The 41083-nt window shown below is 51.0% G+C and carries 36 protein-coding genes (1 of these 36 running past the window's edge); 16 read left to right on the top strand and 20 right to left on the bottom strand.

The annotated features are described in order from the left end of the window. From AB4Z33_RS04435 to AB4Z33_RS04445, 3 genes are all read right to left on the bottom strand, one after another. On the bottom strand, positions 1–242 hold the 5' end (the start) of the coding sequence (locus tag AB4Z33_RS04435; RefSeq protein ID WP_442048755.1) for a hypothetical protein. 757 nt of this gene lie to the left of the window's left edge; 242 of the gene's 999 nt are visible here — the first part of the coding sequence; the start codon lies at positions 240–242; the stop codon falls past the left edge of the window. A gap of 30 nt (positions 243–272) precedes the next feature. Next, entirely contained in the window at positions 273–1013 is a 741-nt protein-coding gene (locus AB4Z33_RS04440) for an RNA polymerase sigma factor (RefSeq protein WP_442048793.1), read from the bottom strand. Between the two features lie 225 nt (positions 1014–1238). Further along, the gene (locus AB4Z33_RS04445; protein WP_442048756.1) at positions 1239–2147 is read right to left on the bottom strand and encodes an aldo/keto reductase; all 909 of its coding nucleotides are present in this window, start codon (positions 2145–2147) and stop codon (positions 1239–1241) included. 275 nt (positions 2148–2422) lie between these two features. Here AB4Z33_RS04445 and AB4Z33_RS04450 point away from each other — a divergent pair, with 275 nt between their 5' ends. Next, complete coding sequence (locus AB4Z33_RS04450; RefSeq protein WP_442048757.1) at positions 2423–3250, top strand: hypothetical protein; 828 nt, start codon at positions 2423–2425, stop codon at positions 3248–3250. 68 nt (positions 3251–3318) lie between these two features. Continuing rightward, a complete protein-coding gene (locus AB4Z33_RS04455) occupies positions 3319–4350 on the top strand; it encodes a ParB/RepB/Spo0J family partition protein (RefSeq protein ID WP_442048758.1) in 1032 nt (343 codons plus the stop codon). A 161-nt stretch (positions 4351–4511) separates the two neighbouring features. Here the strand turns inward: AB4Z33_RS04455 and AB4Z33_RS04460 are convergent, their stop codons facing one another. Both AB4Z33_RS04460 and AB4Z33_RS04465 read right to left on the bottom strand, forming a co-directional pair. Then, complete coding sequence (locus AB4Z33_RS04460) at positions 4512–5396, bottom strand: metallophosphoesterase (protein WP_442048759.1); 885 nt, start codon at positions 5394–5396, stop codon at positions 4512–4514. Positions 5397–5425: 29 nt separating this feature from the next. Next, on the bottom strand, positions 5426–6922 hold the full coding sequence (locus tag AB4Z33_RS04465) for a DUF4153 domain-containing protein (RefSeq protein WP_442048760.1): 1497 nt from the start codon (positions 6920–6922) through the stop codon (positions 5426–5428). A gap of 126 nt (positions 6923–7048) precedes the next feature. On the opposite strand from AB4Z33_RS04465, the gene AB4Z33_RS04470 reads away from it, so the two are divergent. Continuing rightward, positions 7049–8845, top strand: coding sequence for an ABC transporter substrate-binding protein (locus tag AB4Z33_RS04470; protein ID WP_442048761.1), 1797 nt, complete (start codon positions 7049–7051; stop codon positions 8843–8845). Positions 8846–8919: 74 nt separating this feature from the next. On the opposite strand, the gene map is transcribed toward AB4Z33_RS04470, so the two are convergent. Next, positions 8920–9663 (bottom strand): type I methionyl aminopeptidase, encoded by a 744-nt coding sequence (map, locus tag AB4Z33_RS04475; protein WP_442048762.1) that lies wholly within the window; start codon positions 9661–9663, stop codon positions 8920–8922. 331 nt (positions 9664–9994) lie between these two features. Here map and AB4Z33_RS04480 point away from each other — a divergent pair, with 331 nt between their 5' ends. Further along, the gene (locus tag AB4Z33_RS04480; protein ID WP_337100221.1) at positions 9995–10516 is read left to right on the top strand and encodes a C40 family peptidase; all 522 of its coding nucleotides are present in this window, start codon (positions 9995–9997) and stop codon (positions 10514–10516) included. Between the two features lie 102 nt (positions 10517–10618). Here AB4Z33_RS04480 and AB4Z33_RS04485 read toward each other — a convergent pair whose 3' ends face one another. From AB4Z33_RS04485 to AB4Z33_RS04495, 3 genes are all read right to left on the bottom strand, one after another. Continuing rightward, positions 10619–11701, bottom strand: a complete 1083-nt coding sequence (locus AB4Z33_RS04485) for a CapA family protein (protein WP_442048763.1) — start codon at positions 11699–11701, stop codon at positions 10619–10621. Between the two features lie 207 nt (positions 11702–11908). Next, entirely contained in the window at positions 11909–13165 is a 1257-nt protein-coding gene (locus tag AB4Z33_RS04490) for a C40 family peptidase (RefSeq protein WP_442048764.1), read from the bottom strand. Positions 13166–13325: 160 nt separating this feature from the next. Further along, a complete protein-coding gene (locus AB4Z33_RS04495; protein WP_442048765.1) occupies positions 13326–14366 on the bottom strand; it encodes a YheC/YheD family endospore coat-associated protein in 1041 nt (346 codons plus the stop codon). Between the two features lie 243 nt (positions 14367–14609). Here AB4Z33_RS04495 and AB4Z33_RS04500 point away from each other — a divergent pair, with 243 nt between their 5' ends. Both AB4Z33_RS04500 and AB4Z33_RS04505 read left to right on the top strand, forming a co-directional pair. Next, a complete protein-coding gene (locus tag AB4Z33_RS04500; protein ID WP_442048766.1) occupies positions 14610–15362 on the top strand; it encodes a YheC/YheD family protein in 753 nt (250 codons plus the stop codon). A gap of 91 nt (positions 15363–15453) precedes the next feature. Further along, a complete protein-coding gene (locus AB4Z33_RS04505; RefSeq protein WP_442048767.1) occupies positions 15454–16836 on the top strand; it encodes a YheC/YheD family endospore coat-associated protein in 1383 nt (460 codons plus the stop codon). A gap of 1179 nt (positions 16837–18015) precedes the next feature. Here AB4Z33_RS04505 and AB4Z33_RS04510 read toward each other — a convergent pair. The 3 genes from AB4Z33_RS04510 to AB4Z33_RS04520 form a co-directional block, all read right to left on the bottom strand. Continuing rightward, positions 18016–18762, bottom strand: coding sequence for a DNA-binding response regulator (locus tag AB4Z33_RS04510; protein WP_442048768.1), 747 nt, complete (start codon positions 18760–18762; stop codon positions 18016–18018). Positions 18763–18973: 211 nt separating this feature from the next. After that, positions 18974–19495, bottom strand: a complete 522-nt coding sequence (locus AB4Z33_RS04515) for an NUDIX domain-containing protein (RefSeq protein WP_442048769.1) — start codon at positions 19493–19495, stop codon at positions 18974–18976. A 105-nt stretch (positions 19496–19600) separates the two neighbouring features. Then, complete coding sequence (locus tag AB4Z33_RS04520) at positions 19601–20581, bottom strand: aldo/keto reductase (RefSeq protein ID WP_442048770.1); 981 nt, start codon at positions 20579–20581, stop codon at positions 19601–19603. A gap of 178 nt (positions 20582–20759) precedes the next feature. Here AB4Z33_RS04520 and AB4Z33_RS04525 point away from each other — a divergent pair, with 178 nt between their 5' ends. Next, positions 20760–24149 carry a DEAD/DEAH box helicase gene (locus tag AB4Z33_RS04525; RefSeq protein WP_442048771.1) on the top strand — a complete coding sequence of 1130 codons (3390 nt, stop codon included), beginning with the start codon at positions 20760–20762 and terminating at the stop codon, positions 24147–24149. 66 nt (positions 24150–24215) lie between these two features. Beyond that, complete coding sequence (locus AB4Z33_RS04530; RefSeq protein ID WP_442048772.1) at positions 24216–25205, top strand: lipoate--protein ligase; 990 nt, start codon at positions 24216–24218, stop codon at positions 25203–25205. Positions 25206–25253: 48 nt separating this feature from the next. On the opposite strand, the gene AB4Z33_RS04535 is transcribed toward AB4Z33_RS04530, so the two are convergent. Then, positions 25254–26423, bottom strand: coding sequence for an MFS transporter (locus tag AB4Z33_RS04535; RefSeq protein WP_442048773.1), 1170 nt, complete (start codon positions 26421–26423; stop codon positions 25254–25256). Between the two features lie 176 nt (positions 26424–26599). Between AB4Z33_RS04535 and AB4Z33_RS04540 the strand changes: the two genes are divergently transcribed. Then, positions 26600–26965 carry a winged helix-turn-helix transcriptional regulator gene (locus AB4Z33_RS04540; protein ID WP_442048774.1) on the top strand — a complete coding sequence of 122 codons (366 nt, stop codon included), beginning with the start codon at positions 26600–26602 and terminating at the stop codon, positions 26963–26965. Positions 26966–27056: 91 nt separating this feature from the next. Here the strand turns inward: AB4Z33_RS04540 and AB4Z33_RS04545 are convergent, their stop codons facing one another. Then, positions 27057–27797: an SDR family NAD(P)-dependent oxidoreductase gene (locus tag AB4Z33_RS04545; protein ID WP_442048775.1), complete on the bottom strand. Its 741-nt coding sequence runs from the start codon at positions 27795–27797 to the stop codon at positions 27057–27059. A 133-nt stretch (positions 27798–27930) separates the two neighbouring features. Between AB4Z33_RS04545 and AB4Z33_RS04550 the strand changes: the two genes are divergently transcribed. After that, a complete protein-coding gene (locus AB4Z33_RS04550; protein WP_442048776.1) occupies positions 27931–28839 on the top strand; it encodes a LysR family transcriptional regulator in 909 nt (302 codons plus the stop codon). A 56-nt stretch (positions 28840–28895) separates the two neighbouring features. After that, positions 28896–30086: an oxalate decarboxylase family bicupin gene (locus tag AB4Z33_RS04555; protein ID WP_442048777.1), complete on the top strand. Its 1191-nt coding sequence runs from the start codon at positions 28896–28898 to the stop codon at positions 30084–30086. Between the two features lie 104 nt (positions 30087–30190). On the opposite strand, the gene AB4Z33_RS04560 is transcribed toward AB4Z33_RS04555, so the two are convergent. The 4 genes from AB4Z33_RS04560 to AB4Z33_RS04575 form a co-directional block, all read right to left on the bottom strand. Continuing rightward, entirely contained in the window at positions 30191–30643 is a 453-nt protein-coding gene (locus AB4Z33_RS04560) for an SRPBCC family protein (RefSeq protein ID WP_442048778.1), read from the bottom strand. Between the two features lie 36 nt (positions 30644–30679). After that, on the bottom strand, positions 30680–31447 hold the full coding sequence (locus AB4Z33_RS04565) for a PIG-L family deacetylase (RefSeq protein ID WP_442048779.1): 768 nt from the start codon (positions 31445–31447) through the stop codon (positions 30680–30682). A 310-nt stretch (positions 31448–31757) separates the two neighbouring features. Beyond that, positions 31758–32315 (bottom strand): hypothetical protein, encoded by a 558-nt coding sequence (locus AB4Z33_RS04570; RefSeq protein WP_442048780.1) that lies wholly within the window; start codon positions 32313–32315, stop codon positions 31758–31760. A 13-nt stretch (positions 32316–32328) separates the two neighbouring features. Continuing rightward, entirely contained in the window at positions 32329–32511 is a 183-nt protein-coding gene (locus AB4Z33_RS04575; protein ID WP_442048781.1) for a DUF3934 family protein, read from the bottom strand. Positions 32512–32758: 247 nt separating this feature from the next. On the opposite strand from AB4Z33_RS04575, the gene AB4Z33_RS04580 reads away from it, so the two are divergent. Next, positions 32759–33331, top strand: a complete 573-nt coding sequence (locus tag AB4Z33_RS04580; protein ID WP_442048782.1) for a TetR/AcrR family transcriptional regulator — start codon at positions 32759–32761, stop codon at positions 33329–33331. 103 nt (positions 33332–33434) lie between these two features. Continuing rightward, positions 33435–34085: a DUF2306 domain-containing protein gene (locus AB4Z33_RS04585; RefSeq protein WP_442048783.1), complete on the top strand. Its 651-nt coding sequence runs from the start codon at positions 33435–33437 to the stop codon at positions 34083–34085. Between the two features lie 75 nt (positions 34086–34160). Here AB4Z33_RS04585 and serS read toward each other — a convergent pair whose 3' ends face one another. Together serS and serC are read right to left on the bottom strand one after the other, a co-directional pair. Beyond that, entirely contained in the window at positions 34161–35438 is a 1278-nt protein-coding gene (gene serS / locus AB4Z33_RS04590; RefSeq protein WP_442048784.1) for a serine--tRNA ligase, read from the bottom strand. A gap of 12 nt (positions 35439–35450) precedes the next feature. Next, positions 35451–36545 (bottom strand): 3-phosphoserine/phosphohydroxythreonine transaminase, encoded by a 1095-nt coding sequence (gene serC, locus AB4Z33_RS04595; protein ID WP_442048785.1) that lies wholly within the window; start codon positions 36543–36545, stop codon positions 35451–35453. A 605-nt stretch (positions 36546–37150) separates the two neighbouring features. Between serC and AB4Z33_RS04600 the strand changes: the two genes are divergently transcribed. The 3 genes from AB4Z33_RS04600 to AB4Z33_RS04610 all read left to right on the top strand — a co-directional run bounded on the left by AB4Z33_RS04600 (position 37151) and on the right by AB4Z33_RS04610 (position 40920). Next, positions 37151–37705, top strand: a complete 555-nt coding sequence (locus AB4Z33_RS04600; RefSeq protein WP_442048786.1) for a GNAT family N-acetyltransferase — start codon at positions 37151–37153, stop codon at positions 37703–37705. A 130-nt stretch (positions 37706–37835) separates the two neighbouring features. Next, positions 37836–39398 carry a sensor domain-containing diguanylate cyclase gene (locus AB4Z33_RS04605; protein WP_442048787.1) on the top strand — a complete coding sequence of 521 codons (1563 nt, stop codon included), beginning with the start codon at positions 37836–37838 and terminating at the stop codon, positions 39396–39398. Between the two features lie 199 nt (positions 39399–39597). Next, positions 39598–40920: an IS4 family transposase gene (locus AB4Z33_RS04610; RefSeq protein ID WP_442048788.1), complete on the top strand. Its 1323-nt coding sequence runs from the start codon at positions 39598–39600 to the stop codon at positions 40918–40920. Positions 40921–41083: the final 163 nt, after the last annotated feature.

A 41083-nucleotide genomic window follows, 5' to 3' on the forward strand; every position in this document is an offset into this window, starting at 1 on the left:
TCGGCCAGGCAGCTTGTAAAACCAAGATTGCACAAATTCCGCCGCAGTATGTAGCCCCCGGGAAAGGAAGTCGGAGCTGCAATATGCATCGTCTCCTTATCGATGTTCATCCGGAACGCATGCCCGGTAAAGCCCATGACATCGGACAACGTCAAATGCTTCTTATCCGTGTAGCTGACGGCTCCGTGTACCGCGATTGCTGCAGATGTCCATGTCTTCGCCCAATCCTTCTCCTTCATCATCCTTCTTCCATCTCCGTTCTATATCCATCCTCATAGTATAGGGGGAGTGAGCAGTTTCCTTCTTGGCAAGCCTAGCGCAGATCTCCGCTGAACGTACAGACTGATGGAATGGCGAATGCGCTCCTTCTGCAGCTTGACGCGTGAACGGGACAGCAGATTATATACATTAGCCGTCGTCATGTCGAACAGCTCGGCTATCTCCGATGGGGGCAGCTCGCCGAAAAACCTCGCCTCGAAGATGTTTCTTTCCCGTTTGCTCAAGCAGTGAATAAGACTATGAATACCTTGCAGCGTCTCTTGTCGCATCATATGCTGCTCGGGATTATGGCCGCTCTGTGCCTCCTCGGCATGGCTCGCTAAGTGAAACAAGATACTGTTGATATCACCCCAATCCACTGCTCCATTATTCGAGCCATTGTCCGGCAGGCCCGATTGACTTAAGAATCCGATGAACGGCTTCTCCTTCGCATATGGACCGCCGCGCCGAAGCTTCATATAAGCTTGGTTGCGAATAATACGATGCAGCCATGGCATGAAACGGCTCGCATCTGTAAGCGTCCCCAAATGCAGAAACGCCCGAATAAGCGCTTCCTGCACGATGTCCTCCGCCATATAGGCATCCTTCGTCAGCGCCCCTGCCAAGCCAAGAGCCTTCGCCCGATGACGGCGAACGAGCTCTCCGAACGCCTCGCTCTCCCCGGCTCGCGCACGCTCAACCAGCTCTTCCTCATTCGTCTCGGCAGCTGCCCCTAAGCCTGCAATCTCGATCATCAACCTGATCTCACTCCTCCTACCTAACTGATGCCGAGTGGAAGTCAAATCTGTCATCGGAATTCAAAATTATTTTAAAGCCAGCCTATTCTCAGCTGATTGTAAGTATTGGAAAAGATAACCACAAACTCATATTAACGCAGAACATTTGTTMTGTAAACAACAAAAATAGAGCAAATCTCTTTAGCGAGATTTGCCCATTTTCCTGCCTAGAAGCCTTGCCTATTAACGATGTTGTTCATAACGATTAGCGCGCGAGATGCTACGAATCGCTTCAAGCTCGGAATCCGATAGCGGCTCAGCGTTGCCAGCCTCCACATTAAGCCGCAGTTGCTCGAACGAGCTTGCGCCCGGTATAGCGATAGCGACCGCCGGAGGCGACAGCGCATAGCGAATCGCTGCCTGCGACAGGCTGCGCCCCTGTAAATCCAGCTCGAGTAGCTGTTCCCGAACGTGAATCGCCTCATCCTTGCTGTAGTCCAGGTAACCTTTGTCCGCCTTGGCGCTTCCATTGCCGGTCAATATCCCTTTCGCGACCGGCCCTCTTGCGATCAGACTAATCCCCTTCTCGGCAAGCAGCGGCAGTACTTCTTCCTCAGGACGTCTATCTAAAATGCTGTACTGGCTCATCACGCTCACCATATTCGAACGCTTCGCATACTCTCGAATAACGTTCGGACGGATCGACGATATGCCGTAATAACGGATGAGTCCTTCCTGCTTCAGCTCTTCGAACGCCTCAATCGTCTCATCAATTGGGTCGTCCAATGTCCCGCCATGCAGCTGATACAAATCGATATAGTCCGTTTGAAGCCTCCGCAAGCTCCCCTTCACCGAATCCTTGATGTATGCCTTGGAAGGATCCCATACCCAGCCTTCCTGCCCCGGCACGCGCCGATTGCCAACCTTCGTAGCCAGAACGACGTCCTGACGCCTGCTGCGAATGGCCTCGCCTACGATCGTTTCGTTCAAGCCGTCATCGTACAGGTCTGCCGTATCGAAGAAATTGACGCCATGTTCAAGCGCCTGGTTGACCAGCTTCATTGCCGCTTCCTTGTCCGTTCCAAGCGACATGCAGCCGAGACCGATCTCGCTAACAAACAGATCCGAACTTCCTAATTGATTTTTTCTCACCCGTAATTCCCTCCTCTTATAGCTTCTTATAGAAGCCTAAATGACATCCCGTATATACCAAGCGATAGAACTCAATTTTAGACGGTTGACCGCTTAAATTCCATTTCTATTTCGCTTGACGAATCTCCTGCCCGTCCTGTATATTGGTGGAAATTAACCAAATACCGACCCGCTTACGATGGAAGCACCCGTAAGAGAAGGCGCGCTCGCGCCCTTTCTTGCCGGTGCTTTTTTTGCGTTCTGCCGCGGGTCAAATTCCGAGGAGGTTAACATTAATGATTATGAATTCAAGATGGCCGATTCTGCTTGCCACGATGCTGCTTGCGATTGTCGTCGCAGTAACCACAGCTGTACCAGCTGCCTTCGCCGCCCCGTTCGAGCTCACCGTCACGTACAAAACCGCCTTCGACAAAATGACCGCAAGCGCCGACAAGACAACGGCTGCCAAGCTTAAGCAGCAATATACCGATCTACTGGCTGCTCAGAAGCAAGAGGTGTCGTGGGACAAGCTTATAACCGGGCTTCATGACCGTAACACGGCATCCGAAACAGCCGTGAAGGAGAAGATCAAGCAGGTAGACGCCTCCAAGCTTGCGAAGCTGAAGGCCGAAGCAGACCAAACACGCGACAAGTACGCTGACTTATTCGCGCTGTACGAGAAGAAGAACAGCCAGATGCGACTGGCGAAGTCCATCGACAGCAAGACGGCTGTCGCGCTGTTGAAGCCCCAAGTGGACAGTCTTAAGATTGCCGTCGCCATCGCTCGCGAGGAGATTCGCGGCAAGGACGCCGCCTATAAGACAGCGAAAGCGGCTGCCGCGAAGAAGATCGCAGCGTACAAGAAGCTTCTTTCGGGTATCGAGCCTTATGAAGCGAAGATCAAGGCAGCCAAAAGCACGAACAGCAGCACCAAGAAGCTGTTCGATGCGGAGACTCGAATAGTAAAGGACGCGATTAAGAGAGGGGAATTGAAGTGGACGCTTGATTCGTTCGCGAAGCTGCTGAACTACGCGAAGCAAATCAATGACAACAAAACGAAAATCTATGGCTACGAGGGACAAATAGCCGCAATTATCGCGGCAACAAGCAAGCAAATCGTTTGAGTTTAATTTCCAGATGTCGTTATGTAGGTTATAATAGGTTAGCCTAACTTAACGATAGGAGAAATGATATGGATATTATACAAATAGCTACGGATTTAATTGACGAGGATAAAGATCAGCCTAGATACCAATTCGACGATGAAGCGTTGCAGGAGCTCATGAAGAGCATCGGGGAGATCGGTCTATTGTCTCCTATTAAAGTGAGAACGACCGGCGACGGACGTTACAAAATTATTTACGGAAATAGAAGATACAAAGCTTGCAAGATGCTTGGACTGCCTACTATGCCGTGTATCGTGTCCACCGTGACGGACGAGCTGGAAATTTATTTGGAACAAATCGCGGAGAACTTAACACGGGAAGGGTTCTCTCCCATCGAAGAGGCAGAAGCGTTCAACAAGCTGCTGAACGACCCAAAATTCCGCAGCTCGACCAAATATTTGTCCGGCAAGCTGGGCAAGCCGGAATCGTACATTAAGAACAAGTGTGAGCTGCTGAAGTTCAGCAATGCCGTGAAGAAACTGATCGTCAGCGGAACAGAGATTCGGAAAGACAAGCTGACCGAAGATCAGCTCCTGCCGCTTAAGGACTTGCCGATGGAGCATCGCGATCCGATCGCGCTCATCGCGGCGCGGGATGAGTTGCCGGTCAGCGATGTGAAAAAGATCGCAAAGCTGTTCAAGGACAAGACGATCTCGGAAAGCACGAAAGCGAAGCTTCTGTTCAAGACAGGCAGCGGCTTGCTCGAAACTTGGGCGACCCATGAGCAGAACAAGGCGGAGCGCGCTAAGCCCGCCGAGCCGAAGCCTGCCCCTGCTGCGGCCGGGGCTGCTGATAGCACCGTCCATGAAGGCAGCGCACAGACCGCCACCGCTGCTGCCGCTCCAATTGAAGCGAAGCTTTACAAGCTTATTTCGTCCATACCGAGCCATAGCCCGCTTAGCAGCTCGTTGCTAGCCTCCGTGCAGAACATCGATGCCGCGGATCAGCTTGGCTTCTCGCATATGCTCGATCAGTTGATCGACAGGCTGGAGAAGCATCTCGCCGAATGGAACGCCGTGAAGCAGCTTATATCGGCTGCGAATGAAGTTCAAACCTAACATTACAGTACATTAGCAATAATTTGTAATCGTATTGAAATATTTCTTTCATCCCTCTTTAATAATAGAGGGCTATAATAAGTCTCAACCCCCTTTTGAAATATAGAAATACTTTAAGCCCCGCAGCCCGTTGCTGCGGGGCTCTTTTTGCCCTTTTCCACCTATCGCGTCAGCTCAACCATAATAATTTCCGGACGATTGAAGAGCCTTTGGGGAAAGGTGCTGTTTCCTAATCCGCGGCTAACGATCATCGTCGATGGTCCGCTTACGAACTTGCCCGCATCGTAACGGGGAAATAAACCTTGGTTGGGAGCAAGCACTCCGCCGAGGAACGGCAATCTGATCTGACCGCCATGCGCGTGGCCGGAGAATGTCAGATCGATTCGGTTGTTGGAGTAGACATCGAACATCTCGGGCCTGTGGGACAGCAGAACCGTGAAAGGTCCCTCCTGCGTGTTGTTTGTCTTTTCATCGAATGAATCCAGCACCTTCCGTATTCTCTCGTCAGCGCCTATACTCCCCCGATATGTTCTGCCGTCGAACGTCGGATCATCGATGCCGATTAAGCGGAAGCTTCCATCTCCCAGCTTCATGGTTTCACCGGCATTTCGCATCACATGTACGCCGAGCTCAATTAGTCCATCCTCGAGCTCGCCATAGCGTCCCGAACCCCATTCATGGTTGCCGGTCACGTAATATACGGGCGCGAGCTTTAGCATCTCGCGCATCGCCGTCAAGCTAGTCTCCGCGTTATACCGCCTAGCATCCACCAAGTCGCCGGTCACGACAATGAGATCAGGCTTCAGCTTGGCCACCTTGCGGACTAATTGGCTTTGATTATCGCCGAACATTTTGCTATGCAAATCTGATAACTGTACGATGCGGTAACGATCGAAGCCGCTGGGCAACTTATCCGATTGCATACGGAACGTCGTCGTCGTAATCGCGTTATTTTCGAAATATAGGAACGGAATTCCTAATGCAATGACGACAATAACTGCAATCAACCATTTCTTCTTCGTCATTCGCAGCCTTGCAAAACGCATAGCTCCCCCTCTCCTTTCTTAACCAACTCTTATTTAGCCCTCTGTATCGCCACGCTCCATGACCGCCACTTGCCATGCGAGCTTGCCTCGCGTCTCCAATTCAATACAGCCACGTCTATGCCTTCCAGCTCAGGATGCTGCTTCTCCAATCGATAGATCGCAGGAGCTGCGTCCATGGAAAGCGTGCTTAGATACGTCATATCAATAATGCCTGATTGATGGAATCGTTCGATGTTTTTGTCGGCGATTCTCGCATCGATATTCAAATAGTTCATGAGTACATACGCCGCGATCGATACGCCGATGTAGGCTTTGGCGAGTGAGAAACGTTCCTTCCAAATTCGGAACACAGCTATGACACATAGCACTGTCAAATAAATCATGAAGCCGTGTACGAGCAGCCTAACCTGCGTATATCCGTATGCTTCTTCATATAAAGAAAGCCGGCTGTAAGCAGAGATGAGCATAACGAGCGTGCAGACGATAAGCGACGTCAACGACAGCTTCCGCACTAGCTCCGCGCCTCGGCCAGCTCGGCGTATTCGATGAAGACCTCCCAGCAGCAGGCATACATTAATAACAGACACGATAACAAGCTCGACAAAGCCTTTGCGGGCGTACTCGGCATAAGCCGAACCATCGGGAAGCATCCCGCCTGCCGCGCCGAACAAATAAGAGAATTGGATGCTCACAAACAATAAGTATACCGCATTAATACTTAGAAGAAATGTACCTGCGGTCACGGGATCGAGCATGATTTTCCCCCGATCGCTTGTGCCTGCAGCTTGCAATGGAGCTTCCTTCGACTCTCCGCCGGATTTACGGAACAGCAGCACCCATATGTAACAAAAAGCGTAGAGCGCGACAACTGCGCCATAAAGACCACGGCCAATTAATTCGTCTACGGCGCTTACCTGGAACAGCCCGGGAATCTTGTTCAGCCACGACTGAAAGATCGAATCTGCCGACGCCAGCAGCGTAATGACGACAATAAGCAGCGGTGCGGCGAGCAGCAGGCCGATGATGACTTTATTGAACGCGGCATGCTTCGCATCACCCTTCTCCTGATCCTTCAGCCGGCTGACGATCAAGCCGAAAGGCACTGTCACATAGGAGAATGGCTTTATGAGGCTCAAGAACAGCAGCTCCCTGTAAAACCTCCCGCGATACCAAGGGAGGGCGCTGCTCTTCGTCAGCAGCACCGTCTGCGAGATAATGAGCGCGAATAGTACAAATCGATTCAATACACGGAATACGTCATTTGCGAACAAGCTGTAGGTCAATGTCAGTAAGCCAATCGGCACAAATAAAATCCACGCCGAGCTGAATTGCCCCCTCCACTTCTCGAAGCCGCCAATTCGTCCTTTCACTGCATAGAAAAACAGTCCATAAAAGGCGGCCACAAACAGCAGCATGGACAGACCAGCTCTCGTATCTATGAACAAATATTGACACAGAAGTCCGAAAACACAGGCTAGTACGACCATTCTATCGTATTTCTTCTGCCAAGGCGCCGGATCTCTCATTGGTTACACCTCTACTTTTGCGCAATTTGTGATGAAGCTCCTTTTATTGTAACCTAGAAAACAAGAACAAAAAGTGCAAGTTCCGAACTGGAAATTTCATATTTTAAGAACGGGAGTGTTTCACTGGTGAAAATACGCCGTCATTACATCACGTTAAGACGCGCTTACGCTCATGTGCAGGAGGGCTCAGCAGTAGAAGCCACTACGCAGGAACTCGCCGAATTGCTGGAATGCACGCACCGCAATATGGTTATGCTGCTGCAGCGGATGCAGCAGGAGAATTGGCTGCAATGGCAGCCGAAGCGCGGTCGGGGCAACCGCTCTCTGCTCACCTTCTTAGCAGGCTCTGATGCCCTGCTGCTCCAAGAGGCGCAAGAGCTTGTCCATAAGCAGGATCTGCAAGGCGCTCTTGCGATCGTGCAGTCGGCGCAGCAGTCCGCAAGCGTACAAGGCCGCTTCCAGCAATGGCTTACTGGACAGTTCGGCTTTCACTCCGAGGTGCAGGGCAACCGTCGTACCGACATCCTACGCTTCCCGCTTCCGCAGCGTATCCATTCCCTTGACCCTGCGGCTATTCATTACACGAGTGAATCCCATCTCGTTAATCAGTTGTTCGACGGACTTGTCCGCATGGATGCGAAGGGCGAGTCGATTTTGCCGCATCTCGCTCATGCGTGGGACGTCGATGAGAGTCGAACGCTGTGGACCTTCTACTTGCGGAAGGGCGTATTGTTCCATAATGGAAGAGAGTTGTCTTCATCCGATGTGAAGTATTCGTTGGAGCGGCTCCGCGCACTTGCCCCGAGCGGGCTTCACGGATGGGTCTACGCCGGGATTGCTTCGATGGAGACGCCGGATGATACGACAATTCGCATTCGGTTAGCCGAACGGAACGAAGCATTTTTGGCATTCCTCGCTACGAATCGCGCCGCTATCGTACCGCAAAACGGATGCGACCCGGAGAGCGGGCAATTCCTTGGCAGCCCTATAGGCACCGGACCTTTCAAGCTGGCTGGTCAAGAACAAGGCGTATGGGTACTGGAGGCGTTCGCTCCCTATTTCCAAGGGAGAGCCTTTCTCGATCGGGTAGAAATATGGACGGTAGAGGTGACCACAGAGCGCGGATTGATGGAGCCGGAGCTGGAGAGCTTCCAGCTCATGCATAATGTGCGAATGAGCGAAGCGGCGAGCGAGCAGTGGCAGCAGGTTCGCCAATCCGGCATGACCTGCAAGTTCATAACGGTCAATGAACTCAAGCATGGTCCGCTTGCGAATCCCGCCATTCGCGAAACAATCGATGAGGCCATCAGCCGGGAGCGATTGCTCACGCTGCTCTCCGGCGATGTCATTGAAGAAGGGGACAGCTTCTGGCCGCAGCAGTCTGCAACTGCTTCGAATGTCGAACTCAAACCCGCCTTGACTGCTGGAAATATTCGCGTACGGCTAGCCGAGGCCGGTTATAACGGGGATACGCTTGTGCTCGCGACGATCCCGCAGTATGAAGCGGATGCCGCGCTTATCCAGCAAGTCTGCGCGGAAGCAGGTGTCTCCATTGAAATAACGCTTATCGCTGCCGAACAGTTCAAGGGAAAAGCAAGGCTCGAAGCCGATCTGCTCTTGTTCGCCGTCATGCTGGACGAGCACAGGGAGCTTCGGCTCATTGACCTGTACAAGAGCATTCAGCAGCATATGGCGCCGGACATGTACGCAACGCTCGGCGAGCAGCTTCAGTCGATACTGTCCGAGGCCGACCCGCAAAGGCGGAAAGCGTTGTTTCTGGCGATTGAGGATGAGCTAAAGCACTCGCATAGCCTTATGTTTCTATACCGAAAGCATTTGAAGACCGCTTTCCACCCGTCCATACGCGGAATTTCGCTCGAATCGCTCGGTTGGGTTCGCTTTCGCGACATTTGGTTTACGTAACAAGCAACCAAAAAAGAAGCTGCCGAGGGCGACCATACCTGCCCTTGACCAGCTTCTTCGTCATACCCATTAGGTTAAGCCACCGTCAATATAATCGGAGCTTCCTTCGTAATAATGATCGTATGCTCGTGCTGAGCCGCAACGCTGTTGTCCGGCGTACATAATGTCCAGCCGTCCGCCTGTTGCACGACATAATCCGCGCCGGTGGAAAGGAACGGCTCAATCGTTATGACAAGCCCTTCGCGAAGCACCCGCTTATCTCTCTTATTATAGAGAGGCGAGATTTGCGGCCATTCATGCACGGCTCGGCCCACACCGTGGCTGCACAGATCGCCGATGATCTGATAGCCGCCAAGCTTCGCCTGCTGCTCGAACATTTTGCCAATCTGATTCACCTTTACCCCGTGCTTGAGCGAGGAAATGACTTTCATCATCGTTTCATGCGTGAAGCTGCAGAGCCGCTGAATCTCCTCCGAATAAGGAGCTATTTGAAAAGACGTGCCTGTATCGGCTACATATCCGTCCTTCTCCGCACATACATCGACATTGACCAGATCGCCAGGCTCGATTCTGCGGCTGCCCGGTATGCCGTGCGCCACTTCATTATTGATGCTGATACACGTATGCCCTGGGAATTGGAAAGCCTTCTTCGGCGCGGAGAAAGCACCGTGGCTCTTAAGCAGCTGTCCGCCAAGCTCATCCAGCTCTCTCGTCGTCATTCCCGCTTCCGCTTGCCGCTTCATCTCATTCAAAGTAATCGCAACAATGCGTCCGATCTCCTTAAGTCCATCTATATCCTTCTGTGTGTCTGCAGTCATAATTTCGTCCGCTCCCATCTCTAGTTGTTGGTTTCATCTTTCTTTTTCTTATCTAATCGTATCACTGATTACAGCTGCTTACTACCTGATCTAACCCGTAAAATAACGGAAATTCGGCATTTTAACATAGCGCTAGCTCGATAACAAGTAAAAAATTATTCATACATCCTCATCTTCATTGGGCATAACGCGTCAAACCTGCGCCAACGCTCGTTTTGCACCAAGGCAACAGGAATAGAGTAGGTTTCCATGCCAATTTTTGCAGGGTGTTCGCGGCTTATTTTTTAAATTTATAATACGTGAGACACTACTGAAGAGGAGCGATACCCTAATGAAACAAGGATTCAAAACAAAACTTGCGGTACTCATGATGGCGGTTAGCATTCCTGCTGCGGCATTGTTACACGATGTGAGCTTCGCAGCATCCGCATCCGTGGAGGCAAAACGAAACAAGGTTGTCCAAACAGCTATTTCCCTTAAAAACAAAGTGGATTACGTACACTGGAATCAGCGTCAAGAGAGCAAACCTCCATATAAAACGGACTGTTCCGGTTTCACATACTTGGCATACAGACTTGCGAATGTCGGCGTAACACTCGTTAATCGAGACGACGACGCTCAAGCAAAGGTTGGAACAAAAGTCTCATGGGGCAAATTCGAGAAAGGCGATCTGATCTTCACATGGAATAGCGGCTCGAAAAACAAAAGCGACGTTGGCCATGTAGGCATCTACATCGGCGACGGCAAAATGATCCACAACGCAAGCGTCAGCCAAGACGTCGTCATCTCCAATATTTACAGCGGCAGCTACTATAAAGACAGATTCGTCGTTGCGAGACGCGTCATTAAGTAAACGTTCTCCGAAAACGCAATCATAGCCATTAAAGGCGACAAAACGATATTACCCTATTAAGCGCGGCAGACAAGACGATGCGTTAATAGGGTAATATTATTTTTAAATAACCTTCAGTTCCGGCGCGTCGGAGCTGCGCTTCAGATGCCGCTTCACATGCTCATGCATCTTCTTCATCCGGATCAGCTCGCTGCTGCCTCCCGACTGCGCTTTGATCGTCTCCGCCAGCGGCAATATGCGGAACTTGCTTCTCGCCCCATTTCGCGTAATGCGCGTCCACGTCGGGATGAACTCTACGTCCCTAATCTCTATCTTGCCGTTGTCGTTCTTGCGAACTTGGATGTGCGTAATAAGCCCGGTCAGCGTATGGTCATTGTAATACAGCCTCGTCGAGATGAAGTTGCCAAGGGAATAGATGGCGAATCTGCGCTTGCTCGCGCCCCATATATCTCGTGATTCATAAAATAACGCCGGTTGAATAACATGCGAATGCGCACCAAGAATAATATCGGCTCCGTTCTTAAATAATAAGGGAACGAGCGTTTTCTGCTGGTCAATCGGATACATGCCGTATTCTTTGCCGAAATGCATACATACAATAATAAGCTCCGCGCCTGCCGCTCTCAGCTTCTTCAGATYGGCTACGATCTTCGAGTTGTCAATAAGATTGACTGCCCAGCTGTGATCGGCTGGAACGGGAATTTGATTCGTTGTTTTCGTATAAGCGAGTACGCCAATCTTAATACCCTTGACCTCATGAATAAGCATTTCTTGCGACTCACTCTGTGAACGGAACGTTCCCGTATGAGCGATGCCTACCTTATCCAAAACGTTCAATGTGCGCTTAAGACCGCTTATTCCGCAATCCATGCAATGGTTGTTGGCCGTCGTTAGCACATCGAAGCCAAGGTTCTTAAGCGTATCGGCGAACGGATCGGGACAATTGAACATCGGCCAATTCGTCTTCGGATGCCGCTTAACAATGGAATAGTCGCTGGCCTTCGGCCCGCCGAAGTTCGTCTCCAGGTTGCCGATCGTAAAGTCCGCGCTCCACAGATGGGAAGCGACAGGCTCGAATATCGGATCGAACGAATATCCCTTATCGCCTGACACCTTCGCTGAATTAATAATTCTCGTCTTCATTAGAAAATCGCCGACCGCGGCAATCGTAATGTCCGTGCTCATGATTCATCTCCGTTCTATGACCTTTGCCAAAAGTGAAAGCGAGCGGTCTCCCTCGGGGTCTTAGACCGCAGCACAACACAGTATATGAATAGGCGAATGACTCCGTATGGATAAGTGCCTAGATCATAATTTGTCCGTCAAAAAAAAATGAGGAAGGGATGAAGCTCCGCTCGTATCGGCGGAACTTCATCCCTTCCTGTTGTTTCTCTACTCGGTGATTACTTTCGTATACGTAGCGCTTGTCGTAATATAGACGCTCTTGCCGTCCACTTTGACCTCATACCAATAGCTGTTCGTTTTCTTTACTAGCTCCGCTTTCTGTCCCAACTCCAGACGGCCGACCGTTGCCGAGCTCGAGCTTGCCGACGCTTTCAGGGAAACCCACCCTTTGACGGTCGTCACATAATCCTTCTTCTGCACTTGCGGCGTTGTGGAACCGGATGATGACCCGCCGATGACGTCCGTGTACGTGCTGCTCGTCGTTATATAGACTGTTTTCCCGTCCACTTTGACCTGATACCAGTAGCTGTTCACCTTTTTCACAAGCTCAGCCTTTTGTCCTAGTTCCAGTCGCCCTACCGTTGCCGAGCTCGAGCTTGCCGACGCTTTCAACGAAACCCAGCCCTTCTTCGTTACCACATACTGCTTGTCCGACTGCTCTTCCCCTGGATTGACAATTTCCGGCTGTTGCGGTGTCGGGTCCGGTTGTTGTACGATAGGGCTATCCCACTTTGGGATCGATTTTTGGGGCGGAAGTATGTAGGACTTCGGTATTACTGGCGCCTGCTCTGTCTTGCCTGCCATGCCTGTGAAGGCGGAGTCTGGCAGAACGCGTCTTGCCGAGTGGAAGTTCTCTCCCCACCAATAGGACCAGCTGTCTACCGTTCCGAGCGCKGTTGGGTTGCCATCGCTTCGCGTACCGATTACGACAGGTTGTCCATCACGATTCGTTCCCATATAAATCGCTACGTGCATAATATGGTCGGTTGTTTGCCATGTCAGCAAATCGCCAATTCGTAAGTTCTCAATTCCGGTCAGCTGCCATTTGCCGTTCACTTTTTTCTTGCCTACGCCTGCTACTTTGGTGCCGACGCTGTCATAATTTTTGGACGTTTCGGTAATGCTATAGCCGAAGTCGCCGTATACGAGACTTGTGAATCCAGAGCAATCCTCGTAGCCGTATTTGGCATATGCCTTGCTTCCATGACCATAAACAAAATAGCCGTTTTCCATGTACCATATTGCCCGCTCTACAAGCTTATATGCTAGCGTCTCCGATTGTCCGGCGTATTTGGCTCGGAAGTCTGCTACGTTATACAATTCATCTTTTACATAACTGTCAGCATTAATATACTTATTGTATTTGGCTACTGCATCTGCCTTGGTAGAACTTGCGGCACCGAATGCAACACCCGTCGCGCTTAGTGATAGTGCCAGCGATAATACGATAATCTTCTTCTTCATCCATCTATCAGCTCCCTCGTTGAGATGTATCCCTATAATATCAAGATTTACACCCCCTTTTCCTTGGTATATCTAACCAATGGCTTTATTTCTGTCAGCCTATTCCATATGTAAGCCGTCCATCGTCTCCTAATGAAAGCGATTTCGGGCGAAAATTTTCTTATTTTTCTAATAATTGACGAGCATATTGATAGCCGATATGCAGGCTTTGCTCCCATGCCTTCTGCCCGTAAACCCGCTTCATAATCATCTTCCCGGGCTTTATGTTAACCTCGATCAGCCACGGCTTGCCGCTCCTGTCGACAGCAAGGTCGATCCCTAATTCTGACAGTCTTGATTTGTACGATTTTTCCAAGAACGAAGGGATGTATTCTGCGATCTCCGTCACCGTTTCCGTAAGCTTTTCCCCCATCTCGGCACCAAATTCATTTGTGAGATACTGGGAAACGTCGTAGGCGTCGCCGCCGCTTTTGATGTTCGATGTAATCTTGCCTCTTTTCCCTTCACGTACCGCCATTCCGCTCGTCTGCCAATCCCCCGATCCATTCTTCTGCAAAAGAGCGCGAATATCAAATACGCTTCCCTTCGTATTGCGAATATCAATCCACTTCTGCATCAGATGCCTGCCGCTCCCGAGCACGCCTCGAACATATTTCGCTAGCTCCGCGCGCGGAAGCTGCTGATTGTCCTTGCCGTCCCGCTGTACGATGAAATGATCTTTATGAAGCGTGACTCGAATGATCCCTTTTCCTCCCCAGCCGTTGATCGGCTTCAGCATGACGCTCTCATGCTTCTTCACGAAGGAGACGAATGCCTCGGCCGTCTTCACCTGTTCTGTTGGAAGCAAGTAGGGCTTCAAATAGGTGGACTGCACCAGATGGCTCTGAATTTTGCACTTGTTGCCGAGACCATAGCCCGTGAAAGGCAGTTGACTGCTCTTCTTTACGATCGTTGCTCTGTGCATATCCTCGGGCGAGTAGAAGCCGATGTCGAGATTTATTGGCGGAAAAGGGATTGTCGCTTTCGACCAACTGCCGTTCTTATATAGATTGCCGCTAATCTGCCGTTTCTTCATATTCACGTCTCGCGGTGTGTACATCAGCAAGCCGTCGAACTTCTCCGCGATTGCCGACTTGGCATGGCGGCTGAACGCTTGCGGACGGGACACCCGATGCGTCATTATGCCTAATATTTTTGTCATGATGGATTCGCTCTCCTGTCTCAATCTGCTCTTCTGCTTGGAAGCCAGTGGCTTGCAGCTTGGAGCCGTACATTATCCTATGACATTCGCCCGCAGGCGGGCCTTAGGCGATAACCCAATTCATGAATGCGACAGGGGACAGGTACGCATTGGGAGCTGTGCGAATAACATAAAGGACGTCGATCGAAGCCTATTGCACGCTCGTACAGTCGCTTTTACGTGAAGCACGGAGGAGATTTCACCATGAAGGCCAAACAGATCAGGTATCCCGGAAGAAAGTGGCTAAAGCATGAGTCGCTTTGGAGTGAACCGCTGCTTAGGGAATATTTGCCCGACACGATGCTGTTCACGCCGAAAAATTTTATCCAAATGATCGATAAATATACCGTCCTCTTCCTCAAGCCGGATCTAGGGATGAAAGGGCAAGGCGTAATGAAGGTCTCGCGCGAAGAAGAAGACTATATTATCCGAACCGCTTACTACACACATAAATATCCAAGCAAGAAGCTGGCTGCGCTGAAGCTAAAGCATCTGATCGGCGATAAGCGCTATATCGTCCAGCAAGGCATAGATCTAATTAAGATTGAAGACAAACCAATCGACTTTCGCGCACTGATGCATCTTAAGCCAGAAGGCGATTGGCGTTTCTTCGGCATTATGGGCAAAGTTGCCGCGCCGAACAGCTTCGTGACGAACCATAGCAACGGCGGCAAAGCCATTCGGCTATACGACGCGCTTGGCGTATCGAATGAAGAAGGCAAGGAGTGGTATTTGAAAATTAAGGATATATCGCTGTTGATCGCATCTGCGATGAAGGAGCATTTTCCGAAGATTGCCGAGCTTGGGCTAGATATCGCTATCGACACGGAACGCAAAATATGGCTGGTAGAAGCCAATACGAAGCCTCAATTCCAGCTGTTCCGCTATCATTCAAACCCGCGTTTGTACGGTCAGATCGCGGCGTCCGTTCGCGCTATCCGATCTACATCCGCCTAACAGCGCCTGCTTGCTGCTTTATCGGCCTTTCGCGACTCCGCTGTCTTGCAGAGGAATCGTTTGAACAAGTCGGTGCTGGGAAGGAGTATTCATGAATAGTACAAAGGTAACGCTGCGCATCACTCAGGAAGAATTCGCTGCAGGCGAGCCCCTACTGATGCTCAGCGAAGCACATGCCAAGAAATGGAGCATTCCCTTTCGCACGCCCCTGACAATATCGTTCGGCTCGGCCAGGCAAGAGATAATGGCTGAGCCATCGCCTGACGGCAGCTTCTTGCAAATCGATGCAGCGCTAGCCGCCAGATGGGGCGTCGTACATGACCAGGTGCTAAGCTTCAACTATAAAAGCTCCTCCAAGACGGTGCAGCTTGGTCCGCTGATCGGGGTCATTGTCAGCCGTTTTAACCGGCACTCTACCCTACTGCCGTTCGGTCCCAATACGACTTTCTGCCAAGAGCTATCCGAGCTTTGCAAAAGCTATGGAGCTTCCATCTTCTTTTTTACAGGGGAAGATATCGTCAGCACGGGCGACGCAGTCAAAGGTTGGCATTATACGGATAAATGGATGCGCGGGCGCTTCCCCGTTCCCCATGTCATCTATAACCGAATCACGTCCCGCAAGAAGGAGAAGCTGCCGGACGTACAGAGGTTCGTGAGAAATGCGAAGAAACGGCATAATGCCGTATTTTTCAATGAGAAATATTTGAATAAGACGGAAGTATTCGGAGCTCTTATCAAGGAGCCTTCGCTGCGCGTCTACCTGCCTGAGTCTTATCCGCTTAAGGGCGCTAAGTTGCTGAAGTCGATGTGCAGCAAATACGATGTTGTCTTCATTAAGCCGAATAACGGAAGCCTGGGCAAAGGCATCGTGAAGGTGTACCGGAGCGATTTTCCCGAGACTGGTTATACGAGCCATATGAACAATGTGACCGGTATTCGAGCGCAAACCTTCGCAACGTTGGATCAGCTGTACGGCTCGCTTGCCGCCAAGCTGAAGAAAAGCGAGCATCAGATCCAGCGCGGACTGAAGCTGCTGTCGGTGGGCGGCCGGCCGCTCGACTTCCGGTCGCTCGTCCAGCGTGGCGAGACCGGGCAATGGACCGTTACTTCGATCGTAGCGCGGATTGCCGACAATAATCAGTTCGTCTCGAACGTAGCGCGGGGCGGTACGATCAGCACCGTTAAAGCCGCTTTGGCGCGAACGGGCTCCTCCGCGGCGGCTGGCGGCTTGACGAAGCTGCGGCGCGCCTCGCTGCTGATCGCCAAAGGAATTGAATCGCAGATCGCCGGCCACTATGCCGAGCTCGGTATCGATTTGGCGATCGACACGCAGGGGCGGGTATGGCTAATCGAGGTCAACGCGAAGCCGTCCAAGGAGGACACCTCCCCTCTCGATCCAGACGGAAGCAAAGCCCGTCCCTCTGTGAAGAAGTTCGTCCAGTACGCCTTCTTCGTCTCCGGCTTCAAGGGGTAAAGTGGGTGGGAGCGTGCCGATGTGGGCACGCTCCTCTTTATTGCGTTCGAAGGTGCCCCCATGTGCTAATGCACACTTTCGCCGCCAACCTTGGAGGATAGAGATACTTTCTATCTCTATCGGTCTCCAACACACCTCGATTTGTGGAATAGAGCTGGTTTCTAGCTCTATTCTGCTCAGTCTCCCCGCTGTATGCTCACTTTCGCCGCTCATCCTTGCCAATAGAGATACTTTCTATCTCTATCTGTCTCCAACACACCTCAGTTTGCTGAATAGAGCTGTTTTCTAGCTCAATTCTGTACAGCACCCCCGCCGTATGCTCACTTTCGTCGCTCTCCCTTGCCGATAGAGATACTTTCTATCTCTATCTGTCTCTAACACACCTCGATTTGTGGAATAGAGCTGTTTTCTAGYTCTATTCCGCTCAGTAACCCCACCGTATGCTCACTTTCGCCGCTCTACCTTGCCAATAGAGATACTTTCTATCTCTATCTGTCTCCAACACACCTCAGTTTGTTGAATAGAGCTGTTTTCTAGCTCTATTCCGTTCAGCACCCCCACCATTTGCTCACTTTCGCCGCTCGTCCTTGCCAATAGAGATACTTTCTATCTCTATCTGTCTCCAACACACCTCGATTTGTTGAATAAAGCTGTTTTCTAGCTCTATTCTGCTCAGTAACCCCGCTGTATGCTCACTTTCGCCGCCCACCTTGTAAGATAGAGATACTTTCTATCTCTATCTGTCTCAAACACACATCCATTTGTTGAATAGAGCTGTTTTTTAGCTCTATTCCGTTCAGCATCCCCACCGTATGCTCACTTTCGCCGCTCGTCCTTGCCAATAGATATACTTTCTATCTCTATCTGTCTCAAACACACATCCATTTGTTGAATAGAGCTGTTTTCTAGCTCTATTCCGCTCAATAACCCCGCTGTATGCTCACTTTCGCCGCTTTCCCTTGTAGATAGAGATACTTTCTATCTCTATCTGTCTCAAACACACATCCATTTGTTGAATAGAGCTGTTTTCTAGCTCTATTCCGCTCAGCAGCCCCGTCGTATGCTCACTTTCGCCGCTCTCCCTTGTAGATAGAGATACTTTCTATCTCTATCTGTCTCCAACACACCTCGATTTGTGGAATAGAGCTATTTTCTAGCTCTATTCTATTCAGCACCCTGTCACAACCGAAGCTTTACCGCCTTCTCCGTCAGGCGATAAGCACGAATCCGCTGACTACCCGAGACCGGTTCAATAAGTTGTAGGTTTCTGAGTTGTTTTAGGTATTTTTGAATAGATGCGTGACATACACCTCCCCTCAACCTCGCCTCCTTCGGACTAAACACAAATCCTGGCCCCTGCTTGATCGCCCATCTGAGCAATTCGCATGTGCTAGCCGGCAGATCTAGCTCTTCAACTGTCTGGCGACCGACGCCATAGAGCTTCCCTAGCAGTTGTTGAATGAATTGCTGGCACTGCCTGGGCTTATCAACAATGTCGTCGTAAGAGAATCGAATTACCTTCCACTCATCCAACACTAGCTGGTTCTGTCTGAACCGATCGTCTCCGAACGTTCTGCGCGACGCATGCCTTTGATGCGTGTTGTAGCCATCTATTTCGATAGAGATACGATAATCGCCGCGAATATAAGCAAAATCAAGAAAACGGCTTCMGTCGCGATAATCATTCACCTCATATTCGGGATGTAGCTCATCCAAGTTGCCTACAACCGGCCACCAAACACTCTTAATAAAGGAATTCTCCCCATGGTCATTCCGTTCAACTAATCTACGTCTTCGCTCACTATTAACATCACGTCTCCCAAGATGCAGCTCAATCCACTTGCTGTATGCCTGATCAACTGCACTTACACTTACATTTATTTTCCCGCCGCTATTCAACAACCTAACACTCTCCACTTGCTCCATATTCCTCCACACTCCCTATTAGCTAGTTTATTTACAAAAAAACACCGTTCTTCCCGGACGAATAGTCCAAGGATGAACGGTGTGCTTCACCAGATATGTCTATGTTATTCTACTTTCTTCGCTAAAAACTATCATTCCTAATCCCTATCATTATATATCATTGCTGTAGCGCAGTCAGTAACGCAATTAGCCGCAACCTACATCAGCAGCCTTAAGCCCGGAACAACCCGTACCCGTTCAGAGGAACAATCGGTTTCGTATCCTGCAGCAAGCCTTTCGAGCGTGCACCGTAAGCGACATCAACGAGCCAGCGGGTGAATCCTGCTACGTTCATCGTCTCCATCTCCTGCAAGGAGAAGAAGCCCGCGGCATCGACCTCCACGCCGTCCGGCGTCGGATCTCCGCTTACATAGTCCATATCAAAGGCGATGTAGATATTATGAATGCCCCTTGGCTGATCGCGAAGCGCGACTACGCTCTTCACAGCTGCATCGATGCCGCATTCCTCCTGCACCTCCCGCCGAATAGTCTCCTCGATCGGTTCAAACTGCTCGATATAGCCTCCCGGATTCGTCCAGTAGCCTTTGCCGGGCTCCTGCGCCCTGCGAACAAGGAGGAGCTTATCTCCCTTCATGACAAGCGCCCCGACGCCGATGCTGTAGTTGCCCCAATGCACGTAGCTGCAAGCCGTACACGCTCTTCTGACCGTGCCGTCAACATCTCGCGACTCCATTTTGCTTCCGCAAGTTATGCAAAAATTAACTTCCACCTCTGTCACCTCTACCCTCAAGTAAGTCTTCTCTTCTATTTACCGTTTCGCGCCGCCCGTGCCCCTTACCTATTTCTTCGGCAGCCGATAGACGGCCAGCGGCTTGCCATTGCGGAACGGGCTGCTGATCTCATCCAGCTCATTCATAAGCCCCGCATCGAGCTGCAGCTCGGCGCTCAGCAGATTGTCCTCCAGCTGCTGCTCGCGCGTAGCGCCGACGATTACCGTCGAAACAGCTGGTCGGTTCATTAGCCACGCGAGTGACATAATGCCTGGGCTGATGCCAGCCTGCTCGCCAAGCGCTGCGACTTGATCGCTAAGCGCAAGCGTCTGCTCGGTTATGAAGCGGCCGAAGCTCGGATCAGTCTGACCGCGCGACCCTTCGGGCGCCTTATCCGCTGCACTGTATTTCCCGGTCAATATCCCACCCGCAAGCGGAAAATAGGGAATAATGCCGACGCCTTGATCCAGGCACATCGGGACAAGCTCCTTCTCCGGCGTACGGTCTGCAAGCGAATAGCTCGTCTGCGTCGAGACGAACCGATTCAGGCCAAGCCGGTCGCTGATACCAAGCGCCTTCATCAGCTCCCATGCATAATAATTGGAAGCTCCAATATATCGAACCTTGCCCGATCGAATCATATCCTCAAGCGCGCGCAGCGTTTCCTCCAGCGGCGTTTCCGGATCGAACGTATGTATTTGATACAGATCGACATAATCCGTCTTAAGCCGCTTCAAGCTTTGCTCCAGCTCCGTCTGCAAATGATACCTTGACGAACCTCGCTCATTGTCTCCAGGTCCCCTGACAAGTCCTGCTTTCGTCGCCAATACGACCTGCTGCCGCTTGCCCGCAAGCGCCTCGCCAATAAGCCGTTCGGATTCAGTACCTGCATAAATGTTAGCCGTATCAATAAAATTAATGCCCCGCTCTATTKCTAGGTCTATGATTCTCTTCGACGTATCGCCGTCGGCCCGCTTGCCGAAAGCGTTCGTACCGAGGCCAAGCGCGGAAACCTTCAAGCCGCTGTTACCCAATCTGCGATATTGCATATTCTGCACCGCTCCCTCTGTCTATGAAATAACTTTATTATACTGCAATCTGCCGCCGATTCCACACTTGTCCATGCGCGCACGTCTAAGCTCGCCCCCTCTGCTTAAAGAACTACTCTCCATGATGTGTTAATATATAAAAATAAAAGTTCACCACAAAAGGACTGAACAAAAGGCTATGAGCTTTCGATTAACGAAGCGCATTATCAAATTATTATGCGGAGAGACAGCTTACGAGAGAGGCGAGGCCCTTCAACAGGAAGGAAAGGTGGCGTTGACCAAGGAAGACGCCGCTGACCCAGGCTTCAATCACAGCTACAAGGCTGTCGTTCACGGCAACAACCGCTATCATATAACCGTTCATATTGACGGCAACGGAGACGTTGACGCCGAATGCTCCTGTCTTGCCTTCTATTCGTCCGATAAGCTGTGCAAGCATGTTGCAGCCGTGCTGCTGCATATCCACGAGGAGCAATACGGCGATGACGCGCCGATCCATTCCCATTCCTTTCTAGATGGACAAGACAGCCGCCCTTCTTTCACCGACAGAGCTAATAAACGTACAGCTCATGCTCGGCGTTCCTCCGACACGCATGCCCAAGAAGAAGATAGCCAGAGAATCGTAAGCGGCTTGTTAGGCTTATTCGGAGACAAGCCCGTCAGGCCGACCGGTGCCGGAGCGCTCTTCGATTCCAGAACGCGGCTGGAGACGGAGTTCACCTTGAAGCTGCACGAGTACGGCCAGCGCAAGCTGATGTTCGGCATTGAGCTGAAGGCAGGGCCTGCTCGTCGACCTTACATCGTTCAGCGAATCAGAGACTTTCTTCATTCCATAGAGCGAAGGAAGCCTTACCCGTTCTCGAAACATTTCATCTATGATCCAGCCATCCATAGCTTCCGCGCGGAGGATGATGCGGTGCTGCAGCTGCTTATCCGTATTTACCGGAATGAAGCTTTGATACGGGAGACCGCACTCGGTTACTCCGGCAATAACCGCGGCGCGGGCGGAGACCGCATGTTGCTCCTGCCCCCTGCTTATTGGGAGGAGCTGCTTCCGGTGCTTCGACAAGCGGGAACAGCAAGGCTAGAGCAGGACGGCCGCCTCTACGAAGGCATCGATGTCTCCGATGAAGCAATTCCGCTGCAGTTCCGCTTCGACCAAGCGGAAGCAACTTCAGCCGATGCTGATAGCTGCCGTCTTGAGGTGCAAGGGATCGATCAGATCGCCGTTATGGCAGACTATGGGCTCGTCTTATCGGAGGGCAAGCTGCTGCAGACAACAGCGGACCTATGCAGCCGTTTGGCTGAACTGAAGCTGATGCTGGATCAGACGGACAATCAGCATATTACGATTGCATCGGCTCAGATAGAGCCTTTCATGGAGAAGGTCATACCGGGGTTAATGAAGCTCGGCACAGTCCATATCTCCGAGGCGGTATCCGAGCGAATCATGCAGGTGCCGCTTAAGGCTAAGCTCTATCTCGACCGCATCAAGGATCGGCTGCTGATCGGCATGGAATTCCATTACGGCCGCTTCGTCATTAATCCGCTGAACAGCGAATCGGCGAAGCGCGCTTCGGATCGCATTATTATGCGCGACGGCGAGCAGGAACGGCGCATCATGGCGCTTATGGAGCAAGAGAGCTTCGGCAAAACAGAAGGCGGCTTCTTCATCGACGACGAGGACGCGCAATACGATTTTCTATATCATATTGTTCCTGAGCTGGAGAAGCTTGCCGAGATTCATGCGACCGGCGCCGTCAAGCTTAGACTGTTCAACGAGCATCCACCGCCTCGCGTCCGAATAGATGTCGACGAGCGAACGGATTGGCTCGCCTTTACCTTCAATATTGACGGCATTCCTGAAAGCGAGATAAAAGGTATTCTCAAGTCGCTCAGCGAGAAACGCAAATATTACCGGATGCCGGGCGGCGGCCTCATGCCGCTCGAAACCGAGCAGTTTCAAGAAATCATTAAGCTCATCAATGAGCTTGGTTTCGTAAGCGACGAGCTTCTCGGCAAATATGGAGCGCATCTGCGCGTGCCTGCCGTTCGCGCCCTTCGCCTGCTCGATCGGCAGACGCGAGGCGATACGGTCAAGCTCGGCAAGTCGCTGCGTCAACTGCTCGACGACATGCGCAATCCGGATAATCTCGAATTTGCCGTTCCCGATTCACTCGTCCCCATCTTGCGGGACTACCAAACCTACGGCTACCAATGGATGCGTACCATTGCCCATTATCGATTTGGCGGTATCCTGGCTGACGATATGGGTCTTGGAAAAACGATCCAGAGCATCGCGTTCATCATTTCCATGCTGCCCGAGATCCGAAGCGAGGGGCTTCCGGCTATCGTCGTCTCACCGGCTTCGCTGACGTACAATTGGCTTAACGAGTTCCATCGTTTCGCTCCGGATGTGCGCGTCGTCATCGCCGACGGCACAAAAGAGGAGCGCAACGACATCGTGAGCCACGCCGCAACCGCCGCGCAAACTGACGTCATCATTACGTCATACCCGCTGCTGCGCAGAGACATCCTGCACTATGCGGATCAAGCGTTCCATACGCTCATCCTAGATGAAGCGCAAGCGTTCAAGAACTACGCGACCCAGACGGCTGGGGCCGTCAAGGCGCTGCAAGCGCGGCATCGCTTCGCGCTGACAGGCACGCCCGTCGAGAACGGCTTGGAGGAGCTATGGTCGATATTCGACGCCGTATTTCCCGGGCTGTTCCCCGGCCGCCGGCAGTTCGGCGAGATGCAGCGCGAGACGATCGCAAGGCGAATCCGGCCTTTCCTGCTGCGCCGCCTGAAGCGCGACGTACTTGGCGAGCTGCCGGAGAAGATCGAAACGATCCAGACGTCCGAGCTGTTGCCGGAACAGAAGAAGCTCTACGTCGCCTACTTGGCCGAACTGCGACAGGACACGATGCAGCATCTTAACAAGGACAGCTTCAATAAACATCGCATCCGCATCCTGGCAGGCATTACGAGGCTTCGCCAGCTATGCGATCATCCCGCATTGTTCGTGGAGGGCTACCAAGGAAGCTCTGCCAAGCTGGAGCAATTGCTGGAAATCATCGAGGAATGCCGGAGCGCGGGCAAGCGGCTGCTCATCTTCTCGCAGTTCACTCAGATGCTCGGCCTGATCGCACAGCAGCTTGGTTACCAAGGCATCTCCCACTTCTATCTCGATGGCAGTACACCTGCTGCCGAGCGCGTCGAACTGTGCAGCCGGTTCAATGCCGGAGAGCGCGAGCTGTTCCTGCTCTCCCTTAAGGCCGGCGGGACCGGGCTTAACCTGACCGGCGCCGATACCGTCATTCTGTACGACCTATGGTGGAATCCAGCCGTCGAGCAGCAAGCGGCCGATCGCGCGCATCGGATCGGACAGCGCAACGTCGTACAGATTATTCGCCTCGTGACGCAAGGCACGATCGAAGACAAGATGTACGATCTGCAGCAGCGCAAGCTGAACCTCATCGATGAAGTGGTGCAATCTGGCGGCGAAGAGGCATTCACCTCCTTAACCGAACAGGACGTGCGCGAGCTGCTCATGCTGGAAGGTTAGAGCGTTGAACGCCGCTTCGCTACGGAGTATAATGCGTGTAACCGCAACTAATGAAGGAGTGAGACGATGCGTTTCATAAGCAATAACAACATAACTGATCCGGCGCTTAACCTGGCTTTGGAGGAATATATTCTTCGTTCGTTGCCTGACAACGACGATTATTTGCTTTTCTATATTAATGAGCCTTCGATCATCATCGGCAAAAATCAAAATACGGTCGAAGAGGTCAACGCCGAATATGTCGAAGCGAACAAGCTGCACGTCGTTCGGCGTCTGTCGGGGGGCGGGGCTGTCTATCACGATCTCGGCAACCTCAATTTTAGCTTCATCATGAAGGATGACGGACAATCGTTCCACAACTTCAAGAAATTCACGGAGCCTGTCGTCCGTGCGCTTCGCAAGCTTGGCGTTGATGCCGAGATGACGGGACGCAACGATCTTCAGGTCGGCGAGCGCAAAATCTCGGGCAATGCGCAGTTTTCCACCAAAGGCAAAATGTTCAGTCATGGCACGCTGCTATTCGATTCGGAGATGGAGAACGTCGTATCCGCGCTGAAAGCAAATGCCGAGAAATATGTGTCGAAATCGACAAAATCGATACGCAGCCGCGTAGCGAACATTACGGAGTTTCTGGCTGAACCGATGACAATCGACCAATTCCGTCAGCATATTCTGGCATCGATCTTCGAGGATCAGAGCGAAATTCCATTCTATGACCTGACTGAGCAGGACTGGGCGAATGTGCAAAAATTAGCGGACGAGCGCTACCGCAGCTGGGAATGGAACTACGGACGCTCGCCTGCCTTCAACATGCGTCAGGTGAAGCGGATCGAAGGCGCCGGAACCTTCGACGTGCGCCTGCAGGTCGAGGAAGGCGTCATCGTAGATGCAGCCATCTTCGGCGACTTCTTCGGCAGAGGCGACAGCGGCGAAGTCGCGCAACGCCTCATCGGCACCCGGTATGACGCGGCTGCGCTGAAGGAGCTCGTGAGCGGCATCGATCTGCCGTACTATTTCGGCCCCGTCACCCAAGAGCAGTGGCTTGAGCTCCTATAAGTAAGGGTAAAGCCCTGCTCCCATTCATGGCAGCAGGGCTTTGCTATATTATTGCGCAATCGGACGGACCTGCTTCTTCCGCAGCGACAACGATAACGCCGCTGCAGCGAGCCCCAGCAAAGCCGCTCCGCTTGCGAACCAAGGATGGTAAAGCACGGTATCGGCAGCGTTAACAGCCGCTCCACCCATTCCAGCCCCAAGCGAAATGCCTAGATGGATGATGGACAAATTGATGCTAAGCACGAAGTTGGAGGACTGCGGCGATTGCTGAATGAAATGCATATTTAGCGCCGGCGCCGTCATAAAGACCGAGCTCATCCATAACGCCAGCAGCGCCAGCTCAACGATGAGAACGATCGTGAAGACTGGCACGAGGGCAAGCGACAGCGAAGTAATAATCAAGCTGCCCACGATCATTTGTCCTGCGCCCCATCTATCCGCTCCGTAACCCCCGATCCGCGAACCTATGGCGCCGAACACCCCAAGCATCAGCATGACTGCGCCAAGCGCCACATTGTTCATATGAAGAATATCCGTCAAGAAAGGCGCAATATACGTTAACAGCACCGCATGGCTTACGCATACCATAAGCGAGATGAGAAGCCCCGTGCTAATGGCAGGCTTGCGTAATACGGTAAGCTGCGACCGGAATGAAGCATGCGCATCCCCTTCGATTTGCGGCAGCATGAGTAGCAGAATAAACAGAATGACCAAGCTAAGCGCACCAAGCACGATGAAGATCGACCTCCAGCCCCACCAATCGGCAATCGCTACCCCAATAGGGACACCAAGAGCCATCGCGGCGCTGAAGCCGAAAGCAATCGTTCCGATAGCAGCGCCGATTCGGTTCGGGGGAACGAGCTTCGCTACCGAGCTAATGGCAACAACCGAGTACACCCCCGCACTGGCTCCAAGAATAATACGCGATACAATTAAAGTCTCATAATTAAAGCTAAACAGCGCAACGAGGCTGCCGAAGACAAATACGGCAATGGCTCCAGCCAGCACTTTTTTACGAGCCCAGCGTGCCGTTAAAGCAATCAGGATTGGCGTACCAATAGCGAACGAAAGCGAGAAAGCCGTCACCAGTTGCCCCGCCAAGGCTAACGAAATATCCATATCGATAGCGATCGTACTCACCACTCCAGATACGACAAGCTCAGCAGATCCGGCTAGAAACGCGCCTAGCGCGATCACGTAAACAATAAATCGGTTCATTGTAATTCCACCCTTCCATCTCTACAAAATAATCGAATTTACACTTGCATTTACTCGATTAATTGTCATTATAATAAGGTAACGATATTAATGTAAGAAGGCAAAGTATTTGGACATTGTCCTGTTAAATGGATCTACTTACAATAAGTGAGTATATAAGGAAGGGTGAAGCTTTTATGAGTGAGCAGACGGAGAATAGCRCGGAAAATGTTCAAGAACTGTCTTCCATTTGCGAGGTGTTGCAAATTCTTGGAGCAAAATGGTCTTTTCTCGTCATTGCCGAGCTCAATAAAGGACCGCAAAGATTCAAGCAGCTTCAACGAAACATAGTGATCGTGAAGACGCAATCGCTAACGGACACGCTGCGGCATCTGGAGAAAACGGGTATCGTGAACCGCGAAGTATTTCCGACCGTGCCCGTAACCGTTGAATATTCTCTTACGGACAAAGGAAAAGACTTTCGTTATGCGCTTAATGAAATGGATATATGGATGCAAAAATGGGGCAAAAAAAGCCTTACTGATGACGTTGCCACTAGCTAGCGGCTAACAACCATACAACCATACAAAAAAGCTGAGTCGGCCGTCGTTTGACGCCATTCTCAGCTTTTTTTCACTCCTAACGTCAACCTGTTTAGAGCGTCTGTCCGCAATCCGCGGTTACGATCTGCCCGGTCATCGAATCCTGCTCCAAAAGCGAGCAAATGAGCATCGCGATTTCATCCGGCGAGGATACCCGTTCCAGCAGCACGTTACCGCTTAACTTCTTCATTTGCTCCTCGCGGCCTTCCCACCATCTCGTAGCTACGGCGCCAGGCGCTACGCTGTTCACTCGAATGGCTGGCGCAAGAGCACGAGCAAGCGATTTAGTTAATCCATGCACGGCCGCTTTCGACACCGCATAAGGCAGCGAAGAGCCTAATCCCGTCAGACCGGCAATGCTTCCTACATTGACAATGGCTCCTTGCTTGTTCTGCTTCATCAGAGGCGCAACCGCCCTGGCGCAAAAGAACATCCCCTTCACGTTGACATCGTAGAGCTCGTCCCATACTTCCTCGGTTGCGGCATCCAGATCGTCAAGCGGTATATGCCTGGTGATGCTCGCATTGTTGACGAGAAAATCGATTGTCCCGAATGCTTGTGATGCCAGCTCCACCATCCCCCGAACTTCCTTGTCCTTGGAGACATCGGCTTTGACTGCAACGGCCCGACCTCCTGCTTCTTGGATAATACGGACCGTCTCCTCCGCTTCGCATTCTGAATGCGCATAATTGATCACAACGCTTGCGCCCCGCCTTGCCAATTCAATCGAGACTGCTCTTCCTATTCCCGTTCCTCCTCCGGTTATTAGTGCGACTTTGTTCTGTACATCCATATAAGCTCCCCCTCGATTAAACGAATTGTATGCATATTCTTATTTTATTACGCGGCCTCGATTACGTATAATTGAATTATCTGAATTGTCAATTCAATATTATTGAACTCTTAAAAGGAGGCATGCAGCTGCCATGGACCTTAAAGCGATCAAATCGTTCCAGCTCATCGTCGCTTACGGGAGCTTCAAACGTGCTGCCGAAGAACTCAATTACGCGCAGTCGACCGTCACGATGCAAATTCAGCGATTAGAGAACGATCTCGGCGTTCAACTCATAGAACGGGGAACGAAATTCAAGCTGACCGAGGCCGGCAGACTGTTCTATGAACAGAGTCTCCCTATTGCCCAAGACTTGGAGCGGCTTCAAGCCGCTATAACTGATGCGCGCTCGGGCGAGGCGGGCCATATCCGCTTAGGCGTCACCGAACCAACGGCCAGCTACCGTCTTCCGCCTTTACTGTCTAGATTCATGGCCGACTTTCCTCGCATTCATATATCCATTGAGATAGCGAGTACGCCGACACTTTGCGATCGGCTGCAACAGAATGAGCTTGATATTGTAATAGGCTCCGCGCCCGAGCTGGGAACGCGGCTTTATTTTGAACCGCTCTTTACCGAACCCTTCGCCTTATTGCTGCCTGAGGAGCACCCGCTTGCAGGTGCAGCAAATATTGCGCTAAGAGATATTCAGGGACATCGTCTCCTGATCACATCAGCCAATTGCCCTTACCGCAAGCAGCTTTCTTTCCTGCTCCATCAACAGGGTTCTGCCGCCTCTGACACAATCGAAATTGGCAGCATGGCCGCTCTACCGCATTATGTCGCATACGGACTGGGCATTGCGCTCGTTCCCATGGTTATCCTGCAGCCGCCGCCAGCCGGCACCGTCATTCGTACGATCAATATTGACGGCATTCATATGACGAGCGGAATTACATGCCATACTTCCTTTCATCCGATGAAGCCTGCCGTCTCGAAGCTATATCAGTACTTGAAGCATGAGCTTCAACATATGAAGCAAGCTCTGGGCATACAGTTGTAAGTAGAAGCATTTCGCTATGCGACACGGACCAGCTCGATGGAAAGGGGCTTCCACGAATGGATAAAGACGCAACCAAATACGGCAGTTTCTATGGCGATATTCCGCAGCCGATTAGAGGCAATGAAGGGGCAACGGACAACGGGCCGCGCGATATTATGAGAGATCGGGAGAATCCCGATATGCTCGTTCCTCCGGCAACGGATGCCGGCTTAATACCGAACTTGAAGTTCGCGTTCTCGGATACGCATATGCAGCTGAACGAGGGCGGCTGGTCGCGGGAAATAACGGTGCGGGACCTGCCGATCGCTACTACGCTGGCAGGCGTGAACATGCGTCTCACCGCAGGAGGCGTGCGCGAGATGCATTGGCATCAGCAAGCCGAATGGGCTTATATGCTGCTTGGCAGCGCGCGCATCACATCCGTTGACGCACAAGGACGGAACTTCATCGCCGATATCGAGGAAGGCGATCTATGGTATTTTCCCGCCGGCTTGCCCCACTCCATACAAGGGCTCGCCGAAGGTTGCGAATTTCTGCTCGTCTTCGATGACGGCAGCTTCTCCGACCTTAACACGCTATCGATCTCCGATTGGTTCGCGCATACGCCGCCCGACGTGCTATCGGCGAACTTCGGCGTGCCGGTCAGCGACTTTAGCCGCATTCCAAGCGAACAGGTATATATTTATCAGACCGATGTTCCAGGGCCAATCCAATCAGAAGCCATCGCTTCGCCTTACGGCACCATTCCGCTCAGCTTCAAGCATCGGCTGCTGGCGCAGCCGCCGATCAAGACGTCAGGCGGAAGCGTAAGAATCGTGGACTCGACCAATTTTCCGATTGCCAAGACCATAGCGGCAGCGCTAGTGGAGATCAAGCCCGGCGGCATGCGCGAGCTTCACTGGCATCCGAATCAAGACGAGTGGCAATATTACTTGAGCGGTCAAGGCAGGATGACCGTATTCGCCGGCAACGGCGTCGCGCGCACGTTCAATTACCGAGCCGGCGACGTCGGATACGTGCCTTTTGCCTACGGCCACTATATCCAAAATACAGGCGAGCAGTCGTTATGGTTTCTCGAAATGTTCAAGAGCGACCGCTTCCTCGACATTTCACTGAATCAATGGATGGCGCTCACGCCTAAGCCGCTCGTCGAGAGCAACCTGAACGTCGATGAAGCGTTCACGAACAAGCTGCATAAGGTTAAGTCGCCCGTTGTCCGCTTTCCCGGCTTCACCTATTATCCTTAGAAGTGCTAGAATCGGCAAAAGGCCGCTCCTGCAATGCCGTAGGCTTCTCGCCTAAAGCATGCAGGAGCGGCCTTTTGCACAGCAGCACCATTATCGATTTAATTTTACCAACCAAAGTCGAGCGTCTTGCCTGTCTCGACATAACTCTTCACATTGCTCAATATCATCGGCCAGCTCTTCTTCGTATTCGCATAGGAGGGATGGTTGTCCGGCCACTGATCATTAACGAGAGTCAGCTTCGTTGTGCTGCCGACTGGCTCCAGCGTAAGCGTAATCCTCGTCTCCAGCTCCGCATGATTAGCCCGATACGACGGGCCTGCATGTTCCGTATAGCTCATTCTTTTATTCACATCGAATTCCAATATTTCGCCGTACACATGCACCGTTTCTTCGCCTTCGCTGCCCGGACCTATGTATTCGTATCGAGCTCCCACCTCGAAAGTCGACCTCAGCACGCTTCCGAAGAAGATCGCCCGCGTCCCTTCAGGCGACAAAAAGACGTTCCAAACCGTTTCGGGCGCTGCCCCGACGTAAATCTCGTAGCTTAATGGCTCCATGCGATTTGCTCCATTTCTTTATATGTATGTAATCTCTCACAAAAACATATCAAACAACATGTCAGAGCGGCTTGTATGCGAAGGATCTGCACCTGCCCCTCCAGCAAAGTTTTCGTAACACTCGTACCTCGATACCGTCTCCAGCATTTTCAAAGGCATTTTATAATAAAAACCTCGTTCATCCGGAAATTGGCTTCTGTATATATCAAGGACGGTAAGCTTCATAAGATGCTCTTCCTTGGATAAGGCGACGATGGCGGATACCTCGCTGTCATTGATCGTAATTTGATCCATGATCGGCGGAGGAAGCTTCAGCAACGTATGGGCCTCCGAGAAGCTTTTTGGAAACAGCGTACTGAAATAGAGTATGTAATCGTTCTTAGGCAGCCCGCCGAACGCCTGCACCGTCATCTGGTGCATGCCGACATGGTCTGGATGACGATTGCCGCCGTCACTATTGAACGTAACAATAACCGAGGAGCCAATGCTTAACAGAATTGCTTCCAGCTCCGCAGCCGACTCTTCGATATTCCATGATTCAGCCCCATGATCCGGCAAGCCGAGATTGTGATAGCTGTCTATATTCAAGAGAAGGCAGGACACGCCGAATTCCTTCTGCCTGATCGTACTCAGCTCCTCGTCCCTATTGCCGCGAAAATGCTGCCCTTTGATACGGCCTGCCTCTCCTTGCGTGCCGCAAATCAAATGCGTACTGTATCCAAGCGATTTGGCCCGTATGAGCAAGCCTGCTGCCATAAATTCATCATCGGGATGGGCAATTACAGCAACTAAATGTTGTTGCATTAGAAGCACCTCCTGTATTCAATCTTCTAACGCAACGGTTATTCCAAATGTTACAAGCTTATAGAAAAAAATATACTAGCCTGTCCGCATTGAATTGCCGTAACAAGCTTTTGATGAGAGGATCTCTTTATGCTGCTTCTTGCCGTGGCAAGCCTTGCTGTGATCTTATTTTTTGGAAAGCGGTAGAATGCGAGGAATATTGGGCTTGCCGAGGAAGCTAGATTAGCCAGTAAAGCAGCGAATGTGTTCCATTAGAGGTGCTCTATCCTGCAGAAATCCAATATAGCAGCCTATTTACTACTAAGCTACCTCAATTTAGCAGCTCTTCGATTTGATCCAAGCTGTTCTTGGCTCTTAGATTGAGCGCACGCTTGTCTCTCAATTGAAACGACTRCAACGAATGGCCTTCATCCACAATGAGCGGCTGCGATATAAGGTCTCGAAGCGTCCGATCTGTTGCTTTGCATGCGCTATGCAATAGATCGGGCGTTATTGTTTTTTTCATCAACTTGATGAGCTGAATCATTTTCTCCGCATAGACAAGCTTGACCAAGCTATCCGCGCCAGAGATATGCCGCGAGGCGAACATCACTACCCGCTCCAATATTGCAGGAGATGGGTAATATTTAGCCATCGTCTCCAGCTCGGTCACCGCTTCCCCGTTCATAATCGACAGCTGGCTGGCAAGCGACTCAATTATTTCCGAGTACCAATGCGCCTCTATCTCCACACTTATGCCATGCGCCTTATACGGTACTAATACACCTGCTTTGTGCATGGCTACAAGACTGCCTCTATATTGCTCGAACATCGCTTTTGCTTCTGCCTCTGCTTCTGTCGAAGGCGATGCATGTGTATGGTCTTCCATGGAATCACCTGCTTTATTGCGGCTTCTTAGCCGCCGTCGTTTTCGCTGCTGCGTCTGCGCCCTTTGCATCTGCGCCTTTAGCGCCTTGCGGCTTGCCGAATATTTTTTTCGCAGCTTTCTTCTTAGCGCTGGCCTGCCATCGATTCCAGCCTTTCTTATCCGTGCCTCTACCTGTTCCGCCTTTTGCTTTTACCATGCTTGCTTCACCACTCCAACATCGTCATTATCGTTCCATTCTTGTCGATAGCATCCATTATACCATTAATTCGCCTTGTAAAATCTTGCTGCCCTCTTTATTTATATCCGCACGCCAAATTTCAATTCTTCACCCTTAATTCGTAACTTGAAAATAATGGTTGATTTTAATTGAACATCGGTCAATAATGGAGCTACATCTTGCTTATGACGAACATAATCAATTCACCATATAAGGAGGGAAGTTAATGAGCCCTAGACCTACCGCAGCCAATGAACTGGGGCGAGATCAAATATTAGAGGCTGCCCGCGAGCGATTCATTGAATTCGGCTATCGCGCGGTATCGATGCGCGCGCTGGCGTTAAGCCTAGGCTGCAGTCACGGAGCGATCTACTATCACTTTAAAGATAAAGCCGAGTTGTACGCCCGAGTTGTCGAACAAGATTTTGACCGCCTTCGCGATGTTCTTGAGCAGACGATTGCCGGAAAGACTCCATGCATAACGCTGCTTCATGAAGTGCTGACCGGCTACATCAAGTTTGGCCTCGATCGTCCGCAATCGTATGAAATGATGTTCATGATGAACGATCCTGAGCTTGATTGCAATGTCGCCGCCGACCAGATGCGCTGCTTTAATCGTTTCTCCGAAACAGTGCAAGTGTGCATTGATCGAATAGGGGAGGAAGGCAATGCTACAGCTTGGATGCTGTTTCTTGGACTTCACGGCTTCGTATCCCGTCACATTGCGATGAAACGCGCTTATGCCGATGTTCTATCGTCTGCCGAGCAATATGCAACCTTCCTTCTAGGCGGCATTTAGGCAGTAGATTAATGCTTGCCTTGCTGCGAGTCCATCACGCCGCAGAGGGTAAAGTTATTCCCTTAACTGACCATAGGTCAATAAAGAATAAGGAGGGCTAGCGATGAAGAAGAAAAGCAGTGTAGGCATCTGGGTTACAGCTATATTTGCAATTGCAATCGCCTTATACGGATTTGTATTATACGGCGTTCTTGACGGCAGGGAAACTCCGTTCGTTCAGCAAAAAGAAGAGATGGAGCTGAGCGGAAGCTGGATGACGTGGCTCACCGTGCATGCCATGTCGGCGGCATTCGCCTTGCTCATCGGCTGGTTGCAGTTTGTGAAAAGGCTGCGCCTGACGCATCTGGGCTTACATCGGGCCATTGGCATGCTCTATACGCTTGCAATAGCAGTTGGCGGAGTAACAGGCCTCTACTTGTCGTTCTATGCATCCGGAGGTATCTCCGGCATGTTAGGTTTCGGTCTACTTGCGATCGTATGGCTTATCTCAACGGGCATCGGCATAGCGGCGATTATCGTTCGCCGCGATCCCGCTGCGCATGGCAAGTGGATGCTGCGGAGCTACGCGCTTGCTTTCGCCGGCGTAACGCTTCGCGCTTATTTGCCGCTGTCCATGGTTTTATTCGGGCAAGAAGTCTTTGATATCTATTATGCCGTGATCGCCTGGATCTGCTGGATTCCGAATCTGTTTGTGGCGGAATGGCTGATCCGCAGGAAGAAGCGCCCGACGACGCGAAATACATTGAGCGCTTGARCAGGCACACGCAAAAAGGCGTCCAGCATCGATCCTTCGATCGAAGCGGACGCCTTTCATCTGTGGAAGCTGCGGCTAGCCTTCTATATATTCCATGCCTTTCATATAAGGCCGCAGCGCTTTCGGAATGTAGATGCTGCCATCCTCACGCTGATGATTCTCAAGCAGAGGAATTAAAATTCTAGGCGTTGCCACAGCCGTATTGTTAAGCGTGTGACAATAACGCAGCTTCCCGTCAGCCGCACGGTAACGAATGTTGGCGCGGCGAGCCTGGAAGTCGAGCAAGTTCGACGACGAGTGCGTCTCCCCGTACGCTTGCCTACTCGGCATCCAGGTCTCGACATCGTATTGTTTATACGTCTTCTGCGACATATCGCCGATACATACGGCCACGACCCGGTAAGGGAGCTCCAGCAGTTGCAGAATTCGCTCCGCATTCGCAGTCATCTCTTGAAGCATACGCTCCGATAGCGCCGGGTCATTCTCGCAGATAACAACCTGCTCGACCTTCGCGAACTGATGCACGCGGTACAATCCATGCACATCCCGTCCCGCCGAGCCTATCTCTTGGCGGAAGCAGGCCGACATTGCCGCTAGTCGGATCGGTTCGCGAGCATTCACGATCTCGTCGCTGAAGCCCGATATGAGGCTTACCTCCGAGGTGCCGACGAGGTATTTATTGTCCTCCTCAAGGCGGAAAAGCTGCTCCTGTCCGAGCGGCAGGAACCCCGAATGGCGGAACGACTCGCCCCGAGCCATCATCGGCACATCCATTGGCGTGAAGCCGTCTGCTTCGAGCACATCCATCGCCAGGCGTTGAACGGCGTGATGCAAATGGAAGCCAGCTCCCTTCAGCACATAGTTGCGGCTGCCGCCGATCTTGACACCGCGCGCGATGTCGAGCATGCCGAGTTGCTCGGCCAGCTCCACATGATTTTTCGGCTCGAATTCAAATCCAGGAGGCTCGCCGTTTTTCCTAATCTCCACATTGTCTGCATCCGATGCCCCGTCGGGTGTATCGGGCGATACGAGATTAGGCACAAGCAGCAGCAAACGCTCATGCTTAATATTCAATTCACCAAGCTCGGCCTCCAATTCCGTTAAAGCCGCATTCGTCTGCCTTACCTCTTGCTTCATCCTCTCCGCATCCTGCTGCTCGCCCTTCGACAGCTTCATGCCGATTTGCTCCGAGAGTTCATTGCGCGTATGCCGCAGACCATCAATCATTTGCTGCAAGCCGCGCTTCTTATCATCAAGCTCGAGCAGCTCGGGGATGGAGACTTCGATACCTTTCTTAGCCGCAATCTGCTCAAGCACCGCTTGCTGTTCGCGAATAAATGCCATGTTCAGCATGTGCATTCCTCCCTATCCGCGAGTCCGCTTGAATTCGGTCATCAAGTCGGCAAGCGCCTCGCACGCCTCAAGCGAAACTGCGTTATAGATCGACGCACGCAAGCCGCCGACGCTGCGATGTCCGGCCAGTCCTTCGATGCCGCGCTCCTCTGCTGCACCGATCAAGTCCCGTTCCAGCGCCTCGTCCTTCATGCGCCAAGTTACGTTCATGCTCGAACGATAAGGCTTCTCTATAACGCCTTGATAGAAGCCGTCGCTTGCATCGATAACGCCGTAGAGCATAGCTGCTTTCTGCTGACTCAGCCGCTCCATTGCCGCAACGCCGCCAAGGCGTTCGGTCCATTCCAATACGAGCTTCGTCATATAGAGCGAATGAACCGGAGGCGTATTGTACAGCGAGTCGTTGTCCGCGTACGTGCTGTACTTCATAATCGTCGGAATACGATCCGAGCAGTCGGCAAGCAAGCTTTCATGAATCGCGGCTACCGTCACTCCCGCCGGTCCTAGATTCTTTTGCGCTCCCGCATAGAACATTGCGAATCGGCTGAAGTCGAGCTTACGGCTCATGATGTCGCTCGTCATATCGCCGATCAGCGGCACTCCTTTCGTTTCCGGAATATAGCCGAACTGCGAGCCTTCAATCGTATTGTTCGTCGTTATATGGACGTAAGCGACATCCTCCCCGATCGGCAGATCAGCGGTATCCGGCAGCACGCGCCACTTCGCATCCTTGCTGCTCGCCGCCACGACCGCCTTGCCGACAGCGCGAGCCTCCGAATAGGCTTTATCCGAGAAGCTGCCCGACAGTATATAATGCGCCGCCCGTCCCTCCTTCAGAAAGTTCATCGGGATGAGACCGAATTGCATGCTTGCTCCGCCGCCCATGAACAAGATCCGGTACGTATCGGGAAGTCCAAGCAATTTCTTGAACAGCTCCTCCGTCTCCGCAACCATCCGCTCCACCGCCGCACTCCGGTGCGACATCTCCATAATCGACATGCCGCCTCCGCCGTAGGCAACGAATTGCCGCTGCGCCTCCTCCAATACTTCCAGCGGCAGCGCCGCCGGTCCCGGGTTGAAATTGTAATTCCGCTTCATGTTTTGCATGTTGCACCGTCCGTTTCCTCGTTTTTTGGAAAACAAAAAGACGCCCTCGTCTTATTGGGACGAGGAGCGTCTGCTCGCGGTGCCACCCAACTTGACCGAAGCAGCGACAAGCGCTGACTCGATCCTCTTGGTTCCGCGGTAACGGGCGGGCCGGTTAACTTAGGACGTATTCCGCTAGGGAACACTCTTGACGAGAACGCCTCCGAGTTGGAATCTCTTCATAGGCATGATCCGAATGTTTGATATTGCACACATTATATACACGCAGCGAAAGGAATGTCAACACAACTATTTAATTCGGTACACTACTATTGAAATGACCTCACTAGTAGTGTCTATATTGGATATTTGCATTAACTTTTGCCGATATGGGGTAGAGGTTCTCTACACTGCAGAAATCCAATATAGCCTTCTTAACCCGAATATCTAGCCAGCAGCCCGCGACTAGCGACACGCTAAGCGATCTTGATTACATGAAACATCAATTTTTTAAAACCATTTTATACCGATAGCTCCATAACAGCCACATGTTAAAGTAAAGAGTAATACCAGCACCAGCCCCGACAAACAAAATCAATTTTTAGAACGGAGAACAATCATCCCCTATGAATCCAATATTTACGATCGACTGCAAAGATATCTACTTGCGGGAATACCAGCTTGAAGACTTGGATGAACTGCATGCGCTGACGATGCAACCGGAGATTCATACGTTTCTGCCGGACTGGAACGTGCCGAAGGAGCAGCGCGCCGACTGGATAGTAAACTATGAAATTCCGGAAAACAAACAATTTCTGAAGACCGTAGAGGAAGGACGTCCCATTCACGATATAAGACTTCGCTTAGGCATTATTCATAAGGAAACCGGCGCTTTTATCGGTTGGTGCTGCACGGGTCCGAAGGAAGAGCTGCCAGAGCCGAATCGCGAGATTATGTACGCCGTGTCCAAAGATTATAGAGGCAAAGGTTATGCGACGCAAGCGGCATCAGGGCTAATTCATTATTTATTCACTCAGGCCCAAGTTACGGAGCTTCACGCGCTTGCCCTTACGCATAATACGGGCTCTATTGGGGTCATTCTGCGCTGCGGCTTCACACCTGCCGGGCAGATCGAGATCGACGGTGAGAGATTCCACCATTATACGCTTAAGAGGCATTGAACCCGCCAAACACGACAATGATGTTATTTCCTATAGCCCAACTTGTCTTTGACGCTTACCTATCATTACTGTAATGTAATAAATATATATACAGTAATGTCAGTGAATTGGGGACAAGGAGTACATCGTTATGCGAACACAGCACAGAGGACTTACCCTTAATAATTTAGTTAATATACTCATCGTTTTCTCGGTTCTCGTCACGCTTGTCGTCTGCGCTATTGTCGGTTACAACAGTGACAAACAATCACTCATCTCCAGCACGCTCGAATTCAATCGAATCAACGCGGAGAAGCTTGCCCAGACGACTAACGATCTATTAACCTCTGCCAAAAAAACATTAACMGAATCTGCCGATTACATATCTCATCAAGATTTGAAGAACGCTCAATTAGCGCTCAACTTCATTAAACGAAGCAATAATATGTTCAACTCCTTGTTCGTCGTGAACGAAGCAGGTCTTGTCCTGCTCACCTCTCCGGAGTCTCTCGGCGTCGTGAACAAAACGTTGACCAGCGATGCTGCGATACAAGCGCTTGCGCTTAAGAAACCGTTAATTTCAGAGCCCTATATCGCCATTACGGGACGCTTCATTATTCTTGTATCCGTCCCAATCTTCGATCAGTCAGGCGATTACAAAGGTTTTTTGGCTGGCTCCATCTATTTGCATGAATCAAATATATTAGAAAGCGTACTAGGCACGCATACCACTAGTGACAGCGGCTCCTATGTGTATGTCGTTTCCAACAAAGGCGAGCTGCTATACCACCCCGACAAAACGAGAATAGGCGATGTCGTGATGGAAAACCCTGCTGTTCAGCAAGTCGTAAGCGGCCATATCGGCACAAAAGTGGTAACGAACACGGTTGGCGAAAAGATGAACGCCGGATATGCTCCCGTTCCGGAAGCCAGCTGGGGGATTGTATCCCAAACTCCTGCTTCTACCGTAACGGTTTCCGCTAGAAATTTGATTTGGAACATTTGCCTGTATTCCGTTCCATTAATTTTATTGCTAATCGCTTTGGCCTTCGTCTTGATCCGATACATTTCCCGGCCTTTATATAAGCTCGCTCATTTCGCAGAAAATTTGAATGAAAGCAATCAAGCGATGCCGTTTCCAAAAACTCAGAGCTGGTACTATGAAGCCAAGYAGCTTCAAAAAGCAATGACAAGAGCGATCAGCATGATGCAGGAACAAATTCATACGCTCTCGACCGAAGCCCAAAAGGATACGTTGACGGGGTTAAACAACAGGCGAACAATGGATAAGGTGCTGCAGAGCTGGATTAATTCGAATACGCCGTTCTGTTATATGATTCTCGATATTGACCACTTCAAATGTGTGAACGATACGTATGGACACCCAATGGGCGATGAGGTATTGAAGTTTCTTGCTCAAAAAATGTTAGAGCTGACAAGCTATGACGATGATGTGGTTTGTTGCCGATACGGCGGGGAAGAATTTGTTATCCTTGTGCCAAATATGAATCTAGACGGATCCTATCTGCTTGCAGAGCATATTAGAACAACCATCGAACAATCCGATAGTCCAATTGGGAAACCTATTACCGTATCGATTGGGGTCGCTTCCATCGATGACAGTCAGGGCGAGCTGGAGGTCATGATGCAGACGGCAGATGACGCATTATACCGCTCCAAACAATCGGGAAGAAACAAAGTAAACGTAGGTTAAGACGCTAACATAACCAAAGAAGAGACGGGGCCGCAGCCCAATGTCATTAAGTTAAGGCGCAGGGCCAAAAATCAAGAACAAGAGCAGGTTATCGAAAAGATAGCCCGCTCTTTTTTTTGCACGAAAAAGAGAAATAGGACTTGACAAGTAGTTGGAAGTGTGTGGCGTAGCCCCTTTGAAAAACAAGGAGGTTTCGCCGATGAATGAGCACGCGAATTCGCTAAAAAAAACGCTGACATCCCTCATACGAGAAATGTCAGCCGCACCAGCACCTTATGTTAAAAACCCTAAAAAAGACTTTACCCGAAAGAAAAAGCTGCCCTTTGAAACGGTTATGCAACTCCTGATCTCAATGGGTGGAAACAGCATATATAAGGAACTCTTGGAATCGCATGGCTATGACATAAACACCGCAACCACATCTGCTTTTGTCCAACAGAGAAATAAAATCCTGCCGTCTGCTGTGGAATTCTTGTTTCACGAATTTACGCAATCGTATACAGATATCAAGTGCTATCGAGGGTATCGCTTACTTGCAGTCGACGGCTCGGATTTGCATATCGTGACGGACGCTGCGGATACGGACACCTACTTTCAAAGTCAACGGAACACCAAAGGCTATAACCTTTTGCATTTGAACGCAGCCTATGATCTCTGCAACAGGCTTTACGTGGATGCCATTGTTCAGCCCAGAAGGTTGTGCAACGAGGGAAGGGCGCTGGCTGCTATGGTCGACCGTTCCCCATTCAAAGGCAAAACCATCGTTATTGCCGATAGAGGCTATGAAAGTTACAACAATTTCGCGCATATTGAACGCAAAGGTTGGAACTATGTCATACGGGTCAAGGATTTGGATTCTAGTGGCATTCTTTCGGGCTTGCGTTTGCCCGCTAGCGGGTCGTTTGATCAGGACGTTCATCTAACACTCACCAAAAAACAAACCAAAGAGGTCAAGACTCATCCCGAGATTTACAAATTCGTCCCTTCCCATTCCACATTTGATTTTTTGGATTTGCATGAGCACTTGTTTTACCCGATGTCCTTTCGAGTTGTTCGCTTCGTCCTGCCTAATGGCACATATGAAACCGTCATTACGAATCTTTCTGCCGCTGATTTCCCACCCGATGAAATCAAATCCATTTATAACCTGCGATGGGGTATTGAAACCTCTTTCCGGGCATTAAAATACACCGTCGGTCTGACGAATTTTCACGCAAAGAGGCAAGAGTCCATCATCCAAGAGATTTTCGCAAGAATGATCATGTACAATTTCGCTGAAATGATGACCTCGCACGTCGTCATTTCGCAAATGGATAAACGGCACTCCTACCAAGTCAACTTCACGGTCGCCGTTCACGTTTGTAGACATTTCCTGCACTTAAGGGATGATGAACCCCCACCAAATGTTGAAGCACTGATTCGCAAAAACATTTTGCCGATTCGACCCATTCGCCCAGGGCAGCAGAATACGCGCAAAATCCGCTATAAATCAGCTGTTAGCTTCGTCTACAGAGTAGCATAATTCGTTCCACATGAACATTTTTTAAGCGGATATTCCATCCGCTTAGTTTGCTGTACGCTTTTTCCTGCTTGCACCAAAAAACAAACGGCACAGGGCTTTTTCCCCATGCCGTTTCGGATTCCATTTTCACTCCCGGTCTTGACTTTGAGCTTAACTTAATGAC

Origin of the sequence: Paenibacillus sp. 2TAB19, from assembly GCF_052115185.1 — a bacterium.
In the GTDB taxonomy this organism is placed as follows: domain Bacteria; phylum Bacillota; class Bacilli; order Paenibacillales; family Paenibacillaceae; genus Pristimantibacillus.

Bases quoted from the DNA above. Each gene is read 5' to 3' on its own strand.
- AB4Z33_RS04440 (WP_442048793.1), bottom strand. From the start codon at position 1,013: ATGATCGAGATTGCAGGCTTAGGGGCAGCTGCCGAGACGAATGAGGAA.
- AB4Z33_RS04450 (WP_442048757.1), top strand. From the start codon at position 2,423: ATGATTATGAATTCAAGATGGCCGATTCTGCTTGCCACGATGCTGCTT.
- AB4Z33_RS04455 (WP_442048758.1), top strand. From the start codon at position 3,319: ATGGATATTATACAAATAGCTACGGATTTAATTGACGAGGATAAAGAT.
- AB4Z33_RS04460 (WP_442048759.1), bottom strand. From the start codon at position 5,396: ATGCGTTTTGCAAGGCTGCGAATGACGAAGAAGAAATGGTTGATTGCA.
- AB4Z33_RS04465 (WP_442048760.1), bottom strand. From the start codon at position 6,922: ATGAGAGATCCGGCGCCTTGGCAGAAGAAATACGATAGAATGGTCGTA.
- map (WP_442048762.1), bottom strand. From the start codon at position 9,663: ATGACTGCAGACACACAGAAGGATATAGATGGACTTAAGGAGATCGGA.
- AB4Z33_RS04480 (WP_337100221.1), top strand. From the start codon at position 9,995: ATGAAACAAGGATTCAAAACAAAACTTGCGGTACTCATGATGGCGGTT.
- AB4Z33_RS04495 (WP_442048765.1), bottom strand. From the start codon at position 14,366: ATGACAAAAATATTAGGCATAATGACGCATCGGGTGTCCCGTCCGCAA.
- AB4Z33_RS04500 (WP_442048766.1), top strand. From the start codon at position 14,610: ATGAAGGCCAAACAGATCAGGTATCCCGGAAGAAAGTGGCTAAAGCAT.
- AB4Z33_RS04505 (WP_442048767.1), top strand. From the start codon at position 15,454: ATGAATAGTACAAAGGTAACGCTGCGCATCACTCAGGAAGAATTCGCT.
- AB4Z33_RS04515 (WP_442048769.1), bottom strand. From the start codon at position 19,495: ATGGAGTCGCGAGATGTTGACGGCACGGTCAGAAGAGCGTGTACGGCT.
- AB4Z33_RS04525 (WP_442048771.1), top strand. From the start codon at position 20,760: ATGAGCTTTCGATTAACGAAGCGCATTATCAAATTATTATGCGGAGAG.
- AB4Z33_RS04530 (WP_442048772.1), top strand. From the start codon at position 24,216: ATGCGTTTCATAAGCAATAACAACATAACTGATCCGGCGCTTAACCTG.
- AB4Z33_RS04535 (WP_442048773.1), bottom strand. From the start codon at position 26,423: ATGAACCGATTTATTGTTTACGTGATCGCGCTAGGCGCGTTTCTAGCC.
- AB4Z33_RS04545 (WP_442048775.1), bottom strand. From the start codon at position 27,797: ATGGATGTACAGAACAAAGTCGCACTAATAACCGGAGGAGGAACGGGA.
- AB4Z33_RS04550 (WP_442048776.1), top strand. From the start codon at position 27,931: ATGGACCTTAAAGCGATCAAATCGTTCCAGCTCATCGTCGCTTACGGG.
- AB4Z33_RS04555 (WP_442048777.1), top strand. From the start codon at position 28,896: ATGGATAAAGACGCAACCAAATACGGCAGTTTCTATGGCGATATTCCG.
- AB4Z33_RS04560 (WP_442048778.1), bottom strand. From the start codon at position 30,643: ATGGAGCCATTAAGCTACGAGATTTACGTCGGGGCAGCGCCCGAAACG.
- AB4Z33_RS04565 (WP_442048779.1), bottom strand. From the start codon at position 31,447: ATGCAACAACATTTAGTTGCTGTAATTGCCCATCCCGATGATGAATTT.
- AB4Z33_RS04575 (WP_442048781.1), bottom strand. From the start codon at position 32,511: ATGGTAAAAGCAAAAGGCGGAACAGGTAGAGGCACGGATAAGAAAGGC.
- AB4Z33_RS04580 (WP_442048782.1), top strand. From the start codon at position 32,759: ATGAGCCCTAGACCTACCGCAGCCAATGAACTGGGGCGAGATCAAATA.
- AB4Z33_RS04585 (WP_442048783.1), top strand. From the start codon at position 33,435: ATGAAGAAGAAAAGCAGTGTAGGCATCTGGGTTACAGCTATATTTGCA.
- serS (WP_442048784.1), bottom strand. From the start codon at position 35,438: ATGCTGAACATGGCATTTATTCGCGAACAGCAAGCGGTGCTTGAGCAG.
- serC (WP_442048785.1), bottom strand. From the start codon at position 36,545: ATGCAAAACATGAAGCGGAATTACAATTTCAACCCGGGACCGGCGGCG.
- AB4Z33_RS04600 (WP_442048786.1), top strand. From the start codon at position 37,151: ATGAATCCAATATTTACGATCGACTGCAAAGATATCTACTTGCGGGAA.
- AB4Z33_RS04610 (WP_442048788.1), top strand. From the start codon at position 39,598: ATGAATGAGCACGCGAATTCGCTAAAAAAAACGCTGACATCCCTCATA.